The sequence below is a fragment of the Blautia glucerasea genome (genome assembly GCF_020537505.1).
GTDB lineage: Bacteria > Bacillota > Clostridia > Lachnospirales > Lachnospiraceae > Blautia_A.
In genome coordinates this window covers 57,672-115,342 of sequence record NZ_JAJBMO010000001.1, presented here as the reverse complement: position 1 = coordinate 115,342, position 57,671 = coordinate 57,672, and the positions used below count along the sequence as shown (strand labels likewise).

The following is a 57,671-nucleotide window of genomic DNA, read 5'->3' as shown; positions in this document are numbered from 1 at the left end:
ACGGGGAAATCGATGTGCAGCGACTGGCAGATGAGAGAAGAAGACTTTCCACCTATCCGGCAGCAGACGATTCAGACTGCCAGATGGTACCTTTTGAGGTGGAAGTGGAAGAGACCTCTCTTACCAGAAATTTTGCCCCCTATCCTTTCGTACCTTCTGTAAAAGAAGAGAGGGATATGCGCTGTGAAGAGATCCTGAACATCCAGGCTATGGGACTTAAGAAGCGTATGAGCCACATCCACTGCCAGAAGGCAATGGTAGGACTTTCCGGAGGCCTTGACTCCACACTGGCCCTGCTGGTGATCGCGCATTCCTTCCAGCTGATGGGACTGCCATCTGAGAATATTCGTTGTATCACCATGCCATGCTTTGGCACTACAGACCGGACATATCAGAATGCCTGCAAATTAAGCAAGTGCCTTGGCGCTACCCTTACAGAGGTAAATATTAAGGAAGCAGTAAACGTTCATTTCCGGGATATCGGACATGATGATTCTGTTCATGACGTAACCTACGAGAACTGCCAGGCAAGAGAGCGAACCCAGATCCTGATGGATCTGGCAAATCAGGAGGGCGCCCTTCTTGTGGGAACAGGAGATCTTTCCGAGCTTGCTCTTGGATGGGCGACTTATAATGGAGATCATATGTCCATGTACGGTGTAAATGCCTCTGTTCCGAAGACTCTGGTAAGACACCTTGTCCGCTATTACGCAGACACCTGTGGCGAGAAAGAATTGGAGGAGGTACTTCTGGATATCCTGGATACTCCGGTAAGTCCAGAACTTCTGCCGCCTAAGGATGGCAAGATCGCCCAGAAAACAGAAGACCTGGTTGGTCCTTATGAGCTTCACGATTTCTATCTGTACTACATGCTTCGAGCAGGCTTTGAGCCAGATAAAATTTACCGTATTGCCTGCCGTACTTTTGCGGATACCTATGACAAGGCAACGATCCTGAAATGGCTGAAAACCTTCTATCGCAGATTTTTCGCCCAGCAGTTCAAGCGTTCCTGCCTGCCGGATGGTCCGAAGGTTGGTAGTGTGGCACTGTCTCCAAGAGGAGACCTGCGTATGCCAAGTGATGCAAGCGCAGCAGTGTGGATGGAAGCGCTGGAAGAGATTGAGGCATAAAGTATTTTGCGTCGCCCAGCCTTGAACATGTTTTGCATGAAGTATAATTATAAATCATTCCACAGGCGGAGAACTAACATGGTTCTCCGCCTTTTTTAGTGCATCTTCAATGGCAGAAAGAAGCAGCTGTGACGTATATTTCCGGTCTGTGGAATACTTCAGGTCATCCAGGGACTGGCTGTTCACGATCTGGCTTGCCAGGGACTCAAGGGAAGGTTTCACCAGCGGAAACATGGCAGTGGTACTTTCACTTAAGTTCACCAGCTCAATGGACTGGATGCTGTTCTGATCTACTGTAACCTCCACATCAAAGGTATTTTTATTCAAAGTAAGAGAGCTTCGGTAAACTCCCGGTGTATAAAGTCCCTCCCCTGTGGCTGCCGTAGTCTGACTTTTTCCCGGTCCAAACATAAAATAGATCAGCACTCCCAGAAGAATAGCAAGAATCAGAAAGGCGATGGTATACACCACTTCCTTCATATGTAACACGATGATCCTGGTTTTCGAACTCATGGACTGCGCCTCCTGTTTCGCATTTATAATGGAAAAATCCTGGAAAAACCAGGCAGTTACTGTTCACTCCGTTCACAGCAACACCAGGCATTCACTTACTTATTCTATCCTATTATCAAAATAACGAAAATATGATAGAATATAAGATAAATAGTAACACCGATTATTATACTAGGAGGAAAGAACGTGTCCCTACAATTCATTATCGGCAGTTCCGGTATCGGCAAAACCCATTATGCCTGCCAGCACATCATCCAGGAATCCCTGGAAAATCCCCAGTGCCTGTACTACATCATTGTCCCGGAGCAGTTCACTATGCAGACACAGAAGAATGTGGTGGAAATGCACCCTGGAAAAGGAATCCTGAATATTGATGTGCTAAGCTTTGAGCGTCTTGCCTACCGCATTTTCGGGGAAGTGGGTGGTGCCCAGGAAGTCCTTCTGGATGACACTGGAAAAAGTATGGTGCTTCAGAAATTAGTCCAGCAGCACCGGAAAAACCTGCCCTATCTTGGCAGCCAGATGAACAAGCCCGGCTATCTGGATGAGGTAAAATCTCTGCTCTCTGAGTTTATGCAGTACGACATCCACGAAGAAGATCTGGAAACTATGCTGGAAAAAACAGGATCAGAATCTTTGCTTCATATGAAAATGCAGGACGTGGGAGTTTTGTATCAGGCTTTCCTTGGGTATCTGGAAGGCCATTATATGACCGGAGAGGGTGTAATGGACGCTTTGAAAAAAGCCATCCCATTTTCCAATAAGCTGAGAAATGCAGTCCTCCTTCTGGATGGATTTACAGGCTTCACCCCAGTGCAGATGAATGTGATCCAGGAACTTTTAGCCGTATGCAGCAAGGTACTTGTAACCGTCACCATGGATGCTGCCCAGAATTATTCACAGATGGGAAAACCACACCAGCTCTTTTATATGAGCCGGAAAATGCTCCATACTTTATCCGGACTTACCAATGACCTGGACGAACCTGTTCTGCTAAAAGAGGACGAACACGGCCGTTTCCAGAATTCACCTGCCCTTGGCTTCCTGGAAAAGCATCTGTTCCGGTACCAGAGAGCATCCTATGAGAAAAAGCAGGACGAGATCCGCATATTTGCAGCGGAATCTCCCATAAAAGAACTGGAAGAGACCGCCAGAAGGATCCGCCGTATGGTGCGTGAAAAAGGCTTGAAATACGGCGAGATCGCGGTGATCACCGGTAATCTGGAGGCCTATAAAAGTATTGCTTCCCAGGTGTTTGAGGAATCCCAGATCCCTTATTTCCTGGATGAAAAGCATACCATCCTTATGAATCCTTTTGTGGAATATATCCGCGCCGCTCTTGAAATGGTTACCAAAGATTTTTCTTATGAAAGTGTTTTCCGCTATCTCCGGTGCGGCCTGTCTGAAATTATAAGAGAAGAAGCGGACATGCTGGAGAACTATGTGCTTGCCCTTGGAATCCGGGGGTATAAGAAATGGTCCGGGAAATGGATCCGGACCTATCGGACAATGAGGGAAGGGGACATCCAGCTGCTGAATGAATACCGGGAGCGTTTTGTGAACGAAACAGAAATCCTGGCACAGGGCTTTTCTGGTGGAAAAAAGAAGGTATGTGAATATTGTTATAGTTTATATCAGTTTATCACCGGCTGCCAGATCCAGAAAAAGCTAAAAGAACAGGAGCTTCTTTTCCAGAAAAAAGGGGAGAAAGCCCTGGAAAAAGAATATGCACAAATCTACGGAATTGTTATGGAACTCCTTGACCGTATGGTGGAGATCCTTGGAGAAGAAGAGCTTACAAGAACCGAATTTGTACAGCTTCTGGAGACCGGTTTTGCCAAGTCAAAGGTTGCCCTGATTCCGCCAAGTATGGATCAGGTTCTCATCGGAGATATGGAAAGAACCCGTCTGAAAGAGATCAAGGCTTTATTTTTTGTGGGAGTGAACGAAGGAAACATCCCGAAAAATACGGATTCCGGTGGAATGCTTACCCAGATGGACCGTGAATTTTTCGCAGAGGAAGGCATGGAGCTGGCACCCGGACCAAAGGAGCTGATGAACACCCAGCGCTTTTACCTGTATCTGAACCTGACCAAGCCAAGTGAATATCTGTGCCTTTCCTACTGCTTTTCCAATGGAAAAGGAGAGCCGCTGAGCCCGGCCTATCTGATCCACACCATTCAGGGACTTTATCCCCAGCTGGAAGTGGAAAATGCAGCAGATCAGGAATTCACTCTTGACAGCATGGAGATTCCAGGAAACAGCCTGGAATGTTTCCTGAAAGGTCTTGCAGATGGAGCACTTGGAAAAGGAGATCCTTTATACAGCGAGCTTTACAGCTGGTATCTTAGAAGTCCGAAATATGGGACAGTGGCAAGGAAGCTGGTGGAGGCTTCCAGAACCAGAAAGCCGGTGGATATTATAAGCGAAAGTGTGGCAAAAGTTTTGTACGGGGAAGTGTCTCCATACAGTGCCACCCGGCTGGAACGCTATTCTGCCTGTGCATTTGCCCATTTCCTTCAATATGGCCTGAAGCTGACAGAGCGTGCAGAGTATGAATTTCGTGCCATGGATATGGGAAATATCATGCACAAGGTATTGGAAAAGCTTTTCCAGGAATTAAATAAAGAGAAGCTTTCCCTGGCTGGGCTTACGGATGAACAACGGGATGAAATGGCGGATATCCTGGTGGAGCAGGTAAGTGCAGACTACGGAAATACCATTTTGAAAAGCAGTGCCCGCAATGAATATATGATCCAGCGCACCAAGCGGATGGTAAGAAGAACTGTGTGGGCCATCCAGGAGCAGCTGAAGGGCGGAGAATTTCAGCCGGAAGGAGTGGAAGTGGTTTTCCAGGGAGGAAGGATTGACCGTGTGGATACCATGGAAACGGAAGATGGAAAGCTGTATGTAAAGGTCATTGACTATAAGACTGGAAACATTTCCTTTGATCTGGTGTCCCTGTACCATGGACTGCAGCTTCAGTTGATGATCTACATGGATGGAGCCCTGACGGTAGAAAAAAACAAGCACAGGGATAAAGAGGTGATCCCTGCAGGCGTCTTTTATTATAATATCAAAGATCCTATGATCAAAGAGAAGATGGATGCAGATATGGAAGCTGTCCGGCAAAAGGTATTGAAGGAGCTGAAAATGAATGGTCTTGTTCAGGCAGATAGAGAACTGGTAGAAAAAATGGACAGCTCCCTGGTATCCCTTCCAGTGTCCTTTAACAAGGACGGAAGTTTCCGCAAGAATTCATCAGTGGCAACAAGGGAACAGTTTGATATCCTGAACCGTTATGTAAAGATCAAGATTTCCCATATCCGGAAGTCCATTATGTCCGGAGATGCCCAGGTGGCGCCGTACATGCTGGGAAAGAAAAACGCCTGCTCCTATTGTCCCTACAGTGGTGTATGCGGTTTTGATATGGAAATTCCTGGATATGACTTCCGCAGATTGAAGAATTTTGCGGATGAGGAATTATGGGACGCTTTTGCAAAGGAGGTGGAGTAAGTGGCAGTGAAGTGGACGAAAGAGCAGGAACAGGTGATCAAATTAAGAAACCGGAACATTCTGGTAAGTGCTGCCGCAGGCTCTGGCAAAACCGCTGTGCTGGTGCAGCGAATCCTTGAGAAGGTGATGGATCCGGATCATCCGGTTGACATTGACCGGCTTCTCATTATGACCTTTACAAGAGCTGCAGCGGGGGAGATGCGGGAGCGAATTGCAAATGCACTTGAAAATGCCCTCTATGAAAACCCGGATAATGAGCATCTGCAGCGTCAGACAACCCTGATCCACACTGCGCAGATCACTACCATTGATGGCTTTTGCGCCTATGTGATCCGGAATTATTTCCATTTGATCGGGCTGGATCCCGGTTACCGGACTGGAGAAGAAGGGGAACTGAAGCTTCTGAAAGAAGATGTTATGAAGGAGCTTCTGGAAAATTATTATGCAAAGGACAGCGGGAAGTTCAAGTATTTTATTGAGTGCTATGCGTCTGGCAAAACGGATGACGGGATCAAGGAGCTGATCTACTCTTTGTATAATGCTGCGATGAGTAATCCCTATCCTGACAGCTGGCTTGAAAAATGTATAGATTGTTATAGAAACACGGATTTAGAGTCCATAAAAGTATCAGAATGGATGAAACTGTTATGGAAAAATGTTGTGGAAGATCTTGACCAGGCAAAAACACTGATAGAAGAAGCAAGGGAGCTGTGCTTTGTACCAGGCGGACCATATCTGTATGACGATGCGCTGGGAAGTGATCTGCTTCTTATTCGTGATGCAAAGGAGAAAGCAGAGAAAGGGGACTTTGATGGAGTGGGAGCACTTCTTGGCAGTCCTTCTTTTGCCAGACTTTCTACAAAGAAGCCCAAGGAGCCGGTGGACGACACCTTAAAAGAGCAGGTGAAGGCCATCCGTGAAAGTGCGAAGGGAATTTTGAAGGAGATTGGCACCCGGTATTTTACAGTGAAAGAAGAGGAGCTTCCGCTTCTGCTTTCGTCCTGTCTGGAGCCGATAGAAATGCTGGTGGAGCTTACCCGGGAGTTTATCCGTCTCTATGGTGAAAAGAAACGGGAAAAGAACATTCTGGATTTTACAGATATGGAGCATTTTGCCCTTGAGATCCTTATGGAACGAGAGGAAAATGACCAGAATTTAGGAGAGGCTGACAGTGAGACGGGAGAGGTTTCTTTGGAAGAAAATGGAAAGGCGCCAGAACGCCAGGAATCTGTTTACCACATGAGCGCCGCAGCCCGTGAGCTTTCCCTGAAATATGATGAGGTTATGGTGGATGAATACCAGGACAGCAACCTGGTTCAGGAGATGATCACCAGCTGTGTGTCCGGCTGGGCAGATGGCAGGAAAAATATTTTTATGGTTGGGGATGTAAAGCAGAGTATTTACCGTTTCCGTCTGGCCAGGCCAGAGCTTTTTATGGAAAAATACAAACAGTACCGTATAACGGATAGTGACGAGCAGAGAATCGACCTGCACAAAAACTTCCGAAGCAGATCCCAGATATTGGACAGTGCCAATTTTATTTTCCGTCAGATCATGGGAGAAGATCTTGGTGGGATTGCCTATGACGAGGCTGCGGCCCTTTATCCGGGAGCAGAATTTCCGGATGGAAACAGGGAGGAATTTCTTCCAACAGAGGTTCTTCTTGTGGAAAAGGATTCTGAAGAACTGGAAGATCTGATGGAAGGCCAGGATGCCCGTGCACTGGAAGCTCTTGCCATTTCCCACAGGATAAAGGAAATTGTAGGAAAAGAACGGGTGCTGGATAAGGAGACGAAGGAATACCGTCCGGTCAGATACGGGGATATTGTGATCCTCCTTCGCAGCGCTTCCGGCTGGTCTGAGACCTTTACGGAGGTGCTGGGGGCACATGGAATCCCTGTTTATGCAGCATCCAAAACCGGGTATTTTTCTGCTCTTGAAGTTGTTACGGTTCTGAATTATCTTCAGGTTTGCGACAATCCATTGCAGGATATCCCCCTGACCGGTGTGCTCAGATCACCGCTGGTGGGATGTACTTCACAGGAGTTGGCTGTGCTTAGGGAAGAGCACCCGGATGGGATGATCTACGAGAGTGTGCTGGAATTTCTGGAAGAGTATGAGAACAGGGCAGATAACTGGGAGAAAGAAGAAAAAAACAGACGAAATTCGGAACCGGAATCTGGTGACCTTTTTGAATGGGAGAGATTTTTACAGGAAGGGCACCAAAGGAAAGAGGATGAGGAAAAAGAAGCAAGGAGAAAACTGACTTCTCCAGCGGCGAGAGCGGTGCTTTATGAGAAACTGCATGATTTTATTCGCTTGCTTACAGAAATGCGGGATCTTGCAGTTTACACGCCTGTCCATGAGCTGATCCTTGAAGTTCTTCGGAGAACCGGCTACGGCAATTATGCGAAAGCCCTTCCAAACGGTGCCCAGCGAAGTGCCAACCTTGCCATGCTGGTGGAAAAAGCCATGGATTATGAAAAAACAAGTTACCGGGGGCTTTTCAACTTCGTAAGGTATATTGAGCATTTGCAGAAATATGAGGTCGATTACGGGGAAGTGAATCTTTCCGGCGCAGGTGAGGGCTCGGTGGAAATTATGACAATCCATAAAAGCAAAGGTCTGGAATTTCCAATTGTGATCCTTGCAGGTATGGGAAAACAGTTCAATTTCCAGGACTTAAATGCCCGTCTTCTTATTCACCCGGACTTTGGCCTCGGGGCAGATGCGATTTTACCAGACAGGCGGATGATCGTGTCTACACTGAATAAGCAGGTGATCAGGCGCAGGCTTCTGGAAGAAAGTCTGGGAGAGGAAATCCGTGTTCTTTATGTTGCGTTGACAAGAGCTAAGGAGAAGCTGATCATGACTGGCACCATTGCCAATCTGGAAAAAGAATTGCTTTATCTGTCCAGATTCCGGGACAATGAGCAGGAGCTTCTTCCAGCGGAAACAAGGCTGAATGGAAAAACCTACTGGGATTATGTGCTGCCTGCGCTTGCAAGGCACCGTTGTATGGATGGGCTTTATGAGGAGTTTGGGCTGCTTCCGTCACTTGAGAATCCTCTTTATGATGATTCGTCGGAATTTGAGGTGAAAAGGATTACCGCACAGATGCTTGCCCAGACAGAGGTGGTAGACCAGGCTACAGGGCAGATGGAGGAAGACCTTTTTGAGCAATGGGACTGTGAAAAAGTGACAGATCCTGGCATCCGGGAAGAGCTGGAGAGGCGGTTTGGGTTTGTGTATCCGTATGAATACCGCAAAGATATTCCAGTGAAGGTCAGCGTATCAGACCTGAAAAAGAAGAGTTATCATGAGGATACAGATATTGAGGAGGCCGTTTATTTTGAACCGGATATTGTTCCTTTGATTCCAAGGTTTATGGAGGAGAAAAGGGAGTCCGAGGAGGAGTTTACCGGTTCGGCAAGAGGTACTGCCTATCATCGTGTTATGGAGTGCCTGGAGTACAATAAAATGGACAGTACAAAGCAGCTTCGTGAGCAGGTAACCGCGTTGGTTGAGAATAAGAAATTATCTGAGGCGGAGGCTGATTGTGTCCGTATTTCTGATGTTCAGATTTTTATAGAAAGCGAGCTTGGACAAAGAATGAAGGGGGCTGCCTTATCAGGCAATTTATTCCGTGAGCAGCCGTTTGTGATTTCCAGAAGTGCCGCAGAAATTGACGAATCCTGGGATCCACAGGAACGGGTGCTGGTGCAGGGAATCATTGATGCTTATTTCCTGGAGGAAGATGAGATTGTTCTTGTGGACTACAAAACAGACCGTGTGCGCCGCGGAGAAGAGCAGAAGCTGATCGACCTCTATCACACTCAGCTGGAAGACTACGCACAGGCCCTCCAGAGGATGACAGGGCGGAGGGTGAAGGAGAAATATATTTATTCGTTTACGCTGAAAAAGGCGATATTGTTATGATAAGTGGTTGGGGTTCGCAGGGGGTGTCTGTGGGCATCGTGCCAATGCTGGGGACTGAGTTCAGAACCCGGAAAAACTAAGGGGATAGTATTTCTCGGAACCTGCCCAAAGCCCCCAGCACCGGCACGATGCCCCCAGCCACGGTGCAGCGCGAAGCCGTCTCCTTTACACTCTCCATCCCGCCGGATACTTATTCTTCAAAGTTCCATTCACAAGTTTTCCAAATCCAAGTGGATATCCTTCCACACAAAGCAAATGCCATCCCTTCGCATGAGCAGCCTCCTCAGGCTCAACAATCAATGTCTCACCTTTCAGATACCGCTCCAGCCGAGAATCCTCCACAGAGAGAGAAATCACTGCCTCCACTTCATCCTTCAGGAATGCCAAAGCCAGCGGCTGAGAAGGTTCAAAACGGTTTTTCTTCAAATCTCCAAGATAAAGCCCATTGCGGATAAACGTAAGTCCCCTGAAATTACAGGACACTGCCGGAAGATAATAAACCTTGTCTGCACGGACCTCCACCCGGTTCCAGTCAAAAGGCTGTCCGCCAAGTGTTTTTAACCCGATTTCTTCGAAAAACGCTTCCATATATTTCCGCACATCCGCTGCCAGACGTCCACCCTTAGAAGCTCCCGCAGAAGGTCCGGCCGTTCCCTCTTTTTGCAGAAGAGCCAGGAAATGTCCCTCCCCCTGCATTTTATGCGGGAAGATCCGGACACATTTTTCCAGCTGGGGATTTCCGTCCCCCCAGGCTGGATTACCGGTGGAAAAGCCCTCATAGTTCTCCATAGAAACAAGAGAAAGCTCCGGACGCTCCTTAAGAAGCCAGGAAATCACCTGCTCATCCTCGAGGGGCGCAAAGGTACAGGTAGAATAAAGCATCTGTCCACCTGGCTGAAGCATATCTGCTGCATTCAGGCACAGCTGCTTCTGAATCTGTGAAAGCTCCTCCGATTTCTGGGGCGTCCAGTCTTTGGCAAGAGCCTCCTCCTTACGGAACATTCCCTCCCCGGAACAAGGGGCATCCAGAATGATCTTATGGAAAAACTCCGGGAAATTTTTCACCATCTTCTCAGGCTTTTCATTTGCCACAAAAAGATTGGGAATCCCAAAAAGCTCCAGATTCCGAAGAAGGGCCCTTGCCCTGGTAGTGCTGATATCATTTGCCACCAGAAGCCCTTTCCCTCTCAGTGCGGAACCAACGGCAGTTGCTTTTCCCCCAGGTGCGGCACACATATCCAGCACATACTCCCCAGGCTGGATGGGAATCCGGGAAGCAGGTGTCATGGCACTGGGCTCCTGAAGATAATAAAGCCCTGCCTGGTAAAGGGGACAGTGGGATGGCCGTATGTCCTCACTATAAAAATATCCGTTAGAAATCCACGGGATTTTCTTTATCTCAAAAGGAACGATCCTTTCAAACTCTTCACAGGAAATTTTCGCGGTATTCACTCGCAGGCCATAAGTACGCGGCTGGTCATAGGCCTCCAGAAAAGCCTCATGATCGTTCTGTAACATCTCCCTCATTCTGTCCAGAAAAGCCTGTGGAAGAACTGCTGATTTATCTGAATCCATAGGAAAACTCCTTACTTAATATTCTGATCCAGAGTCTGTTTGAAAAATTATTCCTGCAAATTGTGACGCACATCTTGCAGAAAGCTTTTTTTAAACACGCTCTGGCCGGCCAGCCATGCCAATGGAAGAAGGCAAAACACAGCCAACTCTGACTCAGTAGTAAATAGTATAGAGGATGAACAAAAAGAAGTCAAACCCTTGTTCACAAAAAACACCTCGCGGAACACTACCTGTGAACAGTACCCCCCGCGGAACATTACCTGTGAACAGTAACTGAAAAGTGATACAGCTCCTGCAAAAATCCAAACAATACATTGGAATTTCCCTTATTTTCTACTATAATAAAATCATAAATATAAGGCAAAGAGAGTGAGGGGATGAAATGCCAAAAGGAAAAGCAAACCTCAATTCCATATACATATCAGACCGTTTACAAAAATGTATGCAGCCCATATCCAGCCATCCGCTGACCACCCTGATCGCCCCAATGGGCTATGGGAAAACTACGGCAGTAAACTGGTACCTGTCCAGATTTTCCCAGGAAGACCAGCTCACGCTGATCCGCATCAGCATCTATTCCCCCAACCTTTCCATCTTCTGGAAAAGTGTGCAGAATGGATTTGCTTTCGCAGGTCTGGACTTTCTAAGGAATTATGATTGCCCCACGGACGAAGCGTCATCCGGATTTCTGGCAGATATTTTGTGCTATCAGCTGGAAAAATGCAAAGATTGTTATATTTTTATAGATGATTTCCATTTGTTAAAGGACGAAAAAGCAGCCATATTTCTATGCAAACTGGCAGGACGGCTTCCGGAGAATGTGCACCTGATCGTGGCAAGCCGGGATCATTTTATAACAGGAGAATGGATTGTAAAGCTTGGGGGAAGGCTTCACCAGATCGACATTGATGATCTGCGGCTGGATCTGCCTGCATTGGCAGCCTATACCCGCCGCTGCGGAACCGGGTTAAATGACAGCCAGCTGGAACAGCTTCTAAAATCCAGTGAAGGCTGGTTTTCCGCAGTATATCTGAACCTGTGCTCTTTTTTGAAAGTAGGGGAACTGCCAGGGAAAGCCTCTGATATTTACCAGATGTTCGCCGCTTCCATGCTAAATCCACTGCCAGAAGAGCGGCGGGAATTTCTAAGCGCCATGGGACTGGCGGATGAGTTCACAGAAGAAATGGCACAATTTGTTACAGGAAGGGAAGAGGTATCTCAGATCCTGGAAACCCTTACCAGACAAAATGCGTTTGTTACCCGGTTAAGTGACGGGAAAACATACCGGTTCCATCATATGATGAAGGAATGTGCCCATCAGGCATTTCAGACTCTGGATAAAGGAAAACAGAGTTTTTACTATGACCGTTATGGCGCCTGGTACGGAAATCAGGGGGATTATATTCATGCGCTGGCAGCGTACCGCGGGAGCGAAGATTTTGCCGCCATGCTGAGAGTGATAGAAAAAGACGCTGGGATCCTGTTGTCTTCCCTGAAGCCGGAACAGGTTCTGGAAACCCTTGACAAGTGTCCGCATTCTGTTTTAAAAGAATATCCCCTTGCCATTCTGGTTCTTATGCGCAGCATGTTCAATTGGAAAAACATTCCCAGAATGCTGGAGCTAAAAGAAATTCTGTTAACCGCCATAAAAGAACACCCTCAGATGTGCGAAGAAGAGCGTGGAAATCTGTTAGGAGAGTGCGACCTGATCCTAAGCTTTCTTATGTACAATGATATTTCCAAAATGAGCCAGCTTCACCGCAGCGCCAGTCAGAAAATGACAAGACCAGCTATTAGTATCCGGAAGGATGGTGGCTGGACCTTTGGCTCGCCTTCTGTGCTGATGATGTTTCACAGAGAAGCCGGAGGGCTTGATAGGGAACTGGAAGAAATGAAGGAGTGTATGCCCCATTATTACAAGATCACCAACGGCCATGGTCAGGGGGCAGAGAGGATCATGCAAGCGGAAGCGGATTTCATGCACGGGAATTTTGTGGACGCCCAGATCGGTCTTGAACAGGCTTATGCCAGTGCGCAGTTAAATGAACAGGAAAGTATTGCCCTGTGCTGTGATTTCCTTTCCCAGAGGCTGTCTATCTGTACAAAAAAGAAACCGGAAAAGCCTTTTGAAGACCGGCGAAAAGAGCTTTTACAGGGGCACAATACCATGTGGGTAAATATTTTTGACAGCATATGCGCCTATTATTATGCCATCACAGAACAGGTGGAAAGGATCCCGCAGCTTTTTCGGGAACATCAGCTTTTCACCGTGAATGTTCTCGCTCCAGGGCGCCCTATGATGGAAATGATCGAGAACCAGGTCTCTCTGGCCCAGGGCGAGTACACAAAGGTGATTGGAAAAAGTGAGGGGATTTTAGCTATGTGCCAGAATCTTCATTATGATCTGGTGGCACTTCATGTGCAGCTTCAGCTGGCGGCAGCCTACCAGAAGCTTGGAAAAACAGACCGGGCAGCAGAGTGTTTGAAAAGGTCTGTCCAGCAGACGGTTCCGGACGGACTGTTAATGCCATTTGTAGAGAATTATCCATTTCTGGCAGATCTTTTGCAAAGACCATATTATGGAATTACAGAAGAATTTCAGAGACAGATCCTGACTTTGGGAAAAATATGGGAAAAGAATAGTGAAGAGCTTCGAAAAGAGGAGGCCTATCCGGAGTCGTTTAAAGTTTTGTCTGACCGGGAACTGGAGATCACGGAGCTGATGGCGAAGCATATGAGCAACCGGGAAATTGCCCAGAAGTTATACTTATCAGAAGGAACTGTGAAACAATACATCAACCAGATTTACTCCAAGCTGGAGATTCCAGGGGAGGTGCGGGTGAAGCGGAAATATCTTCTGGAGATGCTGGAAACAAAAAGCTAACTGAAGGTTAATACTATTTTTGCATGGAAAACCGTATATTGAAAGTACATTCTGGATTTCTGTTTATAGAGAAAGTAAGATCGGTTGCTGTGAACGGAGAAAACAGTAACCAGGATAGTGCATCTTTTCAAATAAAGTTTTTAGAAAAAACTTTGGCGAAGAGTGATGACATAAGGGGATAAGTAAACAGAAATTACTGTGTCAGAAACAGCTAAAAGTTTCAATAGGAGGAAAATAGTATGAGAAGAAAAATTTTTGCAGCAGCGATTGTTTTTACAGTGTGTGCGGCGGTGGCTGTGCCGGGAAATAGCTTCCGGGTATTAGCAGAAGGAGAAAACCAGGCATCAGAATCGGTACCGGATTATGAGACTCTTTCCGGTGTCTGGAAAAGTAAGGATACGGAAGAAACCCTTACCCTGACGGTAGATGGACTTTTTGTCTATCACACGGAAGAAGCCGGGGACATTCAGGGGTATCTGGAATATGCAGAGGAATACAACGATGGAAATGGCAGATACGACATGTACAACCGGGTGGGCGTATGGCTGGCAGGCTTTTACCTGGATTCTGCAGACAGCCTTCATATGGGAAATGGAGAAGAGGCTGTTTTTACCAGGGCTGCAGATGAGCAGGGGGAAAAGACAGACGAAACTACAAATGCAGATGAGCAGACGGCTGAAAATAAGAATAGCTATGTTCTCATGTCAAATAAACGCTATACCGGACTGCGCCCTCTCTACAACAATTCCAGCTGGGAAGGCGGCTACTTCTATTCCGATATGACAGAGGATTCCATGACGGTGATCGTCAATTGCAGTGCTCTAAATGACAAGGAATTTACTGGTACCCCGGAAGAATATATGGAGCAGTTTGCTTCCCTGGTTTGCGAATATGATATGAAGGATTTTACGGCTGTCCAGAATCCGGAATACACAGAGAAATTCACATATCCGGCTTATGAACTGGAGTTTACCACTGGCACCAATGAAGACACCCGCAAATGGAAAATGCTGTATTTCCAGACCGATTCCCATACCTTTGCTTATGCATATGAAGTAGCTGCAGATTTTGCAGAAGAAATGGAGGAGGAATATCGGGATGCTATTTCCTCTTTGGAACTGACAGAGCTTACAGAAGAGGAAAATACAGGAAACAGTGCAGACCAGGCGGTGGACTATGACCCCAGCGCAGACGGAAAAAGCCTGGAAATGTTTATCGCCTATTTTGACAACTGGTATCAGTACGGGGATTTAAATGCCATGTGCATCCAGCTCTCCGGAGAGGGCACCTGGGCCATCTATAACAGCAGAAATGCAGATGGAACAGGCGGATACCTTTTTGACAGCGGCACTTTTGTAACCTTAGGGACAACGGCTTTGAAGCTGGTCAATGACAGTGGAAGCTATGTGGCGGATGTGACCCTGGATGGAAACGGTGAGCTGGTGATCAGTCCTGTGATTTCCGGATATGGAAGCATTTATGCCGGCGCTGCTTTTTCCAGAGAGTCTGATTCCGTTGCCTACGAAGCCCAGCCTACGGATGATGGGGCTGGAGACTACATCCCAGAGGAAGAGGGACGGGGAGACTATATTCCGGACGAAGAAGAGGGAAGAGGGGATTATATTCCAGATGAGGATTACGTAGAGGAAAGTGATCCCGGTGACACCTATTACTGGTACGACGGTGAAGGAAACGTGATGTACTTCGATGGAAGCGACAGCTACTACATCGGACCAGATAATGTGTTCTACATTGATGATGCGGGAAGGCTGTGTGAATATTAACGAGACGAAAAGAGGTCGCAGAAGCTAGACTGATTTCAAAAAGAAAATTAATACATTCCTAACCAGACAAGCCGAAATACCACCGTGTATTTCGGCTTATCCATTATTAAATCAAATATTAGGGTATTCTATAAACTTTTATTTTGTGCTACACTAATGTGGTGATGCCAAAATAACCGGAACATGACATAATTACAGAAAACTGGAGGCAGAATAAAATGTCAGTTGATAAAGTAAAGCAATATTTTTCAAAATATGGAATGGAATCCAAGGTGCCGGAATTTGAGGTATCTAGTGCGGCAGCAGCAACAGCGCCATCGAACTCACCATTCCGGAGATGGAGAAATATTCCGGATACAAAGAGTGGGTGGATGTGTGCAAACCTATGTAAGAGCCGAATGCTGTTTATAGAAGTATGGAAAGATATCTTGAAATAAAAGTCACAGAGCCTTCCAAAGTGGGGGATATCCTTCGCGTTCAGGCAGGGCTTACAAAAAAGCAGATCAGCCAGGCGAAGTTTCGGCCAGGGGGCATTTGTAAGAATGAAAAACAGTGCCGGGTGACGGAGCACGCAGCTGTGGGGGATGTGATACGTGTCTGTCTGGAAACCAAGGAGACGGATTCCGGGCAGCTGGAAGCGCCTATAGAAAAGCTGCCGGATTTCTCTGAAAGAAATTTAAATGAGGAAAGTCCGAAATCAACAGATCCTGTCTGGGAAACCGCACAGAATCTCTACCAAAACTTACAGATCCTGTATGAAGACCAGGACCTGTTAGCGGTAAATAAGCCCGCCGGAATGGTAACCCATCCCTCTGGAAGTCACTACAGGGACAGCCTTTCCAACCAGATCGCAGCCTATTTCCGCAGCAAAGGGGAAGCCACCCGCATCCGTTCCGTTGGAAGACTGGATAAGGAAACTTCTGGGATTCTGCTATTTGCCAGAAACCAGGTTGCCGCGGCAAGACTGCAGAAGCAGAGGGAAGAAGGACGTTTACAGAAAACCTATCTGGCCATTGTAGAGGGGAATTTTCCAGCGGAATATGACCGGAAAATTCAGGTTCCCCTTGCACCGGATCCAGAGAATCCCATGAAGATGACAACTTCCCCGGACAGTATTCTTCCAGGAAGCAAACACGCCATCACTTATTATGAAGTGTTGAAAAGCTGCGAAGATAAATCCCTGGTACAGCTTCATCTGGAAACCGGACGCACTCACCAGATCCGTGTTCATATGGCCAGTCTTGGACATCCTCTTCTGGGAGATACGTTGTATCATGAAAACGTGTTCAAAGAAGATTCTATAAATATCCCAGGACAATTGACTGGCAGAAAAAATAGCAAAGAAAAACTCTTCACCAGAGCTGCTCTTCACGCCTGGAAACTTATTTTTTACCATCCCTTCACGGATAAAAAAATCATTCTGGAAGCACCTATGCCAGCTGATTTTCGTTCCTTTTTTGGAAATATGGCAACTGAACCCAAGCGAAATATATTGCAGGGCGGTGAATGAAGAATGCTGAAATGTTTTTATATGCTCTGGGACAGTCTGAGTTGAAAAGTATTTTTCATTTATAAGGTTGCTGGAAATTTAAGTGTATTTACATGATAAGAATAGGAGAAAACCCATGACTGAAATTCAAAAAAACATAAATAATGTTCTCACCAAAATGATAGTATATTCCGACGGAAACAAGCATGACATCGCCCATTTCCTGAAGGTCTATTCCTACGCCAGAATGATCGGTGAGATGGAAAATCTGACAGAAAGACAGCAGGAAACCCTGGAAATCGCAGCGGTCATCCATGACATTGCCTGCCCTGTCTGCCGGGAAAAATACGGCGATACAAACGGTTCAAACCAGGAAAAAGAGAGCCCGGAATTAGTAGAAAATTTCCTGAAAGATGTGGAGATTGACACGGAAATGAAGTCTCGGATCAATTATTTAGTCAGTCACCATCACACTTACACGAATGTAGATGGAATCGATTATCGTATCCTTCTGGAAGCCGATTTCCTTGTAAATGCAGATGAAAGTGAGATGTCCGAAGCGGCGATTTTAACTGCAAGAGAACGTGTATTTAAGACCAATACAGGAAAAAAACTTCTCACCAGTATTTATAAACTACCTGCCGAAGAAGCCTGAAAATGCTTTGCAGATGATTAGAGAAGGGAAAGAAGTATGAAAAAGAAAAGAACGCTGCTTGGTGTGCTGCTTACCTTGTCAATGGTATTTACGACCTGTTTGTTCCCTGCTTTTGCCAGCATGGAAACCAGCGCAGAAACAGAAACTTTTACCAAGAAAAATGTGGTTGTACTGGATCCTGGCCACGGGGGAAAAGACTCCGGATCCTACGTGGTACATAAAGGACATGTGTACAAAGAATCCACCATCAACTGGAAAATTGCCTGCTATACCATGGAAGAATTACAGAAATATCCAGATATCGAAGTCTATATGACACGTACCAAAAAACAGTATAAAGCACTGGATTCCCGGGTGCTTACAGCGAAATCCTACGGGGCAGATCTGCTTGTAAGCCAGCATGTGAATTCCACCGAAAGTCCTTACGTAAAAGGTGCGTCTGTATTGATTTCCAAAGGAACTTACCGCTCTTATTTATCTGAAAAAGAAAAGCTTTTCGGAAAATGTGTGATCAAGGAGCTGACCAGACTTGGGTTGTCCAAAAGATATTCGTCTACAGGCGGAATGGAATACAGGATGAGTACAGATGGAAGCCGTTATGCAAATGGCGCACGAAGAGATTACTACGCCATTGTTGCGAAAAGTGTAGAGCAGAATCTGCCAGGTGTGATCATTGAACATGCCTTTATTTCCAATCCTTCTGAAGCAAATAAATATCTGCGGACCAATAAGCAGCTGAAAAAATTAGGCCAGGCAGATGCAAGGGCAATTGTAAGTTATTTTAACCAGGTATCAAAACAGGAGCCCAAAAAGGATACGGTAACACCAGATAAAAAGAACGGATGGAAGAAGTCTGGAAAGTATTATTACTACTATATCAAAGGGAAAAAACAGAAGAACAGAGTTCTGAATCTGGATGACGGAATCTATTATGTAGACAAAAAAGGACGCCGTTTTTCCGGCTGGAAGACAGTAAACGATGTCCGCTACTATTTTGAACCAAGCGAGAACGGAAAAGCCCATACCGGCTGGCTGAACGAAGATGGAAAGTGGTATTGCTTTAACACCAAAACCGGTGCAATGTACAAAAAATGCACAGTAAAATCAAGCACTGGCAAGGAATATAAGTTTGATGCAAAAGGTATTTGCACCAACCGCATAGAAGAATAACTCCTCCGGGACGCAATCTTTGGCAATGTCAAAAAGTGTCAACAATTGATTTGTTGACACTTTTTTTATGCCATGTTATACTCGAAATAACAAAAATGGAAGGTGATGAAATGAAAGATCGGGAACATACAAATTTCGAGGAACAAATACAGGAAATTTTTGGCACAACGGATATAGAAAGGTTACGTGTAATTTCTGAAAATGCCAGACGCTACAGCTGTATGGCAGAAGAGCAGGCGTTGAAGAAGCATGCCTCAGGAAGAAAGAATTCTTTTACCCAGCCACAGATCGCCGAGATTCTTGCCCTTCAGGACCAGGGGGAGAAAATCGCCTCTATTGCCAGGAAATACCAGGTTTCCCGTCAGACGATTTACAGTCAGATCAAACGTGCCCACCATTTCAGCGACGACCCTGATGTGAAAATGCGTATGAATTTCATGAATCATAATGAACTTTGTACGATTATTGACATTGATTTCAGACATGAGAAAATTGCAATACAGAATTACACAGATAAAATTCCCTTAAGAGCATTTGGAGTGGTTACAGATCCAAGCTGGGCAGATTTTGAATATTTCCTGGAAGACCGCTGCTTCCCCAGAACCCGCGACCACGCGAAAGAAATATTAAGGGAAATAGGAGTTCCTTTTTATGATCCGCTTCTGATCATAGAGAAAACCAAAGGCTACATGGCAGGCGATTACCAGTGGATTCTGATCTTGAAAAAGGAGGATTAAATACTGTGAATCATATTAATCTTGATCTGTATTCTCCCTTTCATAAAACAGGTCATACATCCAAAGGTGACCAGCGAAAATGGGAGATTGATGGTATCTGGTACAAGGCTGATTATATGGGCTATGAAGGTCTTTCGGAGCTCCTTGTTTCCAGCCTCTTACAAAAGAGTACTATGAAGTATCCTTTTGTCACATACGAGCTGGCAAGAATTGAATATAATGGCAGCTTTATGAATGCCTGTGTCAGCAGGGATTTTCGGAAAGATGGACAGATTTTGATCCCTCTTGAAAAATTATTTCGCCAGTATACGGGTGAAAGCCTGGCTGTGAAGCTGGCAGAATTTACAGATGTGAAAGATCGTATAGAGTTTTTGGTGCAGAAGATTGAGGAGATTACGCAAATAAAAGAATTTGGCAAATATATTACCGCTATGCTGGAAATTGATGCTTTTTTTCTAAATGAAGATAGACATACGAATAATATTGCGGTGCTTTATGATGAAAAAACGGGAAGATATTCCAAAAGTCCTTTTTTCGACCAGGGATTATGCCTGTTGGCAGATACCACCCAGGATTATGCTTTAGATATGGAATTGGAGCAGTGCATGAAGAAAATTCAGGCAAAGCCTTTTAGCGTTGATTTTGATGCACAGCTGGAAGCGGCAGAAGAGCTATATGGAATTCAGCAGCATTTTCATTTTGAAATACAGGATGTGAAAAATATTTTACAAAATGCTGCTGAATTTTACCCGGAGAACGCCTGCCGCCGCGTGGAGTCACTTCTGAGAATGCAAATGCGGAAGTATGCCTATTTGCTGAAAGAATAAGATATATTTGAAAAAAGGTGCGGCTGTGGCTGCGCCTTTTTTCTGATAAGATAACGAGTAAAATATTATAAGATAGTATTGACAAAACTATATTATACAGCGTATAGTATTATCAACCAAACAATATTGATGAGCCATATAATATGATTGGAGTGATCAGATGGTATTTAACACAGGAGCTGCACTTCTGGACGCCATTGTCCTGGCGGTTGTGTCCAAGGAGCCACAAGGTACTTACGGATACAAGATCACCCAGGATGTACGGGGAGTTCTGGATATTTCCGAATCCACTCTTTACCCGGTGCTACGACGTCTTCAGAAGGATGACTGCCTGGAGGTCTATGACCAGGCCTATGCCGGACGGAACCGCAGATATTACAAGCTGACGGAGAAAGGGCAGGCACAGCTGAATTTGTACAAGGTTGAGTGGAAGAATTATTCCACGAAGATAAGCAGTATGTTTGAGGCTTCTGACCAGAATGTGGACAGCAGCCGAAAAAGGGAGGAGAATTAGCAGATATGGACAGAGCGCAGTTTATGGAACAGCTGGAGAAGCTGCTGTCTGATATTTCGGAAGCGGAGCGGCAGGAGGCGCTGGCTTATTACAACAGTTATTTTGACGAAGCCGGACCTGAGAATGAAGCTTCCGTGATCAGAGAGCTGGGAAGTCCGGGAAAGGTGGCCGCCATTATAAAGGCTGACCTGGACGAGAGCAATGACAGTTATGCCCAGTACACCGAGAACGGATATGAGGATCTGCGGGATTCCGGGAATTCGTACGTACCGGAGGTACGGGGTGGTTTTTCAGAGAATGAAAATTATTATGAGGAAAAGGAAAATGGAGGAAAATCCAGGCGTGCCCGGGATGGTTATCACCCGAAGGAAAAGGGAACGAACAGCAGATTTATTTTGCTTCTCATTGCCCTGGTATTCCTGTCCCCGTTTCTTATAACCGCAGCCAGCGGTGTGTTCAGCGTTCTGCTGGTGGTGGTCCTGCTCCCGTTTCTGGCCATTTTTGTGTCTGGAGTGATGGCATTTGCACTGATCGTGGCTGGCTGCGCCTGCATTGGCGGAGGAGTCGGGCTTTTGTTTAGTAATGTGGCGGTAGGCCTGTTGGTGATGGGAATTGGTGGAATTTCCATGGCAATTGGAATTTTGTTCTGTATCTTGACCGGATGGCTGGGCTCCACAATTTTCCCATGGATCCTTCGCAAGACGACAGACTTTTTCCAGAAAATCCTGTATCGGAATAAAAAGGAGGAACAAGCATGAAAAAAGGAACAAAGGGAATGCTGATCGCAGCTGGTGTGTTCGCTGTGGCGGGAATCGGCTTGTGCATTGGTGGAATTTCCGTAGCCGCAGTGGAGTCTGGGGGAAACGTATTTGACCAGGCTGATGAGGTCATTCGGGATCATGCTTATTCCCTGGCCGGGCTGATCCATTTTGGAAAAAATGTCCGGACTTTGGATACGGACTGGAATATCACAGATGGTGACACTGTGGAGCTGGAGTTTGCCAGTGATCTGGAGATCAGCCTAAAATATGATAAGCTTCTTTTTCAGGAATATGACGGCGACAAGATCCGGGTGGAGGTCGCAAATGACACCAAGCAGGATGTTGTAGTGAATGAGTCCTCTGGGAAGATCACCATCACAGATACCCACAGCGGCACCAGCAAAAAGCAGAAGCAGGTCAAGGTCAGTGTACCTGCCGGGAAAAAGTTCGGCAGCGTAGTGATGGGCATTGATGCTGGAACTATTGAGCTGGATTGTGACTTGCAGGCGGAGAATTTTTCACTGGAGGCAGGCGCTGGAGAGTTCAGCAGCTGTGGCACCATTACGGCAAAGAGCTGTGCCCTTCAGGTGGGAGCTGGAACCCTTGATATTGATATGCTTGATACCCCGGATCTTAGTGCAGAATGCGGCACAGGTGAGATCTCTCTGACCATGGCTGGCAAAGAGAAGGATTACGATTATGAGCTGACCTGCGGAATCGGCGAGATCGATCTGGGAGATTCTGAGTACAGCGGTTTTGGCATCGAGAAAACTATTTCCAACGATGGTGCCAGCAGAAGCATGGTGCTGGAGTGTGGAATGGGAGAGATTGATGTGGAGTTTGACGGGGAAGACTAAGTTTATAAGATTGGAGGAAGCTATTATGAGTAATAAGCGTTTATACAAATCAACTGTAAACTGTATGCTGTGCGGTGTCTGCGGCGGTATCGCCGAGTACTTCGACATCGATCCAACCCTGGTCCGTCTGGCCTGGGTAATCCTCACCTGCTTCGGCGGCGCCGGGATCTGGGCCTACATTATCGCTGCGATCATTATTCCAAAGGCATAAAAAATAGTATAAGCTTGCAATTTAGTGGGTCGGGTCCCAGCCATTGTCCGAATGCGTCCGCCTTGAAGAACTTTTAACCCACTAAATAACAATTGCGTTCATTGGGTATAAACTTTCTATATTTTGTCCATACTCCCTATATACATCCAAACAATGTAAAAAGGAGCATAGACATATGAACAAGGACAAAGAAGTAGAAGCCTACAAATCCGGCAATCTCACCCCTGAAGAGAAGACCAAATACGAAATCGCCCAGGAACTTGGCATATTAGATAAAGTCTTAGAAGGAGGCTGGAAAAGCCTCTCCGCCAAAGAAACCGGCCGCATCGGCGGCATGATGGCACGCAAGAAACCAAAAAACAACAAAAACCATTAAAAATACTTATGTGAAGATTCTGTGTAATGAGAGATCCCGGATTGATTTCCGGGATTTTTCTGTTATGATGAAAACAGAAGAAATTTGCCATAAAAAACGGAGGACAATTATGCGTATCCTGATTGCGGAAGATGAGGTGGAAATTGCACGCGCGCTGAAGGTTCTATTGGAGAAAAACAAGTGCGCGGTAGATATTGTACATAATGGAAAAGATGCCTGGGACTTTGTCAGCCAGGGACACTATGATGTGATCGTGCTGGACATTATGATGCCGGAAATGGATGGCCTGGAGGTTCTTAGAAGAGCCAGAGAGAACCATATTGCGACCCCGGTGATGCTGCTGACAGCAAAGTCCGAAATTGAAGACCGGGTAGCCGGGCTGAATGCAGGAGCAGACGACTATCTGCCCAAACCCTTTGCAGCAAGTGAATTTATTGCCAGGGTGAAAGCACTTGGCAGAAGAAGTACCAGTTACACGGAGAGTCTTCTCTGTCTTGGAAATACCACTTTGGACTGTAACCGGTTTGAACTATCAGCGGAGGGCGAAAGCATTCGGCTGAACAACAAGGAATTTCAGCTGATGGAATTATTTATGAAACATCCTAAATTCGTATTTTCCACAGAACACATTATGGAAAAAATCTGGGAGCAGGACGGAACCGCCGGGATGGATGTGGTGTGGACCTATATTGGTTTTCTGCGGAAAAAATTAAAACAGCTGGGCGCTACTGTAGAGATCAAAACTGTCCGCGGAGCCGGCTATTCCCTGGAAGAAGTATAGTCCGCTTCGTGAACAGCAGCTTATCACGAGAAGTTAATCTGGAGGAGAACATATGCTGAAAAAGATGCGCTGGCATTTTATCTTGGCTGCCATGCTTGCAGTTTTTATTATGCTGGTGACTGTACTGGCTGGGATTAATGTGTGGAATTACCATACGACAGCAGTTCGGGCAGATCAGAGAATACAGGAAATCTACGACTTTGAAGCTGGAAGGGTGAATGCAGATCAAGAAAATCCGGAAACGCATAATGCTGCAGAACAGTCCGCAGAAGGCATTACTGACAGCAAAAATCAGAATTCTGAATCTGTCGAAAATTCAGAGAGCAGCGTTGATGGGAATCGGGATAATTCAGCGACAACTGAAAAGCCCGCGCCTCCAGATGTCTTCAACCGCCCAGAGGACCACGATCCGGAGGCACCCTACACAACACGCTTTTTCATAGTCCGCCTGGACGAAGAGAAAAATGTAACTGCTGTTTCTACTGACTTTATTGCCTCTGTTACCCAGGAAGAAGCCGAAGAATTTGCCCTCAACGTGCTAGGTGGGAAAAGAGAAAAAGGTTATTATAAAAACTACAGATTTCAGATTGTAATAGAAGAAAATGATAATATTGTTATATTTTTAAACACCACAATGGAGCTTCATTCTGCCAGGAATGTCCTTCTCATTTCCTGTCTGGTAGGAGTGGTATGTTTCCTAGCTGTGCTCCTTCTGGTGATCCTTCTTTCAAAAAAGGCGATGAAACCTTACATTCAGAACATCGAACGGCAGAAACGTTTTATTACAGATGCCAGCCATGAGATCAAAACCCCTCTTACCTCCATTGCAACCAGTGTGGATGTGATCGCCATGGAACACGGAGAAGATGAGTGGACGAAGAACATACACAGCCAGACCGCAAAAATGTCCAGAATGGTATCGGATCTTGTAACACTGTCCCGTCTGGATGAGGAGAATCCTTTCCCGGATAAGACAGAGTTTTCCTTAAGCGATGCAGCCTGGGAAGTGGCAGAGCCCTTCGCTTCCCTTGCAAAAGCCCAGGGAAAAACCTATTCCCAGAGAATCGAAGAACACCTGACTTTATGTGGAAATCCCGACGTGACAAGGCAGATGATTTCCGTCCTTCTGGACAATGCCATGAAATATTCCGATGAAAATGGAACCATCCGTCTGGATGTATATAAAGCCCATGGAAAGACGAAAATTGAAGTTTTTAATACCTGTGTACTGGAAGACACCAAAAATCTGAACCGCCTGTTTGACCGCTTCTACCGCCCGGACAATTCCCGCTCCAGAAAGACTGGCGGCAGCGGAATTGGGCTGTCCATTGCCCAGGCTGTAGCCGAAGCCTATGGCGGGAAGATCAAGGTCAGCAGTAAAGATGGAAGGTCGATTCTGTTTCAAGTTACTATATGATGTATGAATGTCAAAAGATTTTTCGACTCTCATACCATATGAATTAGAAGTTTATAAGATTAACGTTTTTACAGCATATACTAATAATAGCTTGGAAAGGTGACGCTATTTCATAATGAGAAAGCCCTCAGAGTTATGGCTCTGAGGGTGAATTTTTACAAAAAATGATAACTGTCCCTATAAAATATATAAAAATTGGATATTTATAACAGCACAGTAATCCTGTATTCTTTCAGACAAGAAAAAACAACGGCAAAGAAATGAAGCAACAAGAGGCTGCATTTCTTTACCCGGTAGGTACAGGAGGAAATCAAAATGAGTCAGGAAAGATACGCATTAAATAAACAGCTTGCACAGATGTTAAAAGGTGGAGTGATCATGGATGTTACCACTCCGGAGCAGGCAAAGATCGCAGAGGAGGCAGGTGCCTGTGCTGTTATGGCGCTGGAGCGGATCCCGGCAGATATCCGCGCAGCTGGCGGCGTTTCCAGAATGAGCGATCCGAAAATGATCAAAGGAATCCAGGAGGCTGTTTCCATCCCGGTTATGGCAAAATGCAGGATCGGACATTTCGTGGAAGCACAGATCTTAGAGGCAATTGAAATCGATTACATTGATGAGAGCGAGGTCCTTTCCCCGGCAGATGATGTCTACCACATTGACAAGCGTCAGTTCAAAGTACCATTTGTATGTGGAGCAAAGGATTTAGGAGAGGCTTTAAGAAGAATTGCAGAAGGCGCATCCATGATCCGTACAAAAGGAGAACCAGGAACAGGAGATGTGGTACAGGCCGTACGTCACATGCGTATGATGAACAGTGAGATCGCGAAAGTGGTTTCCATGCGTGAGGATGAGCTTTTTGAGGAAGCCAAGAACCTTCGTGTACCTTACCAGCTGGTAGAGTATGTTCACAAAAATGGCAGACTTCCAGTAGTAAACTTTGCAGCCGGCGGAGTGGCAACTCCGGCAGACGCAGCCCTTATGATGCAGCTTGGAGCAGAAGGAGTATTTGTAGGCTCTGGTATTTTCAAATCTGGTGATCCGAAGAAACGTGCAGCAGCCATTGTAAAAGCCGTTACCAACTATCAGGATTCCAAAATGCTGGCAGAGCTTTCCGAAGATCTTGGAGAGGCTATGGTTGGGATCAATGAGCAGGAGATCCAGCTTCTGATGGCAGAGAGGGGCAAATAAGATGAAAATCGGAATCCTTGCTGTGCAGGGGGCTTTTGCAGAACATAAGAGCAAGCTGGAGTCGCTTGGCGCTACATGCGTGGAATTACGGAAAAAAGAAGATCTTGACAGCGGATTTAACGGATTGGTCCTTCCTGGCGGGGAGAGCACCGTTCAGGGAAAACTTCTGAGAGAGCTGGAAATGTTTGAGCCGCTGAAAGCGAAGATCCAGGCCGGGATGCCGGTGCTTGCCACCTGTGCAGGCCTGATCCTTCTTGCTGATCATCTTTCCAATGATGAACATGTGTATTTCGGAACCATGCCTGTGACTGTAAAAAGAAATGCCTATGGCAGACAGCTTGGCAGCTTTCATACCATCCAGGAAATGAAAGGGATCGGTCCGGTTCCTATGACCTTTATCCGCGCCCCTTATATTGAAACATGTGGGGAAGGGGCTGAAGTGCTGGCAGAGGTAGATGGCAATATTGTGGCTGTAAAATACAAAGAGCAGTATGGTCTGGCATTTCATCCGGAACTGGATGAAGATGACCGGATCCATGAAGCGTTTCTTGAGAGTGTAAAGGGGTACGCGCAGACGAGATAAAACACGCTCTGTGAGTTTTGCCTGTTATCGCGGCAGGCGCCAAGGTCTTGTGTAAGCACGGACGCCGGCTTGTTGTCCGCATAAATAGAAATACCTGGCTATAGCTCAAACCTATAACCAGGTATTATTTTTACATATTGGACAGAGAATTCCCAGTATGTTACTATACATTCATCAACAAAAACAAAGCAACACCAAAGAAAAACATCAATAACAATAACAAAATTAACATTTTTAAATGTGATGAAAATAGTAAAACACGGAGGAAAAGAAAATGGCAGATATCAGAGATTCTAAAAACTGGGGATTTGAGACAAAACAGTTACACGTTGGACAGGAGAAAGCAGATCCGGTAACAGACGCAAGAGCCGTTCCGATTTACGCTTCCACTTCTTATGTATTCCATAACTCACAGCATGCAGCTGATCGTTTCGGACTTCGCGATGCTGGTAATATCTATGGAAGACTTACCAACCCGACAGAAGACGTTTTCGAGCAGAGAATCGCTGCTCTTGAAGGCGGAGTTGCAGCACTTGCAGTTGCTTCCGGTGCAGCAGCGATCGATTATACATTCCAGGCACTTGCAAAAACAGGTGAGCACATTGTAGCTTCCAAGACCATCTACGGCGGAACATACAACCTTCTGGCACATACCCTTCCACAGACCAGCGGCATTACCGCAACATTTGTAGATCCGGATGTAGAAGGTTCCTTTGAAGCTGCAATCCAGGAAAACACAAAAGCAATCTTTATTGAGACCCTTGGAAACCCGAACTCCAACCTGATCGACATTGAAGAAGTTGCAAAAATTGCGCACAAACATAACATTCCTCTTGTAGTGGATTCTACATTTGCAACTCCTTATCTGGTTCGTCCGATCGAGTATGGCGCAGACATCGTCGTTCATTCTGCAACAAAGTTCATTGGTGGACATGGAACTGCAATCGGTGGTGTGATCGTAGACAGCGGTAACTTCGACTGGAAAGCATCCGGCAAATTCCCGTGGATCTCTGAGCCAAACCCAAGCTACCATGGAATTTCCTTTGCAGAGGCAACTGCTCCGGCCGCATTCGTAACTTACATTCGTGCCATTATCCTTCGTGATACAGGAGCAACCCTTTCTCCATTCCATGCATTTATGTTCTTACAGGGACTGGAAACTCTTTCCTTAAGAGTGGAGCGTCACGTAAGCAACGCCCTGAAGATTGTAGATTACCTGTCCAAACATCCACAGGTAGAAGCAGTTCACCATCCATCACTGGAGAGCGAGCCAAGCCATTATCTCTATAAGAAATACCTTCCAAACGGCGGTGGTTCCATCTTTACCTTCGAAATCAAGGGTGATGCACAGACTGCTCAGAAATTTATTGATAACCTTGCAATCTTCTCACTGCTTGCAAACGTTGCAGATGTAAAATCACTTGTTATCCATCCTGCAACCACCACACACAGCCAGTGCACAGAGGAAGAGCTTCTTGACCAGGGTATCAAACCAAACACAATCCGTCTTTCCATTGGTATTGAGAAAGTAGACGACCTGATCGCAGCTCTGGATGCAGCATTCGAGGCTGTAAAATAATTGAAAATGTAATTTGAATAGGTATATAAGATAAGCCTCATGTCAGAAAGCATGGGGCTTTTTTCGTGCACAGAATGAGGAAACTCGTCGAGCATGGTTCTTAAAGTTTCGCAGAATGGTCACATACTTTTTCAAGTACATTTCAGGTTCAGTCCCTATAATTCAGAACTGACAGATCCAATATCCAGATCCTGTTTGATGTTGGAATGAGAAGGAACGGGATATACATTTGTTCCGGGAAGGAAGGTAAATTTAAATGGAAGTACGCGAAGTGATCACTGGCCAGGCTGCGAACAGCAGCCATTATCGTCATGAATTAAAATATATAATTACTTATTGGCAGTACCTGCAGCTTCGAAGCCGTTTTCGCCAGGTGATGAAGATGGATCCCCACACAAGGGCAGACGGAACCTACAGCATCCGGAGTATTTATTTTGATAATCTCCAGGACAAGGCACTTCGGGAAAAGGTTAATGGTGTTGCAAAAAGAGAAAAATTCCGGATCCGTTACTATAATGATAATTTTGAACGGATTACGCTGGAAAAGAAGATAAAAGATAACAATCTTTGCATGAAGGTAAGCGCCAGACTGTCAGAGGAAGAGTGCAGAATGCTTCTTGCAGGTAACTTGGGATGGATGAAAAACCATGCTTCCTCTCTGGTTCAGGAGCTTTATGGAAAAATGAAGTATCAGCAGTTGAAGCCAAGAGTACTGGTTTCCTATACAAGAGAGCCTTACATTTATACAGCTGGAAATGTGCGGATCACCTTTGACTGGAACGTGCGGACCACCATGTATCACGGAACATTTCTGGAAGAAAAGGTGTACGATGTGGAGACCGGGCAGCAGTGTCCGGGAGAGATGATCATGGAAGTGAAGTATGACGCTTTTTTGCCAAGGGTGATACAGGATATGATCCAGATGGATGGAGTAAGACAGGAATCTTTTTCAAAATATGCAGCATGTAGAAATTATGGATAAAAAACAGGAGTATAACAATTATGACATTTAATGATATTTTTAAATCCAGCTTTCTGGAAAATATAACAGAATTCTCAGTAGTTGATACGTTGATCGCCATGGCAGCAGCCTTGGTCATTGGACTGTTTATTTTTGTAGTTTATAAGAAAACGTTTAACAGTGTGATGTATTCCACAGGTTTTGCCATGACACTTGTGGGGATGACAATGGTGACCACGCTGGTAATTCTGGCGGTAACCTCAAACGTTGTGTTGTCCCTTGGTATGGTTGGTGCGCTTTCCATTGTCCGTTTTCGTGCAGCGATCAAAGAGCCTATGGAGATCGTGTACCTGTTCTGGGCAGTCGCTGCCGGAATCGTGATCGGTGCGGGAATGCTGCCGCTGGCTGTGATCGGCTCAGCCATTATCGGTGTGATCCTGATCCTTTTTGCAAACAAAAAGGTACATGACAATCCTTACCTGCTGATTCTGAACTGCCAGGATGAGAATGCAGAAAATGCAGCTGTTTCCCTTATGAAAGAAGCCGTGAAAAAGTATGCAGTGAAATCCAAAACAGTAAATGCCCAAGGAATAGAGTTTACAGCAGAAATCCGGATGAAAGACGGGGAGACCGCCTTTGTGAATCGTCTGAATGAGATCGCAGGTGTGGAGAATGCAACTTTAGTAAGCTACAGCGGAGAGTATATGTCATGATCTGCTTCTGCCCGCAGCCGGAATTTTGTCAAGTATTTTCAGGGGGCAGTGAGTAGGAGCTTTGAGAAAATTGCCTGGAGGAAAACTTGATGGAGGAATAGACACATGGTTACAAATAAATATATAACGAAGATCATTTCTGCACTTATGGCATTTGCGGTGATCCTCTGCCTTGTGGCATCCGCCTTTTCCAAGCAGCTTCAGTCCGTCTACGGAAACAACGCCGTAACAATGGAATACGAAAGCAAGCTGTTTGATACCGATCAGATCATGGACATTGACATTCTCATGGATGAGGACGACTGGAATGATATGCTGGAAAATGCGCTTTCGGAGGAGTATTATTCCTGCGATGTGGTGGTGAACGGAAAGACCTTTTATTCGGTAGGAATCCGTCCAAAAGGGAATACCAGTCTTTCTTCGATAGCCAGTGACCCGGATACAGACCGGTATAGCTTCAAGCTGGAGTTCGATCATTACATAGAAGGGCAGACCTGCTATGGATTGGATAAGCTGATCCTGAATAACAATTATGCAGATGCCACGAACATGAAGGAAGCCATTGTTTACGATATGTACCAGTATCTGGGGGTGGATGCCTCTCTTTATAATTATGCAAAAATCTGTGTAAACGGTGATTACTGGGGCGTGTATCTGGCCCTGGAAGCTGTGGAAGACAGTTTTATGCTGCGCAATTATGGCACAGAGGATGGAAATCTGTATAAGCCGGAAAGCATGGGCGTTGGCGGCGGAGAAGATGAGAAAGACGGAGAAGGTGGCCCTGGAGGTGAAGCGCCTGAAATGGGAGAGTTCCCTGGCGAAGAAATGCCGCAAATGGGCGGTGACCCACAAGGCGGCGAAATGCCGCAGATGGGAAATGGAAATATGCCAGAGGATTTCCAGCCACCGGAGAATGGGAAAATGCCAGAGAATGCAGACTTTTCGGACCACGAAATGGGTGCCATGGGCGGCAGCGGAGGTGCAGATTTAAATTACACAGATGATGACCTTGACAGCTACTCTACCATCTGGGACGGTGAGGTAACAGATTCTGGCAAAAAAGATCATAAGCGGGTAGTAGAAGCCCTGAAAAATATCAGTGAAGGCACAGACCTGGAGACTTACATGGATGTGGACAACATTTTGAAATATATGGCAGTCCACACCTTCGTAGTAAACGACGACAGTCTTTCCGGAACAATGGCCCACAACTATTATCTATATGAGTACAATGGCCAGCTGAATATCCTGCCCTGGGACTATAACCTTTCCTTTGGTGGAATGTCCATGGGAGGCGGAATGGGTGGTCAATCTTCTGGCGCCACCTCTGTGATAAACGATGTCATTGACACTCCATTTTCCATTACCAATTTCTTTGATGCGCTGCTGGAAGATGAGGAATATCTGGCGAAGTACCATGAGTATTTGAATGAGCTTGTGGAGAAATATGTAAATGGCGGTGAATTCCAGAAAACCTATGAGCGGATCCGCAGCCAGATTGATGATCTTGTATCCGATGATCCTACCGCATTTTACAGTTACGAAGAGTATGATGCTGCAGCACAGATGCTGTTGGAGGTGGTGAGCCTTCGCGCTGAGAGTGTAAGCGGTCAGCTGGACGGCACGATCCCTTCTACAGATGATGGACAGCAGGAAGATTCTTCCAGCCTCATAGATGGTTCTGATATTGATCTCAGCGTGATGGGAACCATGTCCGGCGGTGGTGGAGCCGGACATGGCGCAGGCGGTCCTGGCGGCGGCCCAGATGGAAATCAGATGTTCCCTGGCAGCCAGCAGAATGAGAAAGAGAATGAAGCGTCTGAAAATGCTGGGCAGAATTTTACAGAAAAAGGAAACGTTAAAGATTCAGATGGAAATGAAGCATTACAAAAAGCAGAGTCGGATGGTGTACAATAAGAAAAAACGGAGCAAAGTGTCACAGTGAAAAAAGCAAACAGTAACACGAATCCCGACAAGCTATATCGGCCGATAAAAATAACTTGTCATAGTATGTTTAATCCGTTATAATTTTCATATATAAGTGCGTGAAGAAAGTGTTTTTTCAGAAAATTGTATGTTGCTGGTCATGGGTGAACAGCAGCGACTATATGAAGGGGGATTTGTCTATGACGAAAATGAAGAAGATTTGTATGCCCATTCTTGCCGCCGCAGCGCTGGCTCTTTCGGTTCCAGGAACCGCACAGGAAGCAGAAGCGTCCTGTAATACCTATCGTGTAAATGTTGCCACCGGCTATCTGGCACTTCGGACAGACACAGCCTTTGAGAGCAGCAATGAGATCGGCGAGCTTTACACAGGTGACCTGGTAGAAGTTATGGATTATACAGGTGCTACTGGTTACTGGTACGTGTATTCTCCAAAGTATGATGATTTCGGATATGTAAACAATGACTATCTGGATTCTGTAACCTCTTCCGTATCCTCCTATGATACGATGTGGACCGTAAGTGTAGCCACTGGTTATCTGGCTCTTAGGAATGCACCGGATTATGATGCTTCCAATGAGATCGGAGAGCTTTATTCCGGAGATACAGTGTGGGTTTCTGACAGCAGCAATGCCCAGTATTGGTACGTTTATTCTCCGAAGCTGAACTGCTACGGATATGTAAATCAGGAATATCTGTACCGGGATGAGAGTATGGATTATGATTCCAGCTATTTTGGTGAGACACGAACTGTCAGCGTAGTCAAAGGCTATCTGGCCCTTCGCAATATGAAGGCTTACGATACCTCTAATGAGATCGGTGAATTATATTCCGGTGATGTGGTGCAGCTTCTGGACACCAGCGATTCCAAGTACTGGTATGTATATTCCCCAAAATATGATACCAATGGATTTGTGAATAAGGACTATCTGGTAGGCGGAACTTCCTATACCACTATGTCTGTGAAGGTATCCAAGGGGTATCTGGCCCTGCGTTCTGCCATGGCTTATGACGAATCCAACGAGATCGGTGAGCTGAATACCGGAGACAGTGTGGTAGTGATCGACTCCAGCGGATCGAAATACTGGTATGTGTACGCTCCAAGCCTTATGAAATACGGATATGTGGACAGTGGCTATTTGTATTAGAACAGGTAGAGAGAATAGGCAGATAAAACTGTGGTACACACTGAGCCTTATAGAGTTTAAAAAGTAACATGAAACGTGCAGCCCTTGATTTTCAGAAAAATCAGGGGCTGTTTTTCATACTGCTTTCTTTGCTGATTACGGAAAATACCACGCGGCGCGAAATCATGCGAAGCGTGTTGCTGTGAACAGTAATATCCATTTCCTTGTTTTATAGAAATTTCATATTTTCCCTAATTGAACAAAAAATAATGCAATGTTATACTAAAAATAACAGACAAAAACCGCCTACATAGGAATGGCTTTTTGTCTGATGACGGAAAAAACAGGAGTGTGATACATTGCAGGATACTACAGAAAATTACATTCACCTCGAAAAAGTTTCCAAGATTTACGGAACCAAAGAGGTAAAAATAATCGCAGTGGACGAGATCAGTTTTCATATAGCAAAAGGCGAGTTTGCCGTGATCGTTGGCCCCAGTGGTGCTGGTAAAACAACGGTTCTGAATATTCTGGGAGGAATGGATACCGCTACCAGCGGCCAGATCTGGGTAGACGGAAGGAACATTGGGAAATACAACAATCGTCAGCTTACCAGCTACCGAAGGGATGACATTGGCTTTGTTTTTCAGTTTTATAATCTGGTGCCCAATCTGACTGCCCTGGAAAACGTAGAACTGGCAGGCCAGATCTGTAAGAACCCAATGGATCCTAAGACCGTTCTGGAAGAAGTGGGACTAAAGGACAGACTGGGAAATTTTCCGGCACAGTTGTCAGGCGGTGAGCAGCAGCGTGTTTCCATAGCAAGAGCCCTTGCCAAAAATCCCAAGATGCTCCTTTGCGACGAGCCTACAGGAGCCTTGGATTATCAGACTGGTAAGGCAATTCTCAAGCTTTTGCAGGATATGTGCCGGCAGAAGGGAATGACGGTGGTTGTGATCACCCACAACTCTGCTCTTACGCCCATGGCAGACCGTGTGATCAGGATCAAGAACGGCAAAGTGGACCAGATGACAATGAACGACCATCCAACTCCGGTAGAAGAAATAGAGTGGTAGGTGAGAGATGAAAGCATTAAGAAAAGAATTCTGGATGGAGATCCGAAAGAGTAAATCCAGGTTTATCTCTATCCTTTTGATCGTGGCTCTTGGAGTGGCCTTCTTTTCCGGCATTCAGGCTTCCTCGCCGGATATGCGTTATTCCGGAGATGCCTATTACGATGAAAGCAGCCTGATGGACATTAAGGTTGTGGGAACCATGGGACTGACAGCAGAGGATGTTTCTTCTATAGAAAGTATAGATGGGATTGAATCAGCGGAAGGTGCCTGGTCCACGGATGTGATGTGCGGGGAGGGCCAGAAACAGAAGGTTCTTCACATTGAGTCGCTGAATGATACGGTGAATAAGCTGGATGTGCAGGAAGGACGCCTTCCGGAAAAAAGCGGTGAGATTTTCCTGGATAGTACATTTGCTTCTACAAACGGGTACAAGGTGGGAGACCGGGTATCCCTGCGGGAGAGTGAGGATTCTTCCCTTCTGGTTACCACAGGATATACAGTGGTTGGAATCGGAAGAAGTCCACTCTACATATCTTTTAACCGGGGAAATACCACCCTTGGAACCGGAGAAGTCAATGGATTTGGCTATGTGCTTCCAGAGGATTTTGACCAGGAAATTTATACCCAGATCTATGTGACCGTTCATGGAGCTAAGGATCTTACAAGCTATACAGATGGTTACGAGAATCTGATCGCCAAGATCAAAGACCGTGTGGAAAATATTGCAGATGACCGCTGTCAGATCCGTCTTGCAGCTGTGAAGGCAGATGCCCAGAAAAAAATTGACGATGCCCAGAAGAAGCTGGATGATGGGAAAAAAGAGGCAGATGAGAAGCTTGCCGATGCCAAAGAGGAATTGGATAAAGGAGCGAAAGATTTAGAAGAGGGTAAGAAGGAATATGAAGATGGAAAATCCCAGCTGGAAGATGCGAAGACAGAGCTTGCCGACGGCAAAAAACAGCTGGAAGACGCGAAAACACAGCTTGCCGATGGAAGGACACAGTTAGAAGAGGCCAAGTCCCAGCTTGCGTATGGAAAAAGCCAGCTTGCGGATGCCAAGAGTCAGCTTTCTTCCAGCAAAAGCCAGCTTGACAGTGCCAGAAGCCAGCTGGATGACGGCTGGAGCCAGGTAAATACGGCAAAAGCGAAACTTGCAGATGGACAGGCACAGATTGCTTCTGCCCAGCAGCAGGTTGACAGTGGTCTGGCAGAATTAGAGGCAAACCAGAAAACCCTGGATGAAAATGCAGCGAAACTTGCAGAGGGAAAATCCCAGCTGGAAGCAGGGGAACAGCAATTAGAGGCTGCAAAGCAAAACTTAACAGACAAACAGAAGGAACTGGATCAGTCTAAGGCAGAGATCACAGCGGGACAGCAGCAGATCGAAAGCACCAGAACACAGTTAAATCAGCAGAAGCAGCAGATAACAGAGGGACTTTCCCAGGTGGCTGCAGGCGAAGCCCAGCTGCAGGAGGAAGTAAATACCCTGGAAGATGTAAAAAGCCAGCTGGCAGAGTTACAGGTTCTGCTTGAGAACGCCCGGGCCAGCTACAATGCAGCACTGGAAAACCCAGATGTCTCCCAGGAAGAACTGGATAACCTGGCAGCCCAGGTTTCGGCGCTGGAAAGTCAGGAAGCAGCAGTCAGCCAGCAGATCCAGGCAGGCGAAGCCCAGCTTGAGGAGCAAAGGCAGCAGCTTGCGTCCACCAGAAGTCAGCTGGAAGGAAGCCTGGCGGCTGTGGAGGACGGACTTTCCCAGCTTTCCCAGAAAGAAAGCGAACTAAATGCAGGTCTTGAGCAGATAAGTGCAGGTCAGGCGCAGATTGATGCCGGATGGAACGAAATTCAGGAGCAGGAGAAAGCCCTTGCTGCTTCCAAGACCGAAATTGAAGCTGGAGAGCAGGAGCTGGCAAATGGGCAGAAGCAGTTAAACGAAGCTAAGAAAAAGCTGAACAAGGCCCAGAAGGAAATCGATTCCAATGGGAAAACGCTGGCGGATGGTCAGGCGGAACTGGATGCCAATGTGGCGAAGCTAAATGAAAGCGAGCAGCAATATGCTTCTGGTCTGGCACAGTACAATTCCGGCGCACAGCAGATTGCAGACAATGAAGCAAAGCTTGCTTCCGGTGAGAAAGAAATCGCGAATAATGAGGCGAAGCTTGTTTCTGGGGAGCTGGAAGTTGCGGACAATGAGAAGAAGCTTCAGGATGGTGAAAAGGAAATTACCGATAACGAGAAAAAGCTTGCAGATGCAGCGAAGGATCTGAAAAAGGGAGAGCAGGATCTGACAGATGGAAAGAAAGAGTACCAGGATGCCAAAAAAAAGGCAGAGGATGAGATTGCAGATAACCAGCAAAAATTAGACGATGCCAGGCAGGAACTGGCTGATCTGGAGATACCGGAGTGGATAGTCACAGACCGTGAGGACCTTCCGGAATACACGGATTATGGTGACAATGCAGACCGCCTTCGAAACATTGGGCAGGTTTTCCCAGTGATCTTTTTCCTGGTAGCGGCACTGATCAGTCTTACTACCATGACCCGTATGGTGGAGGAGCAGCGAACCCAGATCGGTACTTTGAAGGCTTTGGGATATAAGAAGACTGCGATTGCGGCGAAATACATCTGTTATGCGTTTTTTGCAACCGTGCTGGGAAGTATTCTGGGAATGCTGATTGGCGAGAAAATCATTCCTTACATTATTATAACGGCCTATGGAATTATGTATCACAATGTGGCAAATACCATTTCCATTGACTATCAGCTCAGTTTTGCACTGATTGCTTCCGGGGCATCTATTGTGTGTACCGTTGGTGCCACTCTTTTTGCATGTGGAAAAGAGCTGCAGGAGACACCGGCCTCCCTTATGCGTCCACCGGCACCAAAAGAGGGCAAGAGGGTGCTTTTGGAGCGGATTACATTCATATGGAAGCATTTAAGCTTTTCCTGGAAGTCAACCATCCGCAATCTTTTCCGCTATAAGAAGCGTCTGGTTATGACGGTTTTCGGAATTGCAGGAAGTATGGCACTGATGCTGGTTGGCTTTGGAATTCAGGATTCTATCAGTGATATTGCCACTATTCAGTATCGGGATCTGCAGCATTATGAAGGTATGGTGATAGAGGACAGCGATGCCACTGAGGAAGAGCGGGAAGAGCTTCTGGAATATATGAAGAGCAGCGGGCAGATTGCCCATTGCAACCAGATCCAGCTGACGAAGATCAGTGCCCCTAAGGGCGGCTCTAATATCAGCATTTATCTGTTTGTGCCGAAAAATCTGGAAGAATTTGCCAGGGATGTGACCTTGCAGAGCCGTATTACCAAGGAAAAATATGAGCTTACCGACGAAGGGGCTGCTGTTTCTGAGAAGACGGCAAGTCAGCTTGGATTGAAGGTGGGCGATACCATTACCCTGGAAAAAGCGGATAAGGAATATACGGTAAAGGTGGCTGTGATCACAGAAAATTATATGAATCATTACCTTTATATGACGCCCAGCCTCTATGAGCAGACATTCGGGGAAAAGCCGGATTATCAGGACATTGTGTTTACCATGAAGGAAGAGAATAAGGATGATCTGGAAACTGTGGGAACCCAGATCCTGACGTATCCTGGTGCTCTTAGCATTAGCTATACCAGCAGCATTTCTACCCAGATCGACCGTATGCTGAGCACCCTGGATGCGGTAATCCTGGTGCTGATCGTTTCAGCAGGAATGCTGGCTTTTGTGGTATTGTATAATCTGAATAATATTAATATCACAGAGCGGCAGAGGGAGCTGGCAACGTTGAAGGTGCTTGGTTTTTATGATGGGGAGGTTTCACAGTATGTACTTCGGGAAAATGTGATCCTGACAGTGCTTGGAATTTTGTTTGGAGCAGTGTTTGGAATTCTTCTTCACAGGTATGTGATCACCACGGTTGAGGTAGATGCGGTTATGTTTGGGCGAAATATTAAGCCGCTGAGCTTTGTGATCAGTGGAATCCTGACGAGTGTATTTTCCATTGTGGTGAATGGGGTGATGCATTTTAAGCTGAAGACCATTGATATGGTGGAATCGTTGAAGAGCGTGGAGTAAATATGAAATTTTCAAATTAGCTTGACAAGCTGGAAAATTGCAATTATAGTTATATCCATAAAACCAGCGGCCTTTCCGTTTATTTATCTGAAAGCAGGGAAGCCGCAGCGAAAGGCATAGAAGAAGAGGAGTAAGCGCATGTCCTCCCAGAGAGAAATGTCCGGGGGATTCCCTGAGATGGAAGACATTTTGAGATCCGCATCCGCTGAAGGTAGCTTTGGAGCCGGGAAACTGAATGAGCAAAGAGAAGCTGGCAGAGCTTTTTTTGAAAGAGGCAGTGCTTGCAGAAGCGAGCTTTGCAGTAAGTTTTCACGCAATTCCAGCGTTATAGGAAAGAGATGTGTGCATATTAAAGGCGAAGTCTATAAAAACTTTTTTAGAAGTGGCTCGTTGTTGCACATAATGAAGGTGGTACCGCGTTAACTTCGCCCTTCACACATTACAGTGTGAGGGGCGTTTTTATGTAGAGGGAAATTTCTATGAAATCACCCTCTATATAAAAAGCCCTGCTGGGCAGGATCACACTGCGGCGGAAAGGAAGATGTCGCTGAAAGCGACCCGCCGCAGGTGCAGAATCCTGCGGGCAGGATTCTGATATTAGGAGGAAAATCATGAGCAAAGAACTTGCAAAGACCTACGATCCAAAAGGAATCGAGGAACGTCTTTACCAGAAATGGATGGACAACGGATATTTTCATGCAAAAGTAAACCCAGATAAGAAACCATTTACCATTGTTATGCCGCCGCCAAATGTAACTGGCCAGCTGCATATGGGACATGCACTTGATGAGACCATGCAGGACATTCTTATCCGTTTCAAGAGAATGCAGGGATACGAAGCACTGTGGCAGCCGGGAACGGACCATGCAGCCATCGCTACGGAGGTTAAGGTTACTGAGAAACTGAAAAAAGAAGGCATTGATAAAGCTGAAATCGGCCGTGAGAAATTCCTGGAATATGCCTGGGAGTGGAAAGAAGAGTACGGCGGAAAAATCATCAACCAGCTGAAGAAGCTTGGTGCTTCCGCAGACTGGGAGAGAGAGCGTTTCACTATGGACGAAGGCTGCTCCAAAGCAGTACAGGAAGTTTTTATCAAGTTATATGAAAAAGGCTATATCTACAAAGGATCCCGTATCATCAACTGGTGTCCGGTATGCCAGACCTCCATTTCTGATGCTGAGGTTGAGCATGAGGATCAGGACGGATTCTTCTGGCACATCAACTATCCGGTTGTTGGAGAAGAAGGAAAATTCGTGGAAATTGCAACAACACGTCCGGAGACACTTCTTGGCGATACTGCAGTTGCCGTAAACCCGGATGATGACCGTTACAAAGACATTGTTGGCAAAATGCTGAAGCTTCCTCTTACAGACAGAGAGATCCCGGTTATTGCCGATGAGTATGTTGATAAAGAATTTGGTACCGGCTGTGTAAAGATCACACCAGCACATGACCCTAATGATTTTGAGGTTGGTAAGAGACACAACCTTCCGGAGATCAACATTATGAACGATGACGCTACCATCAATGAGCTGGGCGGAAAATATGCAGGTATGGACCGTTACGAAGCCAGAAAGGCCATGGTAGAGGATCTTGACAAGCTCGGACTTCTGGTAAAAGTGGTTCCGCACAATCACAGCGTTGGAACACATGACCGCTGCCATGCAACTGTAGAGCCGATGATCAAACCGCAGTGGTTTGTAAAGATGGACGAGATGGCAAAAGCTGCGATCAAAACTCTTGAGGACGGAGAGCTGAAATTCGTTCCGGAGCGTTTTGACAAGACGTATCTTCACTGGCTGGAGAACATCCGTGACTGGTGTATTTCCCGTCAGCTGTGGTGGGGACACAGAATCCCGGCTTACTACTGCGACGAGTGCGGTGAGACAGTTGTTGCCCGAGAAATGCCCGGGAAATGCCCGAAATGCGGGTGCACACATCTTCATCAGGACGAGGATACCCTGGATACCTGGTTCAGCTCTGCACTGTGGCCATTCTCTACACTTGGCTGGCCGGACAAAACACCGGAGCTGGAGTACTTCTATCCAACAGACGTGCTGGTAACCGGATATGACATTATTTTCTTCTGGGTTATCCGTATGGTATTTTCTGCACTTGAACAGACAGGCAAGACACCATTCCATCATGTTCTGATCCACGGTCTGGTAAGAGATTCCCAGGGTCGTAAGATGAGTAAATCCCTTGGAAATGGTATCGATCCTCTTGAGGTAATTGACAAGTACGGTGCAGATGCCCTTCGTCTTACCCTGATGACAGGCAATGCACCTGGAAACGACATGCGTTTCTACTGGGAGCGTGTAGAGTCCAGCCGTAACTTTGCAAATAAGATCTGGAACGCTTCCCGTTTCGTTCTTATGAACCTGGAAGGTAAGAGCGTAACAGAGCCTGAGATTGCAACCCTTTGTTATGAGGATAAATGGATCCTTTCCAGACTGAATAACGTGATCAAAGAAGTAACCGATAACATGGAAAAATATGAGCTGGGTATTGCCGTTCAGAAGATTTATGATTTCCTGTGGGATGAGCTTTGCGACTGGTACATTGAGATTGCCAAGGTTCGTCTGTGGAAAGCTGAGGAGAATCCAAAGGCTGCAAATGCGGCTCTCTGGACACTTCGCACGGCTCTGACCCAGGGGCTGAAGCTGCTTCATCCATTTATGCCGTTTATCACAGAGGAAATCTACTGCACACTGCTTCCTGAGGAAGAGTCCATTATGATCTCTGACTGGCCGGTATATAAGGAGGAGTGGAATTCTCCAGAGGCTGAGCTTGCAATCGGAAGCTTCCAGGAGGTTGTACGCGGTATCCGTAATACAAGAACCAGCATGAATGTTCCACAGAACAGAAAGACTCATCTGATCATTGTTGGAAAGGATGCTGCAATCTGTGAGATGTATGAGAAGAGCAAGAAGTCCTTTGTAAATCTTGCATTTGCGAAAGAAATCCATGTTCAGCAGGATAAGACTGGCATTGGAGAGGATGCAGTTTCTGTTGTTGTTTCCAATGCAGTTGTTTACATGCCTCTTGAGGATCTGGTTGACAAGGAAAAAGAGCTTGAGAGACTGACCAGAGAGCAGGAGAGACTGGCCAAGGAGATTGCCCGCTGCGAGGGAATGCTGAACAATCCGAACTTTGTAAACAAAGCTCCGGCTGCAAAGGTTGATGCAGAGAAGGAGAAGCTTGCGAAGTATAAAGAAATGAAGGATAAGGTTGAAACACAGCTTGAGCAGCTTAAGAGATAAAAAGGAGATTTTGCATGAAGCTGAGCAAATTTTGCAATAAGATTTCCTTGATCCTTCAGGCACTTTGGTGCGCAGTGCTCTATTTTATCATAGAGGCACTGTGCCGCCATTCTGTGGTGGAGGCCTGGAATTACATGACGGAAAAGCCGTTGGTGTTTGCTTATAATACTGCGTTTATTTTTACCACAATGCTGATCGTATATCTGTTTCACAGGCGGGTTTTCTGGAGAGTTGTGGTTTCGGTTTTCTGGCTGTTTCTGGGAATCGTGAATTGTATTCTTCTGCTGAACCGTGTTACACCGTTTACCGGACCGGATCTGCATATGCTGACAGATGGAATTGCGATCATGCAGAAGTACCTGCCTTTTTATGGTGTGGTGATCGGATGTATCCTCATTGGAATTGTGGTGCTGGGGCTGGTGATCCTGTTGATCAAAGGACCGAAGTATCAGCAGAAGATTAAGTATCGGTATGTGATTCCGTTGGTGATCGTCGGTTTTGTGGCCTTTGGCGGCGTGACACAGCTGGCTCTTGAGAAAAGGGTTTTGTCCAATTATTTTGGCAATATTGCGTTTGCTTATGAGGATTATGGGTATCCTTATTGTCTGGCGACCACTATTTTTAACACCGGTATCAGCGAGCCGAGGGATTATTCTGAGGATGAGATAGACAGGATCGAGAAGACGGAGTCGAATCTTCCAGAGACCAAAGAGGATGGAAAAAGACCGAATATCCTGTTTTTACAGCTGGAATCTTTCTTTGATCCCACTCTGGTTAATTACCTGAATATTTCTGAGGATCCGATCCCGAATTTTCGGAAACTGATGGAGGAGTATTCTTCTGGGTATTATAAGGTTCCTTCTGTTGGTGCTGGTACGGCAAATACGGAGTTTGAGACGATTACGGGAATGAGTCTTCATTATTTTGGCCCTGGTGAGTATCCTTATAAGAGTATTTTGAAGGAGACTACCTGCGAGAGTGTGCCTTATGTGCTTAAGAATCTGGGGTATTCTACTCATGCGGTACATAATAATGAGGCGAATTTCTATGGCAGACGATCTGTTTTCCCAAACCTGGGATTTGATACTTTTACCTCTGAAGAGTATATGGCGGATGAGAATCTGCAGAATCCTCTTGGCTGGGTGAAGGACAGTGTGTTGACGGATGAGATCCTTAAGTGTCTGGATTCCACAGAGAGTCCGGATTATGTGTATACCATTTCTGTACAGGGACATGGTGATTATCCTAGTGAGCCAATCCTGGATAATCCAACTATTACGGTTTCTGGTTCTCCTACGGAGGAGCAGGATTATAAGTGGGAGTATTATGTGAATCAGATTCATGAGATGGATCAGTTTGTGAAGGAGTTGACAGATGCTTTGACGGATTATCCAGAGGATGTGATCCTGGTGATGTATGGAGATCATTTGCCGACTATGGGGCTGACTGTGGAGGATCTGAAGAATAAGTATCTTTTCCAGACGGAGTATGTGATCTGGGATAATATGGGGCTGACGAAGAAGGATGAGAATCTGGCTTCTTATCAGATTGCGGCGGAGGTTCTGGACCGGGTTGGGATTCATGAGGGTACGATCATGAAGTATCATCAGGCGAGAAGGAATACGAAGAATTATCAGGTGGATCTGGAGACGCTGCAGTATGATGTGCTGTATGGAAAGAGATATGCTTATGGTGGAGAAAATCTGTTTGAGAGGACGAAGATGCGGATGGGGCTTTATGATGTGACCCTTGATTCCTTAAGGCTTGTGTCAGATACGGATTGGACTTACTATATTCAGGGGACAAATTTTACGCCGTCCAGTCAGGTGAAGCTGAATGGGGAGTGGTATGATACGGCGTATTTGAGTCCAACGATGCTGGTAATTTCGGGAACGGAATTGAAGGATTTTGATAGGCTGGCGGTTGTGCAGCGGAGTAACAGTTCGACTAGGAAGGCGCTTAGTAAGAGCTTTGATAGGGCGGTTTATGCGCTATATGATAGTCAGTGGAAGGTGGATTCCCGGTAGGGGAGTGGTTTTCCGGGTGGGTGCCCGGCTCCATCGTGCCTGGGCTGGGAACGGAGCGCAGAACCCGAAAAATCTAAGGCACCAGAATTTTGCTAAAACCGAAGAAAGGAGAGGACAAACTCGCTCCGTTGGAGCTTAGACAGTGTCCTCTCCTTTCTTCAACGCAAAATTCTGCCGTCTAAGATTTTTTCGGGTTCTGTGCAACGCCCCAGCCCAGGCACGATGGGACCAGGCACGTTCAAGGCGGGAGGTAAAGAGAGGAGTTCAGCGGGAGAGGGTGAGGTGTCGGCTGCCGGGGCGGCCATCCACCGTGGAGGGGAGTGGCGTTGGCCCGGAGGGCCATCCGCTTATAAGGAGAAGGGGAGATTCTTTGGGGCGGTGCGAGGTTTGTCGGATAAAAAGTTACGATTAGGGGTGGACTTCTGGTGTGACTATTATATAATGGTAGAGTAATTAATTACGGATGTGTATGGATAGTTCATTATACACAGATGAAGTGTTTTTAGTTATAATACGATAGATAAATGGTGGTTGAAGATTATGAATTACGAGGAAGCGGTTGCTTATATTGAGGAGACTCCGAAGTTTACGAAGAAGAACAGCCTGGAGCATACGAAGGAGTGTTTGAGAAGACTGGGGAATCCGCAGGAGAGGTTTAAGGTGATACATGTTGCGGGAACGAATGGTAAGGGGAGTACTTGTGCGTTTTTGACTTCGATTCTCAGGGAGGCAGGGTATTCCTGCGGACTGTTTACGTCTCCCCATCTGGTGAAAATTAATGAGAGGTTTCAGATTAATGAGGTGAATATTGATGATGAGACTTTTCTGAAGGCTTTTGAGAGAGTGAAGTCGCTGGCGGATGAGCTTGTGGAAGAGGGAAGTTATCATCCTACCTATTTTGAGATGCTGTTTCTTATGGGAATGGTGATCTTTGCTGAGGCTGGTGTGGATTATGTGACTTTGGAGACCGGGCTTGGTGGAAGACTGGATGCGACTACAGCGGTGGAGAATCCGCTGGCTTGTGTGATCACCTCGATCAGTCTGGATCATATGCAGTTTTTGGGAAATACGGTGAGAGAGATCGCTGGGGAGAAGGCTGGAATTATTGTTCCGGGAGTTCCGGTGATCTATGATGGAAATGATAAGGATGCAGCAGAGGTGATCGCTGCGAAGGCGAAGGAGCTTGGAAGCCCGGCTTATAAGGTGGTTCAGGGCGAAGCGAAGGTGCTGGGAAATAATAAGGACGGCATTGATTTTTGCCTGAAGGATGGGTATTATGGGGATACCAGATTTCACATCCCCTTTATTGCATGGTATCAGGTGATGAATGCGTCTCTGGCACTTATTACCATGGAGGTGCTGAAGGATAAGCTTCCGGTGGGCATGGAGCAGCTGCAGGCTGGAATTAAGAATACCAGGTGGCAGGGCAGAATGGAGACGATTCTGCCAGGAGTAATCGTGGATGGAGCTCATAATGAGGATGGCGTCCGCAGGTTTGTGGAGACCGCGGAGCGTTTTCAGGAGGAGTACCCACTGACACTTTTATTTTCAGCAGTGAATGATAAGGATTATCAGGATATGATCCATACCATTTGCAGCAGGATCCGTTTCCGTAAGGTTGTGACTACGGAGGTGGGCGGTTATCGTGAGGTGCCGTCTGCCAAGCTGGCGGAGATTTTCCGTAAAGAGGGTTGCAGGGAAGTTGGAAATTCTGATAATATTGAAGAGGCTTTTCATATGGCTTGTGAGGCGAAGAGAGAGGACGGAATGTTATTCTGTGTAGGTTCGCTTTACCTGGTGGGTGAAATTAAGGCTCTTTTACAGAAAGAGGGGATTTTATGATCGATTACGAAGAGGAACTGAAGAAATTTGAGCCTTGTCTGGATGTGACAGACGCGGAAGGGGCTATTTACGATAGAGAACTGACTGATATTCTGGACATTCTTCAGGAGATGCTAAGAGAGTCCAAGAGCGGACGCAGGATGAAATAGAATAGGAGATACTGAATGAACTGTATGAATTGCGGTGCGTTCCTGGCAGATAAGGATCTGGATTACTGTCCTCATTGTGGGTGCAACGTCCTGATCCAGAAGAAGGTGGAGTATCTCTCCAAGCTTTATTACAATCAGGGCTTGGAGAAGGCCAGTATCCGTGACCTTTCAGGAGCCGTTAACTGTCTGAAGCAGAGCCTTACCTTTAACAAGAGAAATATCCAGGCGCGAAATCTTCTGGGACTGGTGTATTTCGAGATGGGAGAGGTGGTTGCTGCTCTTAGTGAGTGGGTGATCAGTAAGAATCTGCAGTCTACCCGGAATATTGCAAATGAATATATCAACCGCCTTCAGGCGAATTCCAATAAACTGGACGCTATTAATGAGACCATAAGGAAATATAACAATGCCCTGGCTCTTTGCAGGGAAGGGCATGAGGATATGGCTGCCATTCAGCTCCGTAAGATCCTGAGCCAGAATACCAAGCTGATCAAGGGCTATCATCTGCTGGCTTTGATCTACATGAAGAATCATGACTGGGGCAAAGCGAGGAGAACCCTTCGGAAGGCGGCGCGTATTGATAAGACCAATACCACCACTTTACGTTTCCTTAGGGAAGTGGACGAGCGGACTGGTGTTACGACCCGTCTTGAAAAGCAGAAAAAAGGGCTTTTTGGCGCAAAGGGGAAACACGATGGTTCGGAAGAGATTTCCAGAAGTGCGGTGGTACAGCCTGCTGTTTACAGGGAGAACTCCAGAATTTCCCTGTTTGTAACACTTATGGCTGGTGTGGCTGCGGGAGCGGCTGCATTCTGGCTTTTGGCAGTTCCTGCCATTAAGCAGGGAATCTACCGGGAGGCGAACCAGCAGATCGTGAAGTACAGCGAATCTTTGGCAAGCCAGGGAGCAGAGCTTTCCAGAGTCCAGGGAGAAGCCAAGGAGTCTGGGGATGTGGCTGAGGAGATTACCCAGCAGCTTACGGAAGAACAGAAGAAGAGTACCAGCTATCAGGCGCTTTTGAATGCCTATGTTTCTTATAAGCAGAATGAGTATGATGCAGCTGCGCTGGAGATCCAGAAGGTGTATGAGGATCAGCTGGGAGACGATGTAAAGGGAATTTACAATACCATTTGTTCGGAAACCGGTGTATCGGGAATCAAGAGTGATAGCTCTGGCGACAGCGGTTCAAGTACAGATAACTCGTCTGATTCTGGAAACAGCGATTATGAGCAGGACACATCAGATTATGATACATCTGGCTATGATGAGTCTGACAGCAGTTATGACGATAGTGGATCTGATGAATCCGATTATTCTGATTATAGTGAAGAAGATGGATATTACGATGAAAATGGCGATTTTCAGTATTATTGATGGGAATGCCTGAAGGTTACAGTGAGCAGCTGTTTTTGAATGACAACGAAGAGGAACCTCTGAACCGGGGATGTGCATGGATGTGCATATCCCTTTTTCAATTTACGCGGGCAATAAGCCAAAGTTCGTGCCCGCACGAAAACTTGGCGACTGTGTTGATAAATGGTAAAACTCGCAGAGCGTATTTTACCCCATTATATAATTCATAATCAAATAAGGGGGATTTTTATTCATGAAACCTGTTTTTGAAACTACGGGAACCTGCCTGAATATCAAATTGCCGAAGGAAGTGGATCATCCGGCATCCGAGCTGATCCGGAGGGAATCCGACCGGATCATGGGAAAAATATATATCCGCACCATTTGCTTTGATTTTGGAGAGACTATTTTTATGGATAGCTCAGGAATTGGACTGATCATGGGAAGATACCGGGCTCTTGGTATGCGTTCTGGCTGCATGAAGGCCTGCCACGTAAGTGGTTATATTGAAAAGCTTTTGCAGCTTTCCGGGGTAAGCAGGTTTCTGGAGCTGGAAGGAGAGGAAAAGGAGATGCAGCTGGAAGGGAGGGGAATCTGATGGAAAATTCCAATGAAATGACCATTATTTTTGACAGTCGTCCAGAGAATGAGGGACTGGCAAGAGTGGCGGCTGCGGCATTTTGCACCCAGCTGAATCCCACACTGGAGGAGGTGGCAGATTTAAAGACTGCGGTGTCGGAGGCGGTAACCAACTGTATTATCCATGGCTACCGGGGTGAGGTACATAAGATCCGGATGAAGTGCGTTCGAAAAGAAAGAACCATTTATGTGGATATTGAAGATGACGGTGTAGGGATTGCGGATGTGGAAAAGGCCATGGAGCCTTTATTCACAACCAGGGCAGATCAGGACCGGTCTGGAATGGGCTTCACTTTTATGGAGGCTTTTATGGATGAGGTAAAGGTGACTTCACAGGTGGGAAAAGGAACCTGTGTGCATATGAGCAAAAAAATCGGAAATTGACCAGGAGGAAACATGGATCATACTCTTGCTCTCGTTGGGCGTATTCACCAGGGGGATAAAGAGGCAAGAGATACTTTGTTCTCGGAAAATATGGGCCTGGTGTATAGTGTGGCCAGGCGTTTTCTGGGGCGAGGCGTGGAGATGGAGGATCTTTTTCAGATCGGGAGTATCGGGCTTTTGAAGGCGGTAGACCATTTCAATCCGGAATTTGATGTGAAGTTTTCCACATATGCGGTACCAATGATCATTGGAGAAATCAAGCGGTTTCTTCGGGATGATGGAATCCTGAAGGTTAGCCGTTCCATAAAAGAGAACCAATACAGGATCTACAAAATGAGGGAGAAGTTGGAGAAAAAATTAGGCAGGGAACCAGAATTACAGGAGCTTTCTGTGGCTATGGATATGCCAGTGGAGGAGATTGCCATAACCATGGAATCGTCGGCGGAGGTGGAATCTATTTACCGGACGGTGTACCAGGGGGATGGAACCAATCTGCAGCTGGTGGACAGGCTTCCAGAGAAGGAGGATCACCAGGAGAAGCTTCTGAACCGGATTTTTCTGGAAGAAATTCTGGAAAAACTGGAGGGAGAGGAACGGCAGCTGATCGGGCTCCGGTATTTTCAGGATATGACACAAACGGAGGTGGCGAATCGGATGGGCGTGACCCAGGTGCAGGTTTCAAGGATGGAGAAGCGGATACTGAAGAAATTGCGGGAGATGGAAAAGTAGATAAGAGAAGAAAAGAGAAATCATACAGTGAAATGAATTATACATGGATATACTCTGTAAAAAGCCAGGAAAGGTGATGCAGTGAATAATTGGAAGAGGGAGCAAGGCACCGGAATTTGAAACAGAAATATGGATAATAAACATGAAAATACCCTGGAAACAGAAACGAAGGAAATCGATTTTTCATATTCTCCAGGGTATTTTATAAAGCAATTATAATAAGTTAAAATTTAATCTCTTTTCCCTCCAGGCGCCACTGTCTGAGCTCCGCGGAAGCAGAGAGAAGCAGGTCGGAAGAAGAGTTCAGGGCTGTCTCTACAGAGTCCTGGATAACGCCGATAATGAATCCAACAGCTACTACCTGCATGGAGATATCATCGGAAATTCCGAAGAGAGAGCAGGCCATAGGAATTAGAAGAAGGGATCCGCCTGCAACACCGGAAGCGCCGCATGCAGAAAGTGCTGCAAGAAGGCTGAGGATGATGGCAGTCGGGATATCAACATGGATTCCAAGGGTGAAAGCAGTTGCCATTGTCATAACGGTGATGGTGATGGCAGCTCCGTCCATGTTGATGGTTGCGCCGAGCGGAATGGTTACGGAATAGGTATCACGGTCAAGTCCCATTTCCTCGCAGGCTTTCATGTTGACTGGAATGTTGGCGGCAGAGCTTCTGGTGAAGAATGCGGTGATGGCACTTTTCTTCAGGCAGTGCAGGATCAGCGGATATGGATTCTTGCGGATGCACCAGTAAACCAGAAGCGGGTTTGTTACAAAGTAAATGAAAAGCATACAGCCTACAAGCAGTGCCAGCAGTTTTCCGTAGGTGGTGAAAATATCAAGTCCGTTGGTGGAAACTGTGTTAAATACCAGGCCGAAGATTCCGAATGGAGCCAGGTTGATGATCCAGCTGACTACCAGGGAAGTGCCGTCTGCCACATCGGCCAGGACCTTCTTAGTGGTATCATTTGCAGCACGAAGGGCAAGTCCAAGAAGGATAGCCCAGGTAAGGATTCCCACATAGTTTGCGTTCACCAGGGAAGATACCGGGTTGGCAACGATGTTCAGGAGAAGGTTGCTTAAGACCTCCACAATACCCTGTGGGGCACTGGCATCTGCGGCTGCATTGGTAAGTGTGAGCTGTACCGGGAAGATCATGCTGGCAAAAACAGCGATCACAGCGGCAAGTACAGTACTGAACATGTAAAGGGCAACAACTGTCTTGATAACGCCGCCATGGGATTTTCCAGCGTTGCAAAGTGAACTGAGAACCAGGAAGAATACCAGAAGTGGTGCGATGGCTTTCAGGGCTCCTACAAATACATCACCAAGGATGGCTATGCTGGTTGCGCCGGGGGCTGCCACTCCGAGGATGGCACCCAGGATCAGACCGACGACGATTCGCTTTACCAGAGCAATCCCGGTCCATTTGTTCCATAGATTTTTCATTTGTTTCTCTACCTCTTTCCCTCTTTAATTTGATGAAAGATTAATGAATTAATTATAAAGGATGTAAGGTGATTGTGCAACAAACTTTTGAGAAAATCACAATGGATTTTGGAGAACTTTTACCTATGATTGGAAATAGGGTATTCTTTATTGTACAAAAAACTTAGCTTTATATTCCGAAGGACTCATCCCCTCATACTTCCGGAAAATAGAAGAAAAATAAGTGGCATCCTTATACCCCACAGCCTCTGCAATTTCATAAGTAAGCAGATCCGTATTTTGCAGCAGCTCCTTCGCCTTGTGAATGCGCTCCTTGTTGATGTATTCAGTAAGGGAGCCGGAGGTCGCCTTTTTGAAGGTACGGCTTAGGTGGGAAGGAGAAATATGCAGCTCCTGGGCGATCACATCCAGGGAAAGATTTCCAGCCAGATTCTGGGAAATGTACCGGATGGTGTTTTCAATAATGTAATTGGGAACTGCATGGGTATTCAGGCTGTTTTCCCTGGTGTATTCCATAATTACAGAAACGGTGCTCTCCAGGGCAAAAATATCCCGGGATTTCAGAAGCTTTTCCAGATACTCAAGGGGAACTGGCTCCAGCTCTTTTTTTACCAGTACACGGCAGCAGATGTAATAAATCTGGGAGCAGATATTCTTTGCGTCCTGTGAATTGGTAAAGCTGCTTTTAAATTTGGAAAAAATATGGCTGGCAACAGAGCTGGCTTCCTGAAAATCCCAGTTGTTCAGGCTGCTTTCAATCTGATAAAGATTCAGGGAATTTTCTACAGAGAGCTCCGCAGATTCTTCCGAACTGGTGCTTTCAAAAACAGAAATGCACTGTTCACTGTAAAAGTTATGGGTAAGCGCCTGGATCGCTTCGGAAACAGCCGTCTGGAATGCTTCCGGGAACTGGTGAAGGGCGCTGATCCCGGTAAGGATCTCAGAAGAACGGAAGGCTTTTACAATACCGGAGATTTCCCGGCAGTTTTCCAGAATGTATTCCGGAATGGAAGTGCAGGGCTCTGTCTGGAAATAGACATTCAGGATCAGATTGTTATAACGGTAACAGTAGGTATTCTTTTTTTCCTCGATCACGATCTTTTTCAGGGCTGAAAGGTCTGGCTCATCAGAAGACGGCTTAAAAGCTGCCACATAGTAGCAGTTCATATGAAGTCCCAGGGAAAGCAGCTTCTCTTTTAATTCCTCGGTGCAGGGATGATCGGTCAATTCCTGCATTAGCTGGTCCTTTAGGAAAAAAACGCCCTCTTTTGCAATATTTTCCTGCTGCTGAGAGACGATCAGCTGTTTCTGCGCCTCCTGGACAGCAGCAAAAAGCTCTTTTTTATTGGTTGGCTTCAGGATGAAAGAGGTAACGTGGTATTTGATGGCAGTCTGGGCATATTCAAAATCGGCGTATCCCGTTAAGATGATCACCTTTGTCATAGGATAATGTTCGTGAACAAAACGTGCCACCTCCAGTCCATCTGCAGCGGGCATTTTGATGTCTGTGATCACAATATCCACAGGCTGGCTTTTCAGAAATTCTATGGCTTCCATACCGTCAGAAGCGCTCCCCACAACCTGACAGTCAATGGATGCCCAGTTCATATAATTGGAAATACCTTTTCGCATAGTGACTTCATCGTCAACTACTAGAAGTTTAAATATCATGTGAAAACTCCTTTCTTGGAATGTGGAAGGAAACGGTAGTGCACTTGTTTGGAATGCTTGTGATCCTGATTCCCGAATCCGGTCCGTAAAGCAGCTTCAGCCGCTTGTCCAGATTTTTCATGCCAATGTGAGTGTGGCTGTCCTTGTCGGAATGCTGGATGGACTGGATGTCCGGGATCACTTCGAAACCGATTCCGTCGTCAATAATACAGATTTCCAGCATATCGTCATCGCCCTCTATGATCTGGATGATCAGATGGCCCTTTCCCTTCTTTGGTTCCAGTCCGTGAACAATTGCATTTTCCACAAGGGGCTGGATGGAAAGGCAGGGGATTTCGCAGGAAAGCACCTGCTCCGGTATCTGGATATCGCAGGAGATCTTATCCTCGAAACGCATTTGCTGAAGGTATACATAAAGCCGTACATATTCCATTTCCTTTGAAATAGAAGTGAAATTATGGTTGCGGGAGAGTGTGTTCATTTTCATCAGGCTTCCAAGTGAGATCACCATCTCGTAAATCTCTTCATTGTCGATCATCTGGGCTTTCCACGCGATGGTGTTGAGCACATTGAAAAGAAAATGGGGATCCATCTGGGACTGAAGGGCGCGGATCTCGGCATTTTTAATAAGAAGTTTCTGCTGGTAAATATCCTGATAATAGGTGTCAAGCTGCAGAAGCATTTGGTTAAAGGACTGTGCCCACACCTGGAATTCCTGATAAAAGCTTTCCGGTGGAAGGGAGCTGCGGTTTCCTTTTGAGATCTCATTGATGTGAAGGATCATGGTATCAATGGGACGGGTAACAGCCCGGGAAATAATAAATGCAGCAAACAGGGCGATAAGAGCCACCGCCAGGGTAACCAGAAGATAGGATTTCAGGGTACTGTTTAGGTTTTCAAGAAGCAGATCCTTTGGGGCAGCCACAGCAGATGTAAGCCCAAGCCGTTCTAAAGACTGGGATGCCATGAAATAATCTTTGCCTCCAAAGTTTTGTTCCTCAAATAATACAGAGCCTTTTTCTGCATTCAGACTGGAGGAAAGAGCCTGAAGGTCCTCTGCTGAAAAATCAGAGTCTGAACTAAGGGAAAATTCCCTGTTAAAAAGCATAATAAACCAGGATGGATCCATGGTCTTGGAACAGTACTCCATCCATTTCCGGGCATTGATGTTGATGACGATCATACCAATCCTGTTTCCGGAGTTGCTGCTGTACAAATTGCGGGCAAAATACATGTTCTGACCGTGAAGCGGGGAGGTATAACACATCAGGTGGGGATCAGAAGCGTCGATGGTATTTTGCAGAAATTCTGAGGTATCATCCACATTTTCCAGAATGCCGGAAGTATAAGTGTGGTAAACAATGTTATGATTGTTATAAATATAGATGGAATCAGTGAAATTTTTCTCAGAAAGAGCAGAACTGTTATAAATATAAGACATCTGCCTCTCTACGGAAAAAGGATGATTGGTTCCGGTTCCCGGATTTTCCAGTGCGTTCTGGATCACCTCATTGGACATAAAAAGGGGAATAATGGAATCAATTGTCTCTACCTGGTCCTGTATGGTATCATTGACCTGGTTTAACTCCCGCACAATGGAGTCGCGGGAAGTCTTTCTTAATATAGAAGATGTTTTGATATAATAAAATCCCACAGATAACAGTAAAACGAATCCCACGATGATCATGATGGTGACCGTGATGAAAAATCTGAGGGAGGGATATTTCTTAGGAGCGTGATCAGCCAAGATGGAAAACCTCCTTATAAAATAATTGCTCCTCATATTATCCCACATTTAAAAAAGTACATCAATTAAATTTACAGGAATGTCATGGATTTTAAAGAAGAGGACAAAATTTTTAAATAGGAAAAAGAAAAAGTGGGAAAAGGGCAAAAAACAGTAGAAATATGCAGGAATTTCCAAGAAACAGCACAAGGACTTTTATTAAAAAAAGGGGCTTTACACGCTATAATACACTCATCAAACAAAACAAGGGAGGAACATCATGAAAAGAAAAATGATTTCTAAAATTATGGCAGCTGCACTGATCGGAACAATGTGTGCAGGCATGGCTGTACCTGTAATGGCTGCAGATGATGAAAAAGTAACTTTAAGTGTGATTAACTATCATGTAGGAACCGACTACGCAGCTGAGTATTATTCCTATCTGTTTGAAGCTTTCCAGCAGACAGAGGAAGGAAAGAACGTAGAGTTCAGCTTTGAAGAAATTCCTACAACAGATGCATTTAACCAGAAGATCAAACTTCTTATCTCCAGCGGAGATCTGCCGGACATCGTTTTCAACGGTGGAAACAACATTATCGAGCTGGCTGCAAAATCCGGAAAGGTAGCAGACCTGACACCTTACCTGGATGCAGATCCGGAGTGGAAATCTCTGTTTGATGAGACATCTCTGGATTTTAACACAGTAGATGGCAAGATTTACGGCATTCCGGTTTCCAAAGAGGTTTCTTATATTTATTATAACAAAGACCTGTTTGAGCAGGCTGGAATCGAGGCTCCGGAAGTTGCATATGCAACCTGGGATGAGTTCTTCGAAGCATGCGATAAGCTGAAAGAAGCAGGAATCACCCCGATCGGAATGGACAGTGCAGATTCCGGATGGCTGACAAACTTGTGGATGAGTGCTCTCATCGGAACTAACGGTGATGCTGGAAATGAGTGGATGAACACCATGTATCCAACAGATTACAACACACCAGAAGTAATTGCAGCAGCAGAGAACATCCAGAAAATGTTCCAGAATTATACAACACCAGATGCTGTTGGCGGAAAATATGATCCAATGGCAACTCATTTCTTCAACAGCGAAGTTGCAATGTTCCCCAACGGACCATGGATGATCCCGGATTTCTCCGAGACAGAGAAAGCTCCGGAAGGCTTCTATGACAAGGTTGGCATCATGCTTCTTCCAGGAAACGGAATGGAAATGGTTCCAACACCTGGTGATATGGTAGGCGCTACCGATCCTGAGAAAATAGAGGCAGCAGTTGCATTCCTGAAATTCGAGACAACACCGGAAAACCAGATCAAGGCTCTGGAAATGACCGGATTACAGCCTGTATCTGATAATCTTGAGGTTCCGGAAACACTTTCCGAGAGCGATCCTCTGATGGCACAGGCTCTTGAAATCCAGGGCAAAGCAGAGGTGACTTACGGACAGAATCAGGCATACTGGTATCAGAATACAATTGATACCTTCTCAACAGAGCTTCCGGAACTGGCATATGGAAACATCACAGCAGAAGAGTTCTGCACAAAACTGTCAGAAGCGGCAGCAAAGAACGTGGAATAATGTAAATAGCCTGTCACCGGCACCAAAACAGCTCTGGTGACAGGCTGTTTTTATGAAATAGGAAATTCCCTATTTCATAAAAGCCCTACCGGACAGGATTCTATTTATAAGGAGAACGAATGAATACAAAAAATAAAAAGATATGGATTTTTCTGTTTACCATTCCCTGTATGATCTTATTTGCACTGGTATATGCGGCTCCGATCATCACTGTTTTCTATACATCTCTGTGTGATTATACCGCTTTTAATTCACCGGCATTTCAAGGAATCAAAAACTTTATTACGATTTTCAGTGACAGCGATTTTATCTGCTCCATCCGAAACACCCTTCTGTGGGTGGTGCTCCAATCTACCATACATGTAGGCGTTGGTCTAGCCATGGCACTTGTTCTTCGAAGAAAGCCAAAGGGATGGAAATTTGCAAGAACAGCGTACATGATTCCCAATATTATTCCTACAGCAGCAACTGGTGTTATGTTTACCCTGCTTTTAAACCCTATGTTCGGAATTGTAAAGCCAATCATGGATTTTCTGGGAATCGACTATGCCATGGTTCCAAATCTGTTCGGAAATTCCAGATATGCATTCTGGACTGTGACTGCAACCTGGATCTTCTATTCTGGATTTAACACCATTATTTTCCTGGCAGAAATGGGTGCTGTAAGCAAAGAGATTTATGAGGCAGCAGCAATTGATGGTGCAACTCCCTGGCAGGCAGACCGCTATATCACATTGCCTTTGATGAGAAATGTGTGCGGAACCTGTGTCACTCTTGCAAGTGTGGCTATGGTATCACAGTTTGACATTATTTACATGACAACAAAAGGCGGACCTGGAACTTCCACCCTGAACCTGCCGATTTATCTGTATAAGGCAGCAACACTGGAAAACAATTATGGAAAAGCAAACGCAGTTGGCGTGGTACAGATCATCATTGGAATCACACTGGTTATCCTGATCAAAGGTCTTTTCCGTGAGAAAAAGGAGGCGGCATAATGAGAAAAACTAGTAACGTAAAAAATGGGATCGCGTCCTTTTTCAAGTATTTCTTTATGATCTTTTTGATCTTTATTTCACTGGCGCCGATCATCTGGGCGTTTTTAAGTTCCTTTAAAACCTATGCAGAGATCAACTCCTCGGCTTTGTCCCTGCCATCCAGCTTTAATCTGGATAACTATAAGGCGGCACTTCAGTACGCGCCGATCCTGAAATATTTCATGAACAGTGTGATTATTGTGGGAATCAGTGTTCTTGTTACGGTGGCTCTGGTTGCAATGTGTGCCTATGTAGTTTCCAGATTTGACTTTAAGCTGAAAACCCTGATCGTGCTTTTGATCTCAGCATCCTTAATGCTTCCGGCACAGGCGATTTCCCAGCCATTGTTTGCCATTTTCCAGAAGCTGGGGATTTTTGACACAAAGCCTGGTCTGATCATTGTGTATTCTGCAATGGGCATTCCAATGTCTTTCTTTGTTATGGTCAGCTATTATAAGACCATTTCCACAGCACTTGAGGAATCTGCTTATATTGACGGGGCAACCTTTATCCAGACGTTTTTACATATTATCCTGCCGCTGGCAAAACCGGGCCTTGTGACCATTGCCATGATCCAGTTTATCAACATCTGGAATGAGTTTTACTTTGCACTTATGCTTACAAGCGGCGATCGTGCAAGAACCGTTCCTATCGCATTGAATTATTATATGGGAACCTTTGCAAATAATTATTCAGCGCTGTTTGCGGCAGTTGTGATGACAGTGCTTCCTACCATTGTTTTATTTATTCTTCTGCAGAGACAGGTTATGGAGAGTCTTACTGCAGGAGCTGTGAAAGGATGAGAATATGGATATCAACAAGAAACCAATTTATCCGGTAGAGACCTGGAATGTTACAGAAACGGAATTTTCCAGGGAAACCAATTACCGGAATGAGACAACCTTTGCTTTATCAAACGGATATATCGGTACCAGGGGTACTTTTGAAGAAGGCTATGATTTCTCAGTTGATGAAGGGCTGGAAGGCAACTTTATCAACGGATTTTATGAGAGCGTGGACATTCCTTACGGAGAGTGGAATTATGGATTTCCAACCAAGAGCCAGTCACTTTTGAATCTGCCGGATCTTAAGAAAACAGAAATCTATGCAGATGGAGAGCTGTTTGACATGCGCACCGGCAAGGTGGAGGATTACAGCCGTGTGCTCCATATGAAGGATGGTTACGTGGAAAGAACGCTGACCTGGACTTCTCCTGAGGGGAAAAAGCTGCAGCTTGTGATAAAGCGTTTTGTATCTCTGGCACATAAGAACAGAATGTACCAACAGATCCAGATCACGCCTGTGAATTTTTCTGGGGAAATTCGCATTTGTTCCCATTTAAACGGGGATGTGGAGAATCATACAAGAAAAACAAATCCGCTGATCGGATACGGTCCTTTTGGAAGCAGACTGCATATGGATAAA

At 45.9% G+C, this 57,671-nt stretch carries 45 protein-coding genes (2 of these 45 cut by a window edge); 40 read left to right on the top strand and 5 right to left on the bottom strand.

Features of this window, described 5'->3' with window-relative positions; translation table 11 throughout:
- A protein-coding gene (locus LIQ05_RS00490; RefSeq protein ID WP_226818050.1) for an NAD(+) synthase crosses the window boundary here: on the top strand, positions 1-1,130 show its 3' portion. Its footprint begins 787 nt before the window's first position; only the last 1,130 of its 1,917 coding nucleotides appear in the window; the start codon falls outside the window, past its left edge; it ends in the stop codon at positions 1,128-1,130.
- A gap of 54 nt (positions 1,131-1,184) precedes the next feature.
- On the opposite strand, the gene LIQ05_RS00485 is transcribed toward LIQ05_RS00490, so the two are convergent.
- Positions 1,185-1,643, bottom strand: coding sequence for a hypothetical protein (locus tag LIQ05_RS00485; RefSeq protein ID WP_226817899.1), 459 nt, complete (start codon positions 1,641-1,643; stop codon positions 1,185-1,187).
- 186 nt (positions 1,644-1,829) lie between these two features.
- On the opposite strand from LIQ05_RS00485, the gene addB reads away from it, so the two are divergent.
- Positions 1,830-5,159, top strand: a complete 3,330-nt coding sequence (addB, locus tag LIQ05_RS00480; RefSeq protein ID WP_226817898.1) for a helicase-exonuclease AddAB subunit AddB — start codon at positions 1,830-1,832, stop codon at positions 5,157-5,159.
- A complete protein-coding gene (locus tag LIQ05_RS00475) occupies positions 5,160-9,098 on the top strand; it encodes a UvrD-helicase domain-containing protein (protein WP_226817897.1) in 3,939 nt (1,312 codons plus the stop codon).
- Between the two features lie 165 nt (positions 9,099-9,263).
- Here LIQ05_RS00475 and LIQ05_RS00470 read toward each other — a convergent pair whose 3' ends face one another.
- A complete protein-coding gene (locus LIQ05_RS00470; protein ID WP_226817896.1) occupies positions 9,264-10,673 on the bottom strand; it encodes an RsmF rRNA methyltransferase first C-terminal domain-containing protein in 1,410 nt (469 codons plus the stop codon).
- 382 nt (positions 10,674-11,055) lie between these two features.
- Here LIQ05_RS00470 and LIQ05_RS00465 point away from each other — a divergent pair, with 382 nt between their 5' ends.
- From LIQ05_RS00465 to LIQ05_RS00310, 32 genes are all read left to right on the top strand, one after another.
- Complete coding sequence (locus LIQ05_RS00465) at positions 11,056-13,557, top strand: helix-turn-helix transcriptional regulator (RefSeq protein WP_226817895.1); 2,502 nt, start codon at positions 11,056-11,058, stop codon at positions 13,555-13,557.
- A 239-nt stretch (positions 13,558-13,796) separates the two neighbouring features.
- Entirely contained in the window at positions 13,797-15,341 is a 1,545-nt protein-coding gene (locus LIQ05_RS00460) for a hypothetical protein (protein WP_226817894.1), read from the top strand.
- Positions 15,342-15,559: 218 nt separating this feature from the next.
- The gene (locus tag LIQ05_RS20040) at positions 15,560-15,778 is read left to right on the top strand and encodes a hypothetical protein (RefSeq protein ID WP_330633914.1); all 219 of its coding nucleotides are present in this window, start codon (positions 15,560-15,562) and stop codon (positions 15,776-15,778) included.
- Positions 15,757-16,851, top strand: coding sequence for an RluA family pseudouridine synthase (locus tag LIQ05_RS00450; protein ID WP_226817893.1), 1,095 nt, complete (start codon positions 15,757-15,759; stop codon positions 16,849-16,851). Before LIQ05_RS20040 ends, LIQ05_RS00450 begins: the two co-directional genes overlap by 22 nt.
- A gap of 115 nt (positions 16,852-16,966) precedes the next feature.
- A complete protein-coding gene (locus tag LIQ05_RS00445) occupies positions 16,967-17,485 on the top strand; it encodes an HD domain-containing protein (protein WP_226817892.1) in 519 nt (172 codons plus the stop codon).
- A 36-nt stretch (positions 17,486-17,521) separates the two neighbouring features.
- Complete coding sequence (locus LIQ05_RS00440) at positions 17,522-18,655, top strand: N-acetylmuramoyl-L-alanine amidase family protein (protein ID WP_226817891.1); 1,134 nt, start codon at positions 17,522-17,524, stop codon at positions 18,653-18,655.
- Positions 18,656-18,765: 110 nt separating this feature from the next.
- Positions 18,766-19,392: a helix-turn-helix domain-containing protein gene (locus LIQ05_RS00435; protein ID WP_226817890.1), complete on the top strand. Its 627-nt coding sequence runs from the start codon at positions 18,766-18,768 to the stop codon at positions 19,390-19,392.
- Between the two features lie 5 nt (positions 19,393-19,397).
- Entirely contained in the window at positions 19,398-20,219 is an 822-nt protein-coding gene (locus LIQ05_RS00430) for a hypothetical protein (protein WP_226817889.1), read from the top strand.
- Positions 20,220-20,379: 160 nt separating this feature from the next.
- Positions 20,380-20,733 (top strand): PadR family transcriptional regulator, encoded by a 354-nt coding sequence (locus LIQ05_RS00425; RefSeq protein ID WP_226817888.1) that lies wholly within the window; start codon positions 20,380-20,382, stop codon positions 20,731-20,733.
- 5 nt (positions 20,734-20,738) lie between these two features.
- Positions 20,739-21,491, top strand: a complete 753-nt coding sequence (locus tag LIQ05_RS00420; RefSeq protein WP_226817887.1) for a DUF1700 domain-containing protein — start codon at positions 20,739-20,741, stop codon at positions 21,489-21,491.
- On the top strand, positions 21,488-22,351 hold the full coding sequence (locus LIQ05_RS00415; RefSeq protein ID WP_226817886.1) for a DUF4097 family beta strand repeat-containing protein: 864 nt from the start codon (positions 21,488-21,490) through the stop codon (positions 22,349-22,351). Before LIQ05_RS00420 ends, LIQ05_RS00415 begins: the two co-directional genes overlap by 4 nt.
- Positions 22,352-22,376: 25 nt before the next feature.
- A complete protein-coding gene (locus LIQ05_RS00410; protein ID WP_021924744.1) occupies positions 22,377-22,562 on the top strand; it encodes a PspC domain-containing protein in 186 nt (61 codons plus the stop codon).
- 175 nt (positions 22,563-22,737) lie between these two features.
- The gene (locus tag LIQ05_RS00405; protein ID WP_226817885.1) at positions 22,738-22,938 is read left to right on the top strand and encodes a small, acid-soluble spore protein, alpha/beta type; all 201 of its coding nucleotides are present in this window, start codon (positions 22,738-22,740) and stop codon (positions 22,936-22,938) included.
- A 109-nt stretch (positions 22,939-23,047) separates the two neighbouring features.
- Positions 23,048-23,719, top strand: coding sequence for a response regulator transcription factor (locus LIQ05_RS00400; protein ID WP_226817884.1), 672 nt, complete (start codon positions 23,048-23,050; stop codon positions 23,717-23,719).
- Between the two features lie 52 nt (positions 23,720-23,771).
- The gene (locus LIQ05_RS00395; protein ID WP_226817883.1) at positions 23,772-25,136 is read left to right on the top strand and encodes a sensor histidine kinase; all 1,365 of its coding nucleotides are present in this window, start codon (positions 23,772-23,774) and stop codon (positions 25,134-25,136) included.
- 315 nt (positions 25,137-25,451) lie between these two features.
- Positions 25,452-26,327 (top strand): pyridoxal 5'-phosphate synthase lyase subunit PdxS, encoded by an 876-nt coding sequence (pdxS, locus tag LIQ05_RS00390; protein ID WP_226817882.1) that lies wholly within the window; start codon positions 25,452-25,454, stop codon positions 26,325-26,327.
- Position 26,328: 1 nt separating this feature from the next.
- Positions 26,329-26,910, top strand: coding sequence for a pyridoxal 5'-phosphate synthase glutaminase subunit PdxT (gene pdxT, locus LIQ05_RS00385; protein ID WP_226817881.1), 582 nt, complete (start codon positions 26,329-26,331; stop codon positions 26,908-26,910).
- A 274-nt stretch (positions 26,911-27,184) separates the two neighbouring features.
- Positions 27,185-28,489: an O-acetylhomoserine aminocarboxypropyltransferase/cysteine synthase family protein gene (locus tag LIQ05_RS00380; RefSeq protein ID WP_226817880.1), complete on the top strand. Its 1,305-nt coding sequence runs from the start codon at positions 27,185-27,187 to the stop codon at positions 28,487-28,489.
- A gap of 256 nt (positions 28,490-28,745) precedes the next feature.
- The gene (locus tag LIQ05_RS00375) at positions 28,746-29,471 is read left to right on the top strand and encodes a polyphosphate polymerase domain-containing protein (protein ID WP_226817879.1); all 726 of its coding nucleotides are present in this window, start codon (positions 28,746-28,748) and stop codon (positions 29,469-29,471) included.
- Positions 29,472-29,491: 20 nt separating this feature from the next.
- Positions 29,492-30,163, top strand: a complete 672-nt coding sequence (locus LIQ05_RS00370; RefSeq protein WP_226817878.1) for a DUF4956 domain-containing protein — start codon at positions 29,492-29,494, stop codon at positions 30,161-30,163.
- Positions 30,164-30,268: 105 nt separating this feature from the next.
- Positions 30,269-32,080: a CotH kinase family protein gene (locus LIQ05_RS00365; RefSeq protein WP_226817877.1), complete on the top strand. Its 1,812-nt coding sequence runs from the start codon at positions 30,269-30,271 to the stop codon at positions 32,078-32,080.
- A 209-nt stretch (positions 32,081-32,289) separates the two neighbouring features.
- Entirely contained in the window at positions 32,290-33,255 is a 966-nt protein-coding gene (locus tag LIQ05_RS00360; protein WP_226817876.1) for a hypothetical protein, read from the top strand.
- A 338-nt stretch (positions 33,256-33,593) separates the two neighbouring features.
- Positions 33,594-34,310 carry an ABC transporter ATP-binding protein gene (locus LIQ05_RS00355; RefSeq protein WP_264292685.1) on the top strand — a complete coding sequence of 239 codons (717 nt, stop codon included), beginning with the start codon at positions 33,594-33,596 and terminating at the stop codon, positions 34,308-34,310.
- A 7-nt stretch (positions 34,311-34,317) separates the two neighbouring features.
- Entirely contained in the window at positions 34,318-38,388 is a 4,071-nt protein-coding gene (locus tag LIQ05_RS00350; protein WP_226817875.1) for an FtsX-like permease family protein, read from the top strand.
- Between the two features lie 611 nt (positions 38,389-38,999).
- Positions 39,000-41,651 (top strand): valine--tRNA ligase, encoded by a 2,652-nt coding sequence (locus LIQ05_RS00345; protein WP_226817874.1) that lies wholly within the window; start codon positions 39,000-39,002, stop codon positions 41,649-41,651.
- A gap of 14 nt (positions 41,652-41,665) precedes the next feature.
- Positions 41,666-43,678, top strand: coding sequence for an LTA synthase family protein (locus LIQ05_RS00340; protein WP_226817873.1), 2,013 nt, complete (start codon positions 41,666-41,668; stop codon positions 43,676-43,678).
- Positions 43,679-44,218: 540 nt separating this feature from the next.
- A complete protein-coding gene (locus LIQ05_RS00335) occupies positions 44,219-45,520 on the top strand; it encodes a bifunctional folylpolyglutamate synthase/dihydrofolate synthase (RefSeq protein ID WP_226817872.1) in 1,302 nt (433 codons plus the stop codon).
- Positions 45,517-45,669 (top strand): hypothetical protein, encoded by a 153-nt coding sequence (locus LIQ05_RS00330; RefSeq protein ID WP_226817871.1) that lies wholly within the window; start codon positions 45,517-45,519, stop codon positions 45,667-45,669. The genes LIQ05_RS00335 and LIQ05_RS00330 overlap by 4 nt, the downstream gene beginning before the upstream one ends.
- 15 nt (positions 45,670-45,684) lie before the next feature.
- Positions 45,685-47,043 (top strand): tetratricopeptide repeat protein, encoded by a 1,359-nt coding sequence (locus LIQ05_RS00325; protein WP_226817870.1) that lies wholly within the window; start codon positions 45,685-45,687, stop codon positions 47,041-47,043.
- Positions 47,044-47,275: 232 nt separating this feature from the next.
- Positions 47,276-47,620 (top strand): STAS domain-containing protein, encoded by a 345-nt coding sequence (locus LIQ05_RS00320; RefSeq protein WP_226817869.1) that lies wholly within the window; start codon positions 47,276-47,278, stop codon positions 47,618-47,620.
- Positions 47,620-48,045, top strand: a complete 426-nt coding sequence (spoIIAB, locus tag LIQ05_RS00315) for an anti-sigma F factor (protein ID WP_226817868.1) — start codon at positions 47,620-47,622, stop codon at positions 48,043-48,045. Before LIQ05_RS00320 ends, spoIIAB begins: the two co-directional genes overlap by 1 nt.
- Positions 48,046-48,057: 12 nt before the next feature.
- The gene (locus LIQ05_RS00310; protein WP_226817867.1) at positions 48,058-48,774 is read left to right on the top strand and encodes a SigF/SigG family RNA polymerase sporulation sigma factor; all 717 of its coding nucleotides are present in this window, start codon (positions 48,058-48,060) and stop codon (positions 48,772-48,774) included.
- Between the two features lie 223 nt (positions 48,775-48,997).
- Here the strand turns inward: LIQ05_RS00310 and sstT are convergent, their stop codons facing one another.
- From sstT to LIQ05_RS00295, 3 genes are all read right to left on the bottom strand, one after another.
- The gene (gene sstT / locus LIQ05_RS00305) at positions 48,998-50,221 is read right to left on the bottom strand and encodes a serine/threonine transporter SstT (RefSeq protein ID WP_226817866.1); all 1,224 of its coding nucleotides are present in this window, start codon (positions 50,219-50,221) and stop codon (positions 48,998-49,000) included.
- Between the two features lie 147 nt (positions 50,222-50,368).
- Complete coding sequence (locus LIQ05_RS00300; RefSeq protein ID WP_226817865.1) at positions 50,369-51,892, bottom strand: response regulator transcription factor; 1,524 nt, start codon at positions 51,890-51,892, stop codon at positions 50,369-50,371.
- On the bottom strand, positions 51,882-53,639 hold the full coding sequence (locus tag LIQ05_RS00295) for a cache domain-containing sensor histidine kinase (protein ID WP_226817864.1): 1,758 nt from the start codon (positions 53,637-53,639) through the stop codon (positions 51,882-51,884). Before LIQ05_RS00295 ends, LIQ05_RS00300 begins: the two co-directional genes overlap by 11 nt.
- Before the next feature lie 132 nt (positions 53,640-53,771).
- Between LIQ05_RS00295 and LIQ05_RS00290 the strand changes: the two genes are divergently transcribed.
- The 5 genes from LIQ05_RS00290 to LIQ05_RS00270 all read left to right on the top strand — a co-directional run.
- Entirely contained in the window at positions 53,772-53,921 is a 150-nt protein-coding gene (locus LIQ05_RS00290) for a hypothetical protein (protein WP_226817863.1), read from the top strand.
- Positions 53,899-55,209: an ABC transporter substrate-binding protein gene (locus LIQ05_RS00285; RefSeq protein WP_226817862.1), complete on the top strand. Its 1,311-nt coding sequence runs from the start codon at positions 53,899-53,901 to the stop codon at positions 55,207-55,209. Before LIQ05_RS00290 ends, LIQ05_RS00285 begins: the two co-directional genes overlap by 23 nt.
- 119 nt (positions 55,210-55,328) lie before the next feature.
- The gene (locus LIQ05_RS00280; RefSeq protein ID WP_226817861.1) at positions 55,329-56,207 is read left to right on the top strand and encodes a carbohydrate ABC transporter permease; all 879 of its coding nucleotides are present in this window, start codon (positions 55,329-55,331) and stop codon (positions 56,205-56,207) included.
- Positions 56,207-57,049, top strand: a complete 843-nt coding sequence (locus tag LIQ05_RS00275; protein WP_226817860.1) for a carbohydrate ABC transporter permease — start codon at positions 56,207-56,209, stop codon at positions 57,047-57,049. The genes LIQ05_RS00280 and LIQ05_RS00275 overlap by 1 nt, the downstream gene beginning before the upstream one ends.
- Positions 57,050-57,053: 4 nt before the next feature.
- Positions 57,054-57,671 carry the beginning of a glycoside hydrolase family 65 protein gene (locus LIQ05_RS00270; protein ID WP_226817859.1) on the top strand. Its footprint extends 1,734 nt past the window's final position, so only the first 618 of its 2,352 coding nucleotides appear in the window; its start codon is at positions 57,054-57,056; the stop codon falls past the right edge of the window.

What these genes read in the sequence shown, in the direction of transcription:
- LIQ05_RS00470 (WP_226817896.1), bottom strand. Translation starts at nt 10,673, where the DNA reads ATGGATTCAGATAAATCAGCAGTTCTTCCACAGGCTTTTCTGGACAGA.
- LIQ05_RS00360 (WP_226817876.1), top strand. Translation starts at nt 32,290, where the DNA reads ATGACGAAAATGAAGAAGATTTGTATGCCCATTCTTGCCGCCGCAGCG.
- LIQ05_RS00465 (WP_226817895.1), top strand. Translation starts at nt 11,056, where the DNA reads ATGCCAAAAGGAAAAGCAAACCTCAATTCCATATACATATCAGACCGT.
- LIQ05_RS00415 (WP_226817886.1), top strand. Translation starts at nt 21,488, where the DNA reads ATGAAAAAAGGAACAAAGGGAATGCTGATCGCAGCTGGTGTGTTCGCT.
- LIQ05_RS00300 (WP_226817865.1), bottom strand. Translation starts at nt 51,892, where the DNA reads ATGATATTTAAACTTCTAGTAGTTGACGATGAAGTCACTATGCGAAAA.
- LIQ05_RS00350 (WP_226817875.1), top strand. Translation starts at nt 34,318, where the DNA reads ATGAAAGCATTAAGAAAAGAATTCTGGATGGAGATCCGAAAGAGTAAA.
- LIQ05_RS00395 (WP_226817883.1), top strand. Translation starts at nt 23,772, where the DNA reads ATGCTGAAAAAGATGCGCTGGCATTTTATCTTGGCTGCCATGCTTGCA.
- LIQ05_RS00320 (WP_226817869.1), top strand. Translation starts at nt 47,276, where the DNA reads ATGAAACCTGTTTTTGAAACTACGGGAACCTGCCTGAATATCAAATTG.
- LIQ05_RS00325 (WP_226817870.1), top strand. Translation starts at nt 45,685, where the DNA reads ATGAACTGTATGAATTGCGGTGCGTTCCTGGCAGATAAGGATCTGGAT.
- spoIIAB (WP_226817868.1), top strand. Translation starts at nt 47,620, where the DNA reads ATGGAAAATTCCAATGAAATGACCATTATTTTTGACAGTCGTCCAGAG.
- LIQ05_RS00365 (WP_226817877.1), top strand. Translation starts at nt 30,269, where the DNA reads ATGGTTACAAATAAATATATAACGAAGATCATTTCTGCACTTATGGCA.
- LIQ05_RS00370 (WP_226817878.1), top strand. Translation starts at nt 29,492, where the DNA reads ATGACATTTAATGATATTTTTAAATCCAGCTTTCTGGAAAATATAACA.
- LIQ05_RS00400 (WP_226817884.1), top strand. Translation starts at nt 23,048, where the DNA reads ATGCGTATCCTGATTGCGGAAGATGAGGTGGAAATTGCACGCGCGCTG.
- LIQ05_RS00375 (WP_226817879.1), top strand. Translation starts at nt 28,746, where the DNA reads ATGGAAGTACGCGAAGTGATCACTGGCCAGGCTGCGAACAGCAGCCAT.
- LIQ05_RS00285 (WP_226817862.1), top strand. Translation starts at nt 53,899, where the DNA reads ATGAAAAGAAAAATGATTTCTAAAATTATGGCAGCTGCACTGATCGGA.
- LIQ05_RS00275 (WP_226817860.1), top strand. Translation starts at nt 56,207, where the DNA reads ATGAGAAAAACTAGTAACGTAAAAAATGGGATCGCGTCCTTTTTCAAG.
- pdxT (WP_226817881.1), top strand. Translation starts at nt 26,329, where the DNA reads ATGAAAATCGGAATCCTTGCTGTGCAGGGGGCTTTTGCAGAACATAAG.
- LIQ05_RS00405 (WP_226817885.1), top strand. Translation starts at nt 22,738, where the DNA reads ATGAACAAGGACAAAGAAGTAGAAGCCTACAAATCCGGCAATCTCACC.
- LIQ05_RS00440 (WP_226817891.1), top strand. Translation starts at nt 17,522, where the DNA reads ATGAAAAAGAAAAGAACGCTGCTTGGTGTGCTGCTTACCTTGTCAATG.
- LIQ05_RS00310 (WP_226817867.1), top strand. Translation starts at nt 48,058, where the DNA reads ATGGATCATACTCTTGCTCTCGTTGGGCGTATTCACCAGGGGGATAAA.
- LIQ05_RS00435 (WP_226817890.1), top strand. Translation starts at nt 18,766, where the DNA reads ATGAAAGATCGGGAACATACAAATTTCGAGGAACAAATACAGGAAATT.
- LIQ05_RS00280 (WP_226817861.1), top strand. Translation starts at nt 55,329, where the DNA reads ATGAATACAAAAAATAAAAAGATATGGATTTTTCTGTTTACCATTCCC.
- LIQ05_RS00380 (WP_226817880.1), top strand. Translation starts at nt 27,185, where the DNA reads ATGGCAGATATCAGAGATTCTAAAAACTGGGGATTTGAGACAAAACAG.
- LIQ05_RS00445 (WP_226817892.1), top strand. Translation starts at nt 16,967, where the DNA reads ATGACTGAAATTCAAAAAAACATAAATAATGTTCTCACCAAAATGATA.
- LIQ05_RS00460 (WP_226817894.1), top strand. Translation starts at nt 13,797, where the DNA reads ATGAGAAGAAAAATTTTTGCAGCAGCGATTGTTTTTACAGTGTGTGCG.
- LIQ05_RS00420 (WP_226817887.1), top strand. Translation starts at nt 20,739, where the DNA reads ATGGACAGAGCGCAGTTTATGGAACAGCTGGAGAAGCTGCTGTCTGAT.
- LIQ05_RS00335 (WP_226817872.1), top strand. Translation starts at nt 44,219, where the DNA reads ATGAATTACGAGGAAGCGGTTGCTTATATTGAGGAGACTCCGAAGTTT.
- LIQ05_RS00425 (WP_226817888.1), top strand. Translation starts at nt 20,380, where the DNA reads ATGGTATTTAACACAGGAGCTGCACTTCTGGACGCCATTGTCCTGGCG.
- LIQ05_RS00340 (WP_226817873.1), top strand. Translation starts at nt 41,666, where the DNA reads ATGAAGCTGAGCAAATTTTGCAATAAGATTTCCTTGATCCTTCAGGCA.
- LIQ05_RS00410 (WP_021924744.1), top strand. Translation starts at nt 22,377, where the DNA reads ATGAGTAATAAGCGTTTATACAAATCAACTGTAAACTGTATGCTGTGC.
- LIQ05_RS00345 (WP_226817874.1), top strand. Translation starts at nt 39,000, where the DNA reads ATGAGCAAAGAACTTGCAAAGACCTACGATCCAAAAGGAATCGAGGAA.
- sstT (WP_226817866.1), bottom strand. Translation starts at nt 50,221, where the DNA reads ATGAAAAATCTATGGAACAAATGGACCGGGATTGCTCTGGTAAAGCGA.
- pdxS (WP_226817882.1), top strand. Translation starts at nt 25,452, where the DNA reads ATGAGTCAGGAAAGATACGCATTAAATAAACAGCTTGCACAGATGTTA.
- LIQ05_RS20040 (WP_330633914.1), top strand. Translation starts at nt 15,560, where the DNA reads ATGTCAGTTGATAAAGTAAAGCAATATTTTTCAAAATATGGAATGGAA.
- LIQ05_RS00450 (WP_226817893.1), top strand. Translation starts at nt 15,757, where the DNA reads ATGGAAAGATATCTTGAAATAAAAGTCACAGAGCCTTCCAAAGTGGGG.
- LIQ05_RS00485 (WP_226817899.1), bottom strand. Translation starts at nt 1,643, where the DNA reads ATGAGTTCGAAAACCAGGATCATCGTGTTACATATGAAGGAAGTGGTG.
- LIQ05_RS00330 (WP_226817871.1), top strand. Translation starts at nt 45,517, where the DNA reads ATGATCGATTACGAAGAGGAACTGAAGAAATTTGAGCCTTGTCTGGAT.